Source organism: Pseudomonas sp. B21-032 (assembly GCF_024748965.1).
Taxonomy (GTDB): domain Bacteria; phylum Pseudomonadota; class Gammaproteobacteria; order Pseudomonadales; family Pseudomonadaceae; genus Aquipseudomonas.
This window is the reverse complement of the sequence record NZ_CP087180.1, coordinates 2,169,385-2,225,467: the sequence shown is the minus strand read 5'-3', so window position 1 is coordinate 2,225,467 and position 56,083 is coordinate 2,169,385. Positions and strand designations below refer to the sequence as shown.

57 protein-coding genes (2 of these 57 running past the window's edge) are annotated in these 56,083 nt (G+C 64.0%); 24 read left to right on the top strand and 33 right to left on the bottom strand.

Annotated features, from left to right (window positions below; translation table 11 throughout):
- The 7 genes from LOY54_RS10250 to LOY54_RS10225 all read right to left on the bottom strand — a co-directional run.
- Positions 1–41, bottom strand: partial view of a fimbrial biogenesis usher protein gene (locus LOY54_RS10250; RefSeq protein ID WP_258610301.1) — the 5' portion only. 2,527 nt of this gene lie to the left of the window's left edge; the window shows 41 of its 2,568 coding nt (coding positions 1–41); the start codon lies at positions 39–41; its stop codon lies off the left edge, out of view.
- Positions 42–72: 31 nt separating this feature from the next.
- Complete coding sequence (locus LOY54_RS10245) at positions 73–789, bottom strand: fimbria/pilus chaperone family protein (RefSeq protein ID WP_258610300.1); 717 nt, start codon at positions 787–789, stop codon at positions 73–75.
- Between the two features lie 664 nt (positions 790–1,453).
- Entirely contained in the window at positions 1,454–1,948 is a 495-nt protein-coding gene (locus tag LOY54_RS10240; RefSeq protein WP_258610299.1) for a hypothetical protein, read from the bottom strand.
- Positions 1,902–2,069, bottom strand: coding sequence for a DUF1120 domain-containing protein (locus tag LOY54_RS27610; RefSeq protein WP_408980587.1), 168 nt, complete (start codon positions 2,067–2,069; stop codon positions 1,902–1,904). Before LOY54_RS27610 ends, LOY54_RS10240 begins: the two co-directional genes overlap by 47 nt.
- Before the next feature lie 365 nt (positions 2,070–2,434).
- Positions 2,435–6,079 (bottom strand): transporter substrate-binding domain-containing protein, encoded by a 3,645-nt coding sequence (locus LOY54_RS10235; RefSeq protein WP_258610298.1) that lies wholly within the window; start codon positions 6,077–6,079, stop codon positions 2,435–2,437.
- Positions 6,079–6,705, bottom strand: coding sequence for a response regulator transcription factor (locus LOY54_RS10230; RefSeq protein WP_093384634.1), 627 nt, complete (start codon positions 6,703–6,705; stop codon positions 6,079–6,081). The genes LOY54_RS10235 and LOY54_RS10230 overlap by 1 nt, the downstream gene beginning before the upstream one ends.
- Positions 6,706–6,851: 146 nt before the next feature.
- Positions 6,852–8,156, bottom strand: coding sequence for an EAL domain-containing protein (locus tag LOY54_RS10225; protein ID WP_258610297.1), 1,305 nt, complete (start codon positions 8,154–8,156; stop codon positions 6,852–6,854).
- Between the two features lie 136 nt (positions 8,157–8,292).
- On the opposite strand from LOY54_RS10225, the gene LOY54_RS10220 reads away from it, so the two are divergent.
- The 7 genes from LOY54_RS10220 (at position 8,293) to LOY54_RS10190 (ending at position 14,051) form a co-directional block, all read left to right on the top strand.
- Positions 8,293–8,748, top strand: coding sequence for a multidrug/biocide efflux PACE transporter (locus LOY54_RS10220; protein WP_258610296.1), 456 nt, complete (start codon positions 8,293–8,295; stop codon positions 8,746–8,748).
- 61 nt (positions 8,749–8,809) lie between these two features.
- Entirely contained in the window at positions 8,810–9,475 is a 666-nt protein-coding gene (locus tag LOY54_RS10215) for a S24 family peptidase (protein ID WP_045201546.1), read from the top strand.
- Between the two features lie 113 nt (positions 9,476–9,588).
- The gene (locus LOY54_RS10210) at positions 9,589–9,882 is read left to right on the top strand and encodes a helix-turn-helix transcriptional regulator (RefSeq protein WP_045201548.1); all 294 of its coding nucleotides are present in this window, start codon (positions 9,589–9,591) and stop codon (positions 9,880–9,882) included.
- Positions 9,883–9,981: 99 nt separating this feature from the next.
- The gene (locus LOY54_RS10205; protein ID WP_258610295.1) at positions 9,982–11,271 is read left to right on the top strand and encodes an FAD-binding oxidoreductase; all 1,290 of its coding nucleotides are present in this window, start codon (positions 9,982–9,984) and stop codon (positions 11,269–11,271) included.
- A 12-nt stretch (positions 11,272–11,283) separates the two neighbouring features.
- A complete protein-coding gene (locus tag LOY54_RS10200) occupies positions 11,284–11,841 on the top strand; it encodes a helix-turn-helix domain-containing protein (protein ID WP_045201551.1) in 558 nt (185 codons plus the stop codon).
- A 23-nt stretch (positions 11,842–11,864) separates the two neighbouring features.
- Complete coding sequence (locus LOY54_RS10195; protein ID WP_258610294.1) at positions 11,865–13,217, top strand: glutamine synthetase family protein; 1,353 nt, start codon at positions 11,865–11,867, stop codon at positions 13,215–13,217.
- Between the two features lie 159 nt (positions 13,218–13,376).
- The gene (locus tag LOY54_RS10190) at positions 13,377–14,051 is read left to right on the top strand and encodes a polysaccharide lyase family 7 protein (protein ID WP_045201555.1); all 675 of its coding nucleotides are present in this window, start codon (positions 13,377–13,379) and stop codon (positions 14,049–14,051) included.
- Here the strand turns inward: LOY54_RS10190 and LOY54_RS10185 are convergent.
- On the bottom strand, positions 14,023–14,916 hold the full coding sequence (locus LOY54_RS10185; protein ID WP_258610293.1) for a LysR substrate-binding domain-containing protein: 894 nt from the start codon (positions 14,914–14,916) through the stop codon (positions 14,023–14,025). The genes LOY54_RS10190 and LOY54_RS10185 overlap by 29 nt on opposite strands.
- Positions 14,917–15,041: 125 nt before the next feature.
- Between LOY54_RS10185 and LOY54_RS10180 the strand changes: the two genes are divergently transcribed.
- The 7 genes from LOY54_RS10180 to LOY54_RS10150 all read left to right on the top strand — a co-directional run bounded on the left by LOY54_RS10180 (position 15,042) and on the right by LOY54_RS10150 (position 21,824).
- Positions 15,042–16,103, top strand: a complete 1,062-nt coding sequence (locus LOY54_RS10180) for an agmatine/peptidylarginine deiminase (protein ID WP_258610292.1) — start codon at positions 15,042–15,044, stop codon at positions 16,101–16,103.
- The gene (gene aguB / locus LOY54_RS10175) at positions 16,100–17,005 is read left to right on the top strand and encodes an N-carbamoylputrescine amidase (protein WP_213601802.1); all 906 of its coding nucleotides are present in this window, start codon (positions 16,100–16,102) and stop codon (positions 17,003–17,005) included. Before LOY54_RS10180 ends, aguB begins: the two co-directional genes overlap by 4 nt.
- Complete coding sequence (locus LOY54_RS10170; RefSeq protein WP_258610291.1) at positions 17,002–18,093, top strand: extracellular solute-binding protein; 1,092 nt, start codon at positions 17,002–17,004, stop codon at positions 18,091–18,093. Before aguB ends, LOY54_RS10170 begins: the two co-directional genes overlap by 4 nt.
- Before the next feature lie 24 nt (positions 18,094–18,117).
- Complete coding sequence (locus LOY54_RS10165; RefSeq protein WP_258610290.1) at positions 18,118–19,230, top strand: agmatine/peptidylarginine deiminase; 1,113 nt, start codon at positions 18,118–18,120, stop codon at positions 19,228–19,230.
- A gap of 191 nt (positions 19,231–19,421) precedes the next feature.
- A complete protein-coding gene (locus LOY54_RS10160) occupies positions 19,422–20,378 on the top strand; it encodes a hypothetical protein (RefSeq protein WP_045201567.1) in 957 nt (318 codons plus the stop codon).
- A gap of 149 nt (positions 20,379–20,527) precedes the next feature.
- Entirely contained in the window at positions 20,528–21,367 is an 840-nt protein-coding gene (gene yghU / locus LOY54_RS10155; protein WP_258610289.1) for a glutathione-dependent disulfide-bond oxidoreductase, read from the top strand.
- Between the two features lie 112 nt (positions 21,368–21,479).
- Entirely contained in the window at positions 21,480–21,824 is a 345-nt protein-coding gene (locus tag LOY54_RS10150) for a hypothetical protein (RefSeq protein ID WP_258610288.1), read from the top strand.
- On the opposite strand, the gene LOY54_RS10145 is transcribed toward LOY54_RS10150, so the two are convergent.
- The 3 genes from LOY54_RS10145 to LOY54_RS10135 all read right to left on the bottom strand — a co-directional run bounded on the left by LOY54_RS10145 (position 21,821) and on the right by LOY54_RS10135 (position 23,841).
- Positions 21,821–21,994 (bottom strand): hypothetical protein, encoded by a 174-nt coding sequence (locus LOY54_RS10145; protein ID WP_176794279.1) that lies wholly within the window; start codon positions 21,992–21,994, stop codon positions 21,821–21,823. The genes LOY54_RS10150 and LOY54_RS10145 overlap by 4 nt on opposite strands.
- A gap of 97 nt (positions 21,995–22,091) precedes the next feature.
- Entirely contained in the window at positions 22,092–23,018 is a 927-nt protein-coding gene (locus tag LOY54_RS10140; protein ID WP_258610287.1) for an alpha/beta hydrolase, read from the bottom strand.
- Positions 23,005–23,841: an SDR family NAD(P)-dependent oxidoreductase gene (locus LOY54_RS10135; protein WP_258610286.1), complete on the bottom strand. Its 837-nt coding sequence runs from the start codon at positions 23,839–23,841 to the stop codon at positions 23,005–23,007. Before LOY54_RS10135 ends, LOY54_RS10140 begins: the two co-directional genes overlap by 14 nt.
- A gap of 144 nt (positions 23,842–23,985) precedes the next feature.
- Here LOY54_RS10135 and LOY54_RS10130 point away from each other — a divergent pair, with 144 nt between their 5' ends.
- The 3 genes from LOY54_RS10130 to nudE all read left to right on the top strand — a co-directional run bounded on the left by LOY54_RS10130 (position 23,986) and on the right by nudE (position 26,927).
- Positions 23,986–25,029: a Rieske 2Fe-2S domain-containing protein gene (locus LOY54_RS10130; RefSeq protein WP_258610285.1), complete on the top strand. Its 1,044-nt coding sequence runs from the start codon at positions 23,986–23,988 to the stop codon at positions 25,027–25,029.
- Positions 25,030–25,160: 131 nt separating this feature from the next.
- Positions 25,161–26,291 (top strand): helix-turn-helix transcriptional regulator, encoded by a 1,131-nt coding sequence (locus LOY54_RS10125; protein WP_258610284.1) that lies wholly within the window; start codon positions 25,161–25,163, stop codon positions 26,289–26,291.
- Between the two features lie 87 nt (positions 26,292–26,378).
- Positions 26,379–26,927, top strand: coding sequence for an ADP compounds hydrolase NudE (gene nudE, locus LOY54_RS10120; RefSeq protein WP_258610283.1), 549 nt, complete (start codon positions 26,379–26,381; stop codon positions 26,925–26,927).
- Positions 26,928–27,022: 95 nt separating this feature from the next.
- On the opposite strand, the gene dmpG is transcribed toward nudE, so the two are convergent.
- The 4 genes from dmpG to LOY54_RS10100 are packed head-to-tail and all read right to left on the bottom strand — an operon-like array spanning position 27,023 to position 30,613.
- Complete coding sequence (gene dmpG / locus LOY54_RS10115) at positions 27,023–28,057, bottom strand: 4-hydroxy-2-oxovalerate aldolase (RefSeq protein ID WP_258610282.1); 1,035 nt, start codon at positions 28,055–28,057, stop codon at positions 27,023–27,025.
- Positions 28,058–28,070: 13 nt separating this feature from the next.
- A complete protein-coding gene (locus LOY54_RS10110) occupies positions 28,071–28,979 on the bottom strand; it encodes an acetaldehyde dehydrogenase (acetylating) (RefSeq protein WP_258610281.1) in 909 nt (302 codons plus the stop codon).
- A gap of 18 nt (positions 28,980–28,997) precedes the next feature.
- Positions 28,998–29,789, bottom strand: a complete 792-nt coding sequence (locus tag LOY54_RS10105; RefSeq protein ID WP_045201588.1) for a fumarylacetoacetate hydrolase family protein — start codon at positions 29,787–29,789, stop codon at positions 28,998–29,000.
- On the bottom strand, positions 29,786–30,613 hold the full coding sequence (locus LOY54_RS10100; protein WP_258610280.1) for an alpha/beta fold hydrolase: 828 nt from the start codon (positions 30,611–30,613) through the stop codon (positions 29,786–29,788). The genes LOY54_RS10105 and LOY54_RS10100 overlap by 4 nt, the downstream gene beginning before the upstream one ends.
- A 153-nt stretch (positions 30,614–30,766) precedes the next feature.
- On the opposite strand from LOY54_RS10100, the gene LOY54_RS10095 reads away from it, so the two are divergent.
- Complete coding sequence (locus LOY54_RS10095) at positions 30,767–31,540, top strand: SDR family oxidoreductase (RefSeq protein WP_258610279.1); 774 nt, start codon at positions 30,767–30,769, stop codon at positions 31,538–31,540.
- A 142-nt stretch (positions 31,541–31,682) separates the two neighbouring features.
- Here LOY54_RS10095 and LOY54_RS10090 read toward each other — a convergent pair whose 3' ends face one another.
- The 17 genes from LOY54_RS10090 to LOY54_RS10010 form a co-directional block, all read right to left on the bottom strand.
- On the bottom strand, positions 31,683–32,885 hold the full coding sequence (locus LOY54_RS10090) for an acetyl-CoA C-acyltransferase (protein ID WP_258610278.1): 1,203 nt from the start codon (positions 32,883–32,885) through the stop codon (positions 31,683–31,685).
- A gap of 24 nt (positions 32,886–32,909) precedes the next feature.
- Positions 32,910–33,368, bottom strand: coding sequence for a MaoC family dehydratase (locus LOY54_RS10085; RefSeq protein ID WP_258610277.1), 459 nt, complete (start codon positions 33,366–33,368; stop codon positions 32,910–32,912).
- A gap of 2 nt (positions 33,369–33,370) precedes the next feature.
- Complete coding sequence (locus LOY54_RS10080; RefSeq protein ID WP_195883626.1) at positions 33,371–34,153, bottom strand: SDR family oxidoreductase; 783 nt, start codon at positions 34,151–34,153, stop codon at positions 33,371–33,373.
- Between the two features lie 16 nt (positions 34,154–34,169).
- Positions 34,170–35,357, bottom strand: coding sequence for an acyl-CoA dehydrogenase family protein (locus LOY54_RS10075; RefSeq protein WP_258610276.1), 1,188 nt, complete (start codon positions 35,355–35,357; stop codon positions 34,170–34,172).
- Positions 35,354–36,526, bottom strand: a complete 1,173-nt coding sequence (locus LOY54_RS10070) for an acyl-CoA dehydrogenase family protein (RefSeq protein ID WP_213601819.1) — start codon at positions 36,524–36,526, stop codon at positions 35,354–35,356. Before LOY54_RS10070 ends, LOY54_RS10075 begins: the two co-directional genes overlap by 4 nt.
- Positions 36,527–36,770: 244 nt before the next feature.
- A complete protein-coding gene (locus LOY54_RS10065; RefSeq protein WP_195883624.1) occupies positions 36,771–37,646 on the bottom strand; it encodes an SDR family oxidoreductase in 876 nt (291 codons plus the stop codon).
- Between the two features lie 30 nt (positions 37,647–37,676).
- Entirely contained in the window at positions 37,677–38,825 is a 1,149-nt protein-coding gene (locus LOY54_RS10060; RefSeq protein WP_258597277.1) for an acetyl-CoA C-acetyltransferase, read from the bottom strand.
- A 24-nt stretch (positions 38,826–38,849) separates the two neighbouring features.
- Positions 38,850–39,896, bottom strand: coding sequence for an acyl-CoA dehydrogenase family protein (locus tag LOY54_RS10055; RefSeq protein ID WP_258610275.1), 1,047 nt, complete (start codon positions 39,894–39,896; stop codon positions 38,850–38,852).
- Between the two features lie 10 nt (positions 39,897–39,906).
- The gene (locus LOY54_RS10050) at positions 39,907–41,073 is read right to left on the bottom strand and encodes an acyl-CoA dehydrogenase family protein (protein WP_045201610.1); all 1,167 of its coding nucleotides are present in this window, start codon (positions 41,071–41,073) and stop codon (positions 39,907–39,909) included.
- Between the two features lie 10 nt (positions 41,074–41,083).
- The gene (locus LOY54_RS10045) at positions 41,084–41,839 is read right to left on the bottom strand and encodes an enoyl-CoA hydratase family protein (RefSeq protein WP_258610274.1); all 756 of its coding nucleotides are present in this window, start codon (positions 41,837–41,839) and stop codon (positions 41,084–41,086) included.
- 11 nt (positions 41,840–41,850) lie between these two features.
- Positions 41,851–42,918 carry a nitronate monooxygenase family protein gene (locus LOY54_RS10040; RefSeq protein ID WP_045201614.1) on the bottom strand — a complete coding sequence of 356 codons (1,068 nt, stop codon included), beginning with the start codon at positions 42,916–42,918 and terminating at the stop codon, positions 41,851–41,853.
- 2 nt (positions 42,919–42,920) lie between these two features.
- On the bottom strand, positions 42,921–43,793 hold the full coding sequence (locus tag LOY54_RS10035; protein ID WP_045201616.1) for an enoyl-CoA hydratase: 873 nt from the start codon (positions 43,791–43,793) through the stop codon (positions 42,921–42,923).
- Between the two features lie 39 nt (positions 43,794–43,832).
- Positions 43,833–44,636 carry a CoA-transferase subunit beta gene (locus LOY54_RS10030; protein WP_258610273.1) on the bottom strand — a complete coding sequence of 268 codons (804 nt, stop codon included), beginning with the start codon at positions 44,634–44,636 and terminating at the stop codon, positions 43,833–43,835.
- 11 nt (positions 44,637–44,647) lie between these two features.
- Positions 44,648–45,529: a CoA transferase subunit A gene (locus tag LOY54_RS10025; RefSeq protein ID WP_258610708.1), complete on the bottom strand. Its 882-nt coding sequence runs from the start codon at positions 45,527–45,529 to the stop codon at positions 44,648–44,650.
- Between the two features lie 11 nt (positions 45,530–45,540).
- Positions 45,541–46,440, bottom strand: a complete 900-nt coding sequence (locus LOY54_RS10020) for a VOC family protein (RefSeq protein WP_093384794.1) — start codon at positions 46,438–46,440, stop codon at positions 45,541–45,543.
- A 141-nt stretch (positions 46,441–46,581) separates the two neighbouring features.
- Positions 46,582–47,703 (bottom strand): LLM class flavin-dependent oxidoreductase, encoded by a 1,122-nt coding sequence (locus tag LOY54_RS10015; RefSeq protein ID WP_045201622.1) that lies wholly within the window; start codon positions 47,701–47,703, stop codon positions 46,582–46,584.
- Between the two features lie 126 nt (positions 47,704–47,829).
- On the bottom strand, positions 47,830–49,014 hold the full coding sequence (locus LOY54_RS10010) for a flavin-dependent monooxygenase (protein WP_045201624.1): 1,185 nt from the start codon (positions 49,012–49,014) through the stop codon (positions 47,830–47,832).
- A 218-nt stretch (positions 49,015–49,232) separates the two neighbouring features.
- Between LOY54_RS10010 and LOY54_RS10005 the strand changes: the two genes are divergently transcribed.
- From LOY54_RS10005 to LOY54_RS09980, 6 genes are all read left to right on the top strand, one after another.
- Positions 49,233–49,748, top strand: a complete 516-nt coding sequence (locus tag LOY54_RS10005) for a flavin reductase family protein (RefSeq protein WP_093384802.1) — start codon at positions 49,233–49,235, stop codon at positions 49,746–49,748.
- 9 nt (positions 49,749–49,757) lie between these two features.
- On the top strand, positions 49,758–51,437 hold the full coding sequence (locus tag LOY54_RS10000) for an FAD-binding protein (RefSeq protein ID WP_258610272.1): 1,680 nt from the start codon (positions 49,758–49,760) through the stop codon (positions 51,435–51,437).
- The gene (locus LOY54_RS09995) at positions 51,425–52,180 is read left to right on the top strand and encodes a glucose 1-dehydrogenase (protein WP_045201630.1); all 756 of its coding nucleotides are present in this window, start codon (positions 51,425–51,427) and stop codon (positions 52,178–52,180) included. The genes LOY54_RS10000 and LOY54_RS09995 overlap by 13 nt, the downstream gene beginning before the upstream one ends.
- Before the next feature lie 13 nt (positions 52,181–52,193).
- Positions 52,194–53,285: a ferredoxin--NADP reductase gene (locus LOY54_RS09990; protein WP_258610271.1), complete on the top strand. Its 1,092-nt coding sequence runs from the start codon at positions 52,194–52,196 to the stop codon at positions 53,283–53,285.
- A 99-nt stretch (positions 53,286–53,384) separates the two neighbouring features.
- Complete coding sequence (locus tag LOY54_RS09985) at positions 53,385–54,131, top strand: SDR family NAD(P)-dependent oxidoreductase (RefSeq protein WP_093384815.1); 747 nt, start codon at positions 53,385–53,387, stop codon at positions 54,129–54,131.
- Positions 54,132–54,197: 66 nt separating this feature from the next.
- Entirely contained in the window at positions 54,198–55,769 is a 1,572-nt protein-coding gene (locus LOY54_RS09980) for a FadD3 family acyl-CoA ligase (RefSeq protein ID WP_258597261.1), read from the top strand.
- Positions 55,770–55,835: 66 nt separating this feature from the next.
- On the opposite strand, the gene LOY54_RS09975 is transcribed toward LOY54_RS09980, so the two are convergent.
- Positions 55,836–56,083: the final stretch of an SDR family NAD(P)-dependent oxidoreductase gene (locus LOY54_RS09975; RefSeq protein ID WP_195883611.1), read on the bottom strand. Its footprint extends 631 nt past the window's final position; only the last 248 of its 879 coding nucleotides appear in the window; its start codon lies off the right edge, out of view — the gene reads right to left on this strand; its stop codon occupies positions 55,836–55,838.

The window sequence follows — 56,083 nt, the reverse complement described above, 5'->3', positions numbered from 1 at the left end:
CTCCCTCGGCGGGAATACGCCTTTGTTGGTCGCAATATCATGGGATACACCACTTGTAAGGTCGAGCTGGGATCACTTCGTCTTAAGAGGTGCATCGAAAGGCTGGGCGGCAAAGCCGTAGGTGGTGGCTGGATAGATCCGTATCTTGGCGTCAGCCGCCAAGGTAGTGCCGGAGGGTAGTTCAAAGTGGTGGGTCTGCCCCGGCAGGATATAAGTAGCCGGCAACTCTAAGTTGAGGTCGGCCGGCATCACGCTAAATGCCTGGTTGAGCCGCACCACATAACGACTTTCGTTCTTCACTGTCAGTTCGCGGCCGTTGAAACTCCAATCCAACAAGGTCCAAGGGTCCTGCTTCTTTGGCAGATCCCCAGGACTGATCAGCACCGGCAGGTTTTGGCGCACCGTGACTCCGATTGTCGCCTTGGCACTAGGGTCGGCCTGTGGGATACCTTCGAAGCTCACGCGCTTGAGACGTTGGGTGGTGATCGGCTGGCCCGACTGAACGATAAAACGAACCAACTGCTTTTCTCCGGCCTCCACCCGTGCCACGGGCGGACTTACGACCAGTAGGCTGTCTGGATCTTCTGGCAAATTTTCCAGCGAGGTGTAGAGCAACATTGCTTTGTCATCGCTGTTTGTGACATTCATAGTGCCTTCACCATCGGCGACATTGACCAGTACCACGGTGGATTCGGGTACCATACCAGCGGCCTGGGACAAACTGCTGAGAATAGCCAAGAGTGCGGTCGAGAAAAACAAAACTTTGCTCTTATAAAAAATACGAAACATAGTCAACTCCAGTACATTTAATTCGCACTTACCCCTTAGACCTCAAGAGACAGAACCAAGAAAGAGGTAACCTAATAAAAACAAAATCCATAACATACCTCACACAGAGCGCAATATAAGCACCTCTATCGCAGGTAGTTAACGGTCATTATGAAAATAACTTTCAAGATCAGCTTCAGTGTTCACACCCGAACGTTGAGTGGAATCAATCGTCGTGACCACACGAACAGTGCCTGAATACGTCGAACAAGCTCCCGACATCAATGTGCCGACCGGCGCGTAAGAATGCTGTCTACTTCCATCACTCGGAACTGTCGCGACAGCAGCGCGACCCCACTACACTTGTTTACCCCCAATGCCTGAGAACTAGAATATTGAAGAGTGGGGGCATAAAGGCAGACGAATCAGTCCAAATATTTGTAGGAATTTTCCTGCTCGCAGGCTGTGCGCCCAACAAACTACTAGCCGCCCATGATTCCTACTCTGCAAGCAAACCACAGCGAAGTTTAACAGCCCCCTTAGCGCGCCATCCTGCCTTATGCATAACTGCATGGCTATTTCCGTCTCTAGCAGAGTACCCTGAGCAATGGTTATCGAGAGTGTAAAAAACTGAAACAGCCAAACATATTGCGCCCCTAAGGGAGCGCAATATGAGCGCTATCCACTACAGGTAGTTGACGGTCATAGTAGAGAGGCCATCCAGAGTGATTTCGGTACTCATGTCCAGATTTTGAGTGGGATTAATAGTCGCGGTCACACGAATAGTGCCTGCATACGTCGAATAAGCTCCCGGCACCAACGTGCCGACTGGCGCGTAAGAGTACTGTCGAAGTCCATCATTCGCAACTGTCCCGGCAGTAGCGCCAAACCAAGCATCTGCGGGAGTATTTTTCTGGATAACGGCTACAGGATTACCATCCGCGGTAGTACCAGCAGTCACATTAGCTATAATGTAACGTCCAATATTAACTCCTTTGTGGGAGCCCAATCCGAAGCGATTGATGTTAGGACCATCTACAGTGCCAGCACGAGCATCAGCCCACGTCGTGGAGATAGAAACAGGTGCATTACAAGTAATTGTGTAACCGACATCCCGCGAAGCCAACACCGTCTCAGTAGTCTGCCCCAACGTTGCCGGAGGCAATAACACCATAGTCAACCACCGCACCGCCGACAAATACAGGAGTGCAAGCACTTGGCGCAATAGTACCGATCACACGCAGGTCCGCATTATCCGCAAATACGCTAGTGGCACTCAGCAACAACACAGAACCCAACATTACTTCCCTGGAAAACTTCATCGCACATTACCTATTAATAAAAATCAAAAATAAAACAGGCACTGAGACCAAGGTAGCTCACGACATTCACTTGCTCCCTATTACCTGGGAACAAGAATATTGATGAGTGGCGTTTGAAAGCAGACGAACAAGCCCAACTATTTGTAGGAAATTTCCTGCGATCTGAATGAACACAAATAAGGCCCGGAGCGTGACCTTACAGATAGCGCCAAGACATTGTTCGCTATTCGCCGTAGCCTTATAGACAGAGGGGGATTTAAACAAGCATTGTTCAAAACACTTGGCCGTTGCGGCCCAGCCATTACACGTATTCGAAGTACCAAACCAACGTCCGGCACTTCATTTCAGCGAGTCTCGACAGCCCCGTTGTAATTGTTCAAGGCCGTCGCCAGCACTGACATTTCCTCTCTCAGAGCCGCAGTCGCCCGCCGTAAAGTCTGTTCCTCAACTTTTGTCTCACAGGAAGACTCCAACTGCTCGCAGGCCTGGATCAGGCGTCGAGCCTTGACGATGCGCGCGCCGCCTTTGACCTTGTGGGCCAGCTCCAACAGTTCCTGGCAATCCTGTGGAAAGCAGCCCTCGGCCAGGCGCGCCATGTCTTGCTGGTTGCTCACCGCCAGATCGTTGAGCAGCTCACGCAAGGTTGCCTGATCGCCCCGTACGAGTTTTTCCAGGGCGCTAAAGTCGATGTCGTCGGCCTCTGGTGCAGTCGGCTGATCGCCTGGCTCCTGCGGGGCAATCGACTCGAAGCGGTCCAGGCGCTGCTTGAGCAGTTCCAGGCTGATCGGCTTGAACAGGCAGTCATCCATGCCTGCCTCAAGGCAACGGAGCTTTTCATCCGGTTGCGCATTGGCGGTAAAGCCGATGATCAGGCAATGCGCGAGCCCGCGTTCGGCTTCCTCGGCGCGGATGGCCCGGGCCAGGGCATAGCCGTTCATGATCGGCATATTGCAGTCGGTGATGACCACATCGAAGCGCTGCTGGCGCCACGCCCGCAGCCCGTGGGCACCGTCTTGCACCGCGACCATCTCGTGGCCCAGGTAGCCCAGCTGTTTGGACAGCAACAGGCGATTGGCCGGGTAGTCGTCGACCACCAGGATCTTCAGTTGCCGCTGTTGCGCCTCGTCATCTGCAACAGGCTCTTCAGGGGGCAGGGGTTCAAGGATAGGCACCTGCAGCAATACGTCGATCCGTGTGCCCTGCCCCAGCACACTGTGCAGGTGCAACTGGCCGCCCATCATCTCGCACAGGGTGCGGCTGATGACCAGCCCCAGGCCCGAGCCGCTGCGCGCGGACTGGTTGTTGTTACTGGCCTGGGTGAAAGGGTTGAACAGATTCTGCTGGTCCTCGGCAGAAATACCCTGGCCACTGTCCTCCACACGCACACGTATCGACAGCTGTTCAGCGGGGCTGTTGTCCAGCACCTCGAGCAGCAGACGCACCTCGCCTTCGGCGGTGAACTTGATGGCGTTGCTGACCAGGTTGGAAATGACCTGCTTGAAGCGCAGCGGGTCGATCGACACGTCACAATCGGCACGGGCATCGAGCGCCAGTTCCAGCTTCAGGTGCTTCTGCTGCGCCAGGCCTTCGAAGATCCGCGCCACCGACTGGGTCAGCTCGGTGAGATTGGCCCGGCCGGGGCTCAGCGAGAGCTTGCCGGACTCGATCCTGGCAATGTCGAGGATGTCGCCGATCAAGTCGAGCAAACCGTGGGCGGCCCCCGACGCGACCTCGATGGCAAAGCGATCGAGCACACCCTGGTCGGATTTTTTCAAGGCCAGTTCCAGCATGCCGATCACCGCATTCAACGGCGTACGGATTTCATGGCTCATGGTGGCCAGGAAGGTGGTCTTGGCCCGGTTGGCTTCCTGGACCATTCCCAGCAGTTGCTCGCGCTCACTGATGTCGATCCAGCCGCCGATCATGCCGGTGATGGCCCCGTCACTGTCCTTGTAGGGCAGCATCCAGTGATAGATCGTCAGGCGCCGCCCATCCGGCAGCACCAGCACGCGATCCTGTGCCTTGGCCACATCGTCACGCAGCACTTGCAGGTATTCGCCATGGTAGGCAGCGGCCTCGGCGCAGTCGACGAACAGCTCTTCAGTGATGCGCTTGCCCTGCACTTGCTCTTTACCCAGGCCCAGCACTTCAAGATAGCTGACGTTGCAGGTCACCAGGCGCCCCTCGAGGTCACGCACGTAGATCGGGTGCGGCGTTCCGTCGATCAGTACCCGCATGAACTCCAGCTGGTTGCTCAGTGCCCGCTCGGCCACTTCGCGCCGGTGAATCAGGCGGCGCAGGTAGGCGATCCAGAGGATCGCCACCAGTAACAGCACACCGGCAATAAAGAAGCCCTGGATGATCGCGCTGCGATTGCGCAGCCAGAAGTTGTCGTCGATCACCACTTCGCTGCGCCAGCGGCTGGTGATCTCGGCCATTTCTTCCGGTGAAATGCTCAGCAGCGCCTTTTCCAGAATGGCATACAGCTCGAGGTCGCCGCGATTGGTGACGAAGGCAAACCTGGCCGGTTCGATGCCCACGGTGCTGCTGACCTGCAAACGGTCGCGGTACTGGCGCGAGATCATGTAGCGGGCGCTCAGTAACGAGTTGGCGCCGGCATCGACCTCACCCTTGGCGACCATCGACATGACCTGCGCGGCGTTGTCGGCATAGACGATCTGAATACCCGGGAAATTGCTGATGATGTAGTCGGTGAGGAACACGCCACGAATGATCGCCAGGCGTTTGCCTTCCATCTCGTCCAGGGTCGCCGGGCTCCCGGGATCGCCGCGGTTGATCAACACATAGGGTGTCGACAGGTACGGCCGGGTGAAGCGCATCTGCCCTTCGCGCTCGAAACTTGGGGTCAGGGCCGCCAGCAGGTCGACCTTGCCGGTATGCAGGTTGTCGATCTGCCGGGCCATCAAGGTGCCACGCACCACGTCGAATTTCAGACCGGTACGCAGGCTGACCTTGGCCAGTACGTCGGCACTGACACCGCGCAGCGCGCCGTGTTTGTCGAAGAACGACAGCGGCAAGAAGTTTTCCATCGCCGCCACGGTCACCCGCGGGTGTTTTTCCAGCCAGCGTTGTTCCTTGGGCGTCAGGTTCAGGCGATTTTGCCCGGCAATGTTCATCTGCGATGAGCCCCAGCGGCGCAGGATCGCCATGCGCTCGCCGATCGGAATCGCCGCGATCGCCGTATTGATGATGTCCAGCAGCCGGGTGTTGCCAGCAGCCAGGGCAAAGGCAAAGCGGCTGCCTTCAAGCCGGGAAAAATCCGTGAGCTGGACGTTGTTGAGGTAGTTCATGCTGATCAGGTAGTTGGCACTGATCGCATCGCCCAGGTAAGCGTCGGCCTTGCCAAAGGCCACTGCGCCAATGGCACTTAGCGTCGAAGGATAAAGCTGCAGTTGGGCATCGGGATAGGCACGTTTGACCTCCTGCGGCGGCAGGTAGTGGTACAGCATGGAAATCTTTTTCCCGGCCATGTCCCCCGCAAACCCCGAGTCACCCTCACTGCGGGTGACGATGATGGGTTGATCCTGCGCATAAGCGGCCGTCATCAGCAACTCGGGGTCCGCCGCTTCAAAGCCGTTGGCGGTGGCCAGCAGGTCGATTTCCCCCGCTTTCAACGCGCCGACGACGTCCGCCCGGGATTTGAAGCGCCGCACCTGCACCTGGACATGCAGCAGTTGCGCCAGCAGGTCCATGTAGTCGGCGGTCAGCCCTTCGTACTCGCGCCCGTTGCCCGTCACGTCGAATGGCGGGTAATCCGGTGCTGAAACCCCGAGGTAAAGCGTGCCTTTTTTGCGCAACCAGCTCCAGTCCGACTCACTGAGGCCGACCTGGTGCTCGCCCAGCCGGGAGCGCCCGAACAGTTGCAGGGTGTCTTCTGCTGGCTCGTCGCCGGCAAAGGCCGTCACCCCTTCAACTACCATCAACAGGCCCGTCAACAGCGCCAGGCACACGCGCAATGAGTACTTCATCAGATCAGGTTGTTACGTTTGGCCAGCTCCGACAGGTGCACCAGGGAACTGAGGTTGAGCTTCTCGATCACTCGGGCTTTATAGGTGCTGATGGTCTTGTTGCTGAGCAGCATGTCTTCACCGATCTGCTTGTTGCTCAAGCCTTTGGCCAACTGCTGCAGGATCGACAGCTCGCGGTCGGAGAGGCTCTGGATCAACGCCTGCTCCGAGGCATCGACGTCTTCACGGCGCACCGAGTTCAGGGTCAGGTCAGGGAAGAAGGTATAGCCCGACTTGATGGCATTGATGGCGTTCACCAGTTCATCCAGGTCATCGGCCTTCGACACATAGCCGGCTGCCCCGGCTCGCATGCAGCGCATGGAGAAAAACGTCGGCGACAACGAAGTCAGGACCAGCACTTTAACCGGCAACTTGAACGCCGAGATTCTGTTCAGGGCGTCCAGGCCATCAACACCGGGCATGGCGATATCCAGCATGACCAGGTCCGGCTGATGCTCACGCACCAACTGCACTGCCGATGCGCCATTGTCGGCCTCTGCTACCACTTCGTACTGTTCCTGCTTCAGAATCATTCTTACGGTCGAACGAATGAACGGGTGATCGTCAACAATCACGGCTTTCAACATAGGTCCCTCTGGAATACTGGAAATTAAACTAACGAAAATGCGGCAGAAGAAGATCGCGAGCTGAGGCGATAAACACAGTGTGTCGGTCTACAGCTTTTAGCATAAGTGCGTTGCGCACGCCTTTAATTCAGCGCTGTTGGCGCAGGCTAGAGGTCGTCCTGTGCAGCAGTGAATGGCGCGGGCAGCCACGCCAGCAGTTCATGCGACGACATTGGCTGGGCATAGTAAAAACCTTGCCCTAGTTCACAGCCCATCTCGATCAGTGCACGACATTCTTGCTGACTACTTACCCCTTCAATGACCAGTGCCATGTTCAACGCGCGGGCCAACGCCACGGTGCTGGCAATCACCGCTTTACTGCGCGGCGCCTGAAGACTGCAGACAAACTCACCGTCCAGTTTGATCTCGGTGAACGGCAACTGACAGAGCAACTTCAACGACGAGTAACTGACCGCAAAATCATCAATCGACAGGCCGCAGCCCATGACCCGCAAACGCAACAGGTTCTCCAGGGTCCTGGGCGGCATCTCGAGCAAGCCGCTCTCCGCCAGTTCGAAAGTCAGGTCTGCAGCCGCCACCCCGTGGCGGCGCAACGCTTGGCGGATATGGTCGATAAGGCTCGCGTCGGCCAGTTGTGAAGCATGCAGGTTGAAGGACATTTCCAACGGCCGCCCCTCCCGCTGCAACATGCTCATCAGGCTTAGGCCCTGCTCCAGCAACTGTTTGCACATTTCGTCGATCAGGTCGTAAGCCAGTACCGCCGCGAGGAAATCCCGGGGTAGCAGCGATCCCTTCGCAGGGTGTTGCCAACGTGCCAACACTTCTGCCCCGGCCACCTGGCCAGTCACCAGGTGGAACTTGGGCTGAAAGAAGGCCCGGAACTCGCCCAGCGCCAGCCCGCGACGGATGTCTTCTTCGTTGGGCAAGGTGCTGCTGGGCAGCGGCGCAACGCTCGTGGCCGGTTGCTGGCGCTTGTAGCCTTGCAGAATCTGTTGCAGCGCTTTGGCCTGGATCGGCGTACTCAGTGTGCCCAGCAGTTCAAGCCCGGAAAACCTAGTCATCTGCTCGATTGCCCGGCGCAACTGCGGTTGAAAATCACAATAGAGAATCACCGCCCGGACCAACGCGAGCTGGCTTGCGCAGTTGAGGAAATCGAGGCAGTCCATCCCTTTGTGGGCAAGATCGCACAGGGCTACGTCCACTGCGCCCTGCCTGTGCATCAAGGCCAGTGCCTGCTCGCCACTGCTGGCCTGGACGATATCGCCGACACCCAGTTGCTGTAGCGCAGAAACTACCGCGCTGCGCTGAACGGAATGTTTCTCTAAAACCAGAATACGCAGTGAGGTCATCGTTCGTCTGCCACTACCATGGAGCCAGGAGACGGCATTTTGTAGGCAGACAGCCGAATGCTGAGCAAGGAAGTTCTCAGGTATTTGTAGGAATTTTCTCAAGCAACCGAGGGGTCAGGATTGGCTATGCTGGGTTTCCGCACCTGCAATCCATCGCTTTTTACGATGGAACCTATTTTTTAAATAAGCAAAAAAACGATGAGGATGACCTCACCGAAACACACCTTCAGGTGACGTCATGAAACTGCAAGCCTCCCAGAAATCCTTTGCTGAACGCATCGTCCACGCCGTCGGCTTCGAACTGATCGCCGTGCTGATCTGCGCGCCGATCGGCGCCTGGCTGCTGAACCGCTCGATGCTGGAAATGGGCGCGCTGGCGGTGATGCTGTCGACCGTGGCGATGATCTGGAACATGCTCTACAACGCGGCCTTCGACCGCTTCTGGCCGGTCAGCCAGGTCGCGCGTACGGTCAAGGTCCGTGCCCTGCACGCCGGCGGCTTTGAAACCGGCTTTGTGCTGATCGGCGTGCCGATCGCGGCGCTGATGCTCGACGTGTCGCTGGTGCAGGCGTTCTTGCTGGAGATCGGTTTCTTCGCCTTCATGCTGCCCTACACCATGGCCTACAACTGGGCCTACGACCTGCTGCGCCAGCGCCTGTTGAGCGCACCGGCAAGCGTAGTACGGGTGCAATAATCGCGTGAGTACCGCCGGGCCCCTCTTTAGCATCGAGCTAAATAGTGGCATTCTGCACCCCATGGATATCTACGCGATTCGCAAGCACAACCTGCTGCAGTTGCTCGGCACCCAGCGCAAGGCCAGCTGTGCCGAGCGCTGGGGCATGAGCCCGGCGCACCTGAGCCAGATCCTGTCGCTGCGCACAGAAAAAAACCTCGGCGATGAAGTGGCCCGGCGCATCGAGCAGGCCGAGCGCCTGCCTGCCGGCTGGATGGATGTGCTACAGGGCGAGGCTGGTGTACCGGCCAGCGGCGAGTTCGTCAGCATCGCCCACTTCGACATCCGCGGCTCGATGGGCAACGGCAACACGCCGCCGGCCCATGTCGAAGTAATCCGCGACCTGACCGTGCACCTGGACTGGCTGCGCGGCCAGGGCATCAGTTTTTCTGCCGCGCACAACCTGGCAATCATCAGCGGCGATGGCGACAGCATGGCCGGCACTTTCAACGACGGCGACCCGCTGCTGGTCGACCGTGGCATTCACGAGGTGCGCAGCGACGCCATCTACGTGTTCAGCCTCGACGGCGACTTGTTCGTCAAACGCCTGCAACGCCTGACCGATGGCGCCTTGCGGATGATTGCCGACAATCCGCTGTACCCGCCGGTATTGATCGAAGGCGCGGCGCTGGAAAAACTGCACATTCATGGCCGGGTGCTACTAGTTTGGAACGCACGAAGAGTATGATGGCAAAACAACCGACCGCCCTGGTCGGTTAATGGACACTAGACAACAGCAGTAGGATGTAGCGATTCCAGCAACGGATTGCTCGACCGAATCCGTGTGACTGAGATCGAATCATGAGCGGTAATCTGTGGGTGTGGGAAGAAGAAGAGCTGCTGGCAATGCGCAGGGCATTTGCCGCACTCAAGGCCGGGCAACCCCAGGCAGAGCGGGTGTCGCAGCGGCGCATGGCCGCCGAGATGGGCGTCAGCGTCACCACCCTGAATGCCTATATGACCGGCAAGCGGGCGCTGGACGTCAAGTTCGCGCTGATGTTCGAACGCCTCACCGGTATCCCCACGCGCAGCTACAGCCCGCGCCTGGCTGACGAGATCGCAAGCCACCGGCACCATCACAAACCTGCGGTCTAGAGCCTGCGCGCCATTGAACGCTGAGCCTCGCTTGGCCTCGTGAAATTTATCTGGTAGTTTTTCATGAAAAAATACCAATAAAAATTCATGAGGTCCGTCGTGTTCAAGCAATCCGCCCAGCATGTCGCCAGCTATTACGCCCAGACCTACCCCGCCGCCATCCCTCTGCGCCCTACCCTGCAGGAACGCCTGGACACCGAGGTGCTGATCATTGGCGCCGGCTTCAGCGGCCTGCACACCGCCCTGCGCCTGGCGCTCGCCGGCAAGCGGGTGACCCTGGTGGAAGCCAGCCGGGTGGCCTGGGCGGCGTCCGGGCGCAACGGCGGGCAGGCGTTGCTGGGGTGGTCGTGCGACATGGCGCCGCTGGAAAAGGCCCTTGGCCAGGAACGCGCACGGCGCCTGTGGGACAGCATGCGCTGGGCCGCCAGCGAGCTGCGTGAATTGCCCGAGCGCCACGGTTTTGCCGTCGATTACCAGCGTGGCAGCCTGTGGGCGGCGGTGCTACCGCGACGGGTGGCCATGCTCCACGAGGCCAGGCACGAAGCCGAAACTAAATGGGGCTATGACCCGTTGCGGGTGATCGAGCGCGACGAATTGCCCGAATGGATCGGCAGCCCGCGCTACCAGGCCGCGCTGTACGATGCCGAAGGCGCCCACCTCAACCCGCTGAAACTGGCCCAGGGCCTGGCCAGCGCCATCGAAGCGGCCGGCGGGCGGATCTTCGAGCAAAGCCGGGTGCTCAGCTACCGCGATACCCCGGCAGGCTTTGTCGCCCGCACTGAAAAAGGCGAAATCCGCAGCGACGTGCTGGTGCTGGCCTGCAACGCCTACATCGACCAGCTTGACCGACCACTGTCGCAGCGCCTGCTGCCGGTGGGCTCCTATCAGGTGGCCACCGCGCCCCTGGACCCGGCCCTGGCCCGTTCGCTGCTGCCGCGCAACAGCTGCGTGATCGACAACCAGTTCGTCCCCGACTACTTCCGCCTGACCCCGGACCAGCGCCTGCTGTTCGGCGGCGGCTGTACCTACCTGGGCGGTATCCCCAAGGACGTTGCCGCCGCCACCCGCCCGGTGCTGGAACGGGCCTTCCCGCAGCTACAGGGCGTGGCGATCGACTACGCCTGGGGCGGGCATATCGATTGCAGCCTGCGCCGCACCCCGGACATCGGCCGTCAGGGCCAGCGCTACTGGCTGCAGGGCTTCTCCGGGCATGGCGTGCTGCCGACCCTGGCCGGCGCCCGCGCGGTGAGTGATGCGATCCTTGGCAACCACGATTTGCTGGCGTTGTACCAGGCCATCGACAACGGCCGTTTCCCCGGTGGCGACCTGCTCGCCGCGCCGCTGGAAGCTGCCGGCAAAGCCTGGTACCGCCTGCGCGACACTATTTGAGAGAGCCCCTTTATGGACATGCAGGAAGAAATCGAAAGCCTGGCGATCCTCATCCGCGACCTGCGCAAGCACCGCAACCTGACCCTCGGCGAGCTGGCCGAACGCATCGACCGCTCGGTGGGCTTTCTGTCCCAGGTCGAGCGCGGCCTGTCGCGCCCGACCGTGGCCGACCTCACCGCCATCAGCGAAACCCTGTGCGTGCCGACGACCTACTTCTACAACCTGAGCAAGCCGCGGCAAGTCGACTGGGTCACCCGCCCCGGCGAACGGCGCACCCTGTACTACGCCGCCGGAGTCACCGACGTGCTGGTCTCGCCCAAGCTCAACGGCGGTTTCTCGATGCTCGAAAGCCACCTGGCGCCCGGCGCCAGCAGCGGTGACGGGCACCTGGACGACAGCTCCGAGCAAGGCGGGTTTGTCCTTGAAGGCGAGTTGAGCCTGTGGCTCGATGACGCCCCAGAGCCGGTCACCCTGCAGGCCAACGACAGCTTCCAGTTGCCGGCGCACAGCCAGTTCCGCTACGCCAACCTGACCGAACACAGTACCCGGGTGCTCTGGGTATTCCGTTGAAACCAAGCGCAGGATCGCACGTGATGACAACAATAAAAGACTGCCCTGATCTGCTTAGTGAAGTACGCGCATTTCGCGCCGAGCATCCTCAGGTGCGTTATGTCGACCTGATCAGCCTGGACATCCCCGGGCACTTTTATGGCAAGCGCTACCCGATCGACATGCTCGAAAAAGTCGCCGCCGGCAGCGCCCTGAAACTGCCGCAGAACTGCGTGCTGCTCGGTGTTCAGGGCGGCCTGCACCCGATCGGCGACTACTGCTTCAACGACGGCGACCCGGACGCGCCACGGCGGCTGATCCCCGGCACCCTCAAGCCGGTGCGCTGGGAGAACCAGCCGCTGGGGCAGATGCTGATCAGCTCTGACGGCACCGCCGCGCCGATCGAGTTCGAGCCCCGAGAAGTGCTGGCGCGGGTGCTGCAACGCCTGGAACGGCGCGGCATTCGCCCGGTGGTGGCCTTTGAGCTTGAGTTCTACCTGTTCGACCGCGCGCTCAAAGACGGCCTTCCGCAGTTCCCCCGCGACCCGTTCAGCGGCGATGCCGATGACCAGCCGAACATGCACATCGAGCGCCTGTCGCGCTACTCCGACGTGCTGCGGGACATGGTCGAGGCCGCCAACGAGCAAGGCGTGGACGCCAACGTCATTACCGCAGAACTGGGCCCTGGGCAGTTCGAGATCAACTTCGGCCACTGCGACGACGGCCTGCGCGCCGCCGACTGGGCCGCCCTGTTCGCCCGCAGCACCCGTGGCGTGGCGCTCAAGCACGGCATGCGCGCCAGCTTCATGAGCAAGCCCTACCTCGACGCGCCGGGCAGCGGCATGCACGTGCATGTCAGCCTCTACGACCAGCAGGGCAACAACCTGCTGGCTGCCGACAACCAGCGCCCGCTGCGCCATGCCGTGGCTGGCTGCCTGGAGTTGCTGCCGCAGTGCATGCCGATCTTTGCCGCCAACCACAACGCGATGCGCCGCTACGGCGCCATGGTCAACGCTGCCAGCCGCGCCAGCTGGGGCTTTGAAGACCGCGACGCGTGCATCCGCATCCCCGAATCGGACCCACGCAACCTGCGCATCGAACACCGTCTGGCCGGCGCCGACGCCAACCCATACCTGGTGCTGGCAGCGATTTTAAGTGGCATGGAACACGGTTTGGAGGCCGGCAAAGAGCCGATTGCGCCGCTCAACGAAGACCGCAGCAGCGGCATCGACTTTCCCAAGGACATGCTCGCGGCGGTGGCGGCCATGCGTCATCACCCGGTGGTCAATGAGCGGTTGGGCAGTGAGTTCGTCATGGTCTATTGCGAGAACAAGAGGCAGGACCACCTGGCGTTCATGCATGAAGTAAGTGCGCGGGAGTATCGCTGGTTTCTCTAGACTGCGCCGGCCTCATCGCGGGTCTCGACTTGATCCGCGATGGGGCTCGAAGCCGAGCGCAGTTTAGCTATTGACGAAATTTTAGCTTGCAGCTAAATATTAGCTCAAGCCCACATTCATTTAAGAGAGGGCCCACACCGAAAACCGAAGGAGAAACCCATGAGCGTCAACATTGACCGCCTAACAATCACCACCCCGGTACCCAAGTCCACCAGCGACCCCACCGCCCTGGAACTGACCGGCGCCCAGGCCCTGGCGCAACTGCCGAAAATCATCGCCAGGCTCGACGACGGCTCGGTCCGCTTCACCGCCCCAACCAAGGGCGCGTCGAGCAAAAGCACCCACCGCACCCGCTGCGAATGGAAAGAACCGACCTACTGGTCGCTCGCCAGCGCCAGCAAACACCACAACCACCAGAGCATGACCCTGAGCAAGGTCAACGCGGCGCAGAAGGTGGTGATCTCGCAACTGCACGTCAAAGACGACGACAGCCCGGTGGTCAAGGTGTTCTGGAACAAGGGCAAGCTCACCTATGGCTTTCGCCGAAGCTACAACCAGAGCGCCCCGGCCAGCGTCACCCTGCTGGCCAATGTGCCGCTGGGCACCGCGTTCGAGATCATTCTCGATGTCACCGCCAAAGGCGTGGTGACCCTCGCTGCCACCTGCAAGGGCAGCACCGCCAGCAGCGGACCATTGCAGATGGATGCCAGCTGGAACAGCCGCACCTTCAACTTCCACGGCGGCGTCTACAACCAGGTTGATTACAGTGACGACACGCCGGCCAGCGACGGCTCGGTCTGCATCATCAGCGCGCTGGCGCTGGGTCACCATTAAGCCCTGAGCCCTCTGCCAGGCACTGCTCAAGCCACTGGCAAAAGCTCACAGTCAAGGCCTCCCCTTCACTGTTACGGTGCACCAGCCACGCCCACTTGGGCCCGCGCACAGTCTGCTCGGTCAGCGCTACCAGGTTGCCTTGCGCACGCGCCTGCCCGGCCAGCAAGCCACTCACCAGGGCAATGCCCAAGCCCTGGCTGGCAGCGTCAAGCAACTGCCCGGGGTCGGAAAAATTCAGGCCCTGCAGCTGCTGCCCCACAGCCTCGCCACCCTGGGTGTGCCAGTAGCTCCAGTCCATTTCCCGCTCGCCGTGCAGGGTGGTCCGCTGCGCCATGTCAAGGTCCAACAGGCGTGGGTGACAGGCCGGGTACAACCGGTCCTGCAACAACACCCGAAAGCTGCAATCGGCCTGGGCGCTGATGTCGTCGCGCACGGCAATGTCGATGGTCTGGGTGGTCATGTCGGGGATTTCATCGCTGGTGAACAGCCACAGGTCCACCTCCGGGTGCAGCCGATGAAAGTCGCCCAGGTGCGGCACCAGCCAGTGCCGGGCGAATGCCGGCGTGGTGTTGACCACCAGTTGGTTGGGCTTGCGGTACTGCTCCAGGCGACGGATGCCAACGGTCAGTTGCTGCAGCATCACCTGGGTGGTGCTGAGCAGGTCGTGGCCGGCATCGGTGAGCGACACGCTGCGCCCTTCGCGAAAGAACAGCGGTTGCTCCAGGTAGTTTTCCAGGCTGCGGATCTGCTGGCTGATCGCCGATTGGGTCAGGTGCAGCTCTTCGGCAGCCTTGTGAAAACTGCCCAGGCGCGCCGCCGCTTCAAAACCGCGCAGCGTGTTCAGAGGTGGCCAGTGTTTCAGCATGATTGATAAGCCCAGCTAATCATATATCGGCAAAATCCATCGTTTGTTCAGGTTCAGACCCCAGTTATAGCATGGACACCCCGGCAACCTTGCTGAAAACAATTACTTAACTGAAGGGTATTGCAATGCACAACGACAGCGCCAACAACAACGGCTGGTTCATGCCCGCCGAATGGGCTCGCCACGCTGCCACCTGGATGGTCTGGCCGCACAACCAGGCCCTGTGGGAGTCGACCTGGGGCGTCACCCTGGCGGCGGTGCAGGTGGATTTCGCCCGGGTCGCCAACGCCATCGCCCGCTTCGAGCCGGTGAAAATGGTCGTCGACCCCAGCGCCGTCAGCCAGGCCCGGGCGTTGTGCGGGGCCAACATCGAGCTGATCGAAATCGCCGTCAACGACAGCTGGTGCCGCGACTCCGGCCCAAGCTTCATCTGCCACCCGCAGCAAGGCCTGGCCGGGGTCAGCTGGCGCTTCAATGCCTGGGGCGGCAAGTCGGCCCACGACCTCGATGAAGGCCTGGCCCGACGCGTGCTCAATGGCCTGGGCCTGCCATGCTTCGGCAGTTTTCTGGCCAACGAAGGCGGTGCCATTCATGTCGATGGCGACGGCACGCTGATCACCACCGAATCGGTCCTGCTCAACCCCAACCGCAACCCGGGCCTGGGCAAGCAGGACATGGAGGAAATCTTTGTGCGCCTGCTGGGGGTGAACAAGGTCATCTGGCTGCCGGGCGACCCGGACTACGTCACTGGCGACATGACCGATGGCCACGTCGACGGCGTCTGCGCGTTCGCCCGGCCGGGCGTACTGCTGGTCGATGCCACCGACGATAAAACCTCGGTCTACGCCCAGGTGGCGAAGGAGAACCGCCGCGCCCTGGAACTGGCGACCGACGCCCGTGGCCGCAGTTTCGAGCTGATCGACCTGTACGAAGCCTGCGCTGCGGTCGACACCGATGCCGAAGTGTTCTGCGCCTCCTACACCAACTTCTACCTGTGCAACGACGCGGTGATCATGCCCGCCTACGGTATCGACGCCGACCAGCAGGCCGCCGCCACCCTGCAGCAGGCCTTCCCCGGCCGCAGCGTGGTACCGGTGCAAATCAACCAGCTGGCCCATGGCGGTGGCGGCGTGCATTGCATCACCCAACAGCAACCGGCCTGGCCCCTGAAAGGAGCCAAGCCATGAGCGCGCTGAGTGTCGCCAGCCTGCAGCTGGCCTGCAGCTGGAACCTTGAAGACAACCTCGATAACGCCGAGCGGCTGGTGCGCGAGGCGGCGGCGGCCGGGGCCAGGCTGATCCTGCTGCCCGAGTTGTTCGCCACGCCCTACTTCTGCATCGAGCAATGCCACGAGCACCTAGCCCTGGCGCAACCTTATGAAAACAGCCCACTGTTGCAGCGCTTTGCCGCCCTGGCGGCGGAACTGAACGTGGTATTGCCGCTGAGCTGGTTCGAGCAGGCCGGCAATGCCTACTTCAATTCGCTGACCGTCGCCGATGCCGACGGGCGCTTGCTCGGCGTCTACCGCAAGACCCACATCCCCAACGCCATCGGCTACCAGGAAAAGGAATACTTCAGCCCCGGCGATACCGGTTTCAAGGTCTGGGACACCGCCGTCGGGCGCCTGGGCGTGGGCATCTGCTGGGACCAGTGGTTCCCCGAGACCGCCCGCTGCCTGGCCTTGCAAGGTGCAGAAATCCTCTTGTTTCCCACCGCCATCGGCTCCGAGCCCGGCGCTGCGGCGCTGGATTCGCGCGACCATTGGCAACTGACCCAGCGCGGCCACGCCGCCGCCAACATCCTCCCGGTGATCACCGCCAACCGCACCGGCGTTGAAGTGGCGCGCAGCGATGCCGAGCTGCACATGCGTTTTTATGGATCGTCGTTCATCACCGACCACAAGGGCCGCCTGCTGGCCGAAGCCGATCGCGACAGCCCTTGCATGCTGCTGGCCGAGCTGGACCTGGCGCACATGCGCGAAGAGCGCCTGACCTGGGGCATCTACCGCGACCGCCGCCCGGAAATGTACGCCACCCTGTTGAGCCTGGACGGCCGTCACCCACACAGCACCTGGAGGCATGGCGCATGAACAGCCTGAAAACCCTGATCGCCCTTTCCCTGGCCCTGGGCTGCAGCCTGGCCAACGCCGAAGACAAAGTGCTGCGCCTGTACAACTGGGCCGATTACTTTGCCGAAGACACCCTCAAGGATTTCACCGCCCAGACCGGCATCAAGGTCATTTATGACGTCATGGACAGCAGCGAAACCCTGGAGGCCAAGCTGCTCTCGGGCAACAGCGGCTACGACCTGATTTTCCCCGGCGACACCGTGGCCGAACGCCTGGCCCGCGCCGGCGCCCTGCAAAAGCTCGACCCGGCCAAACTCGAACACCTGGCAGACATCGAGCCCGGCCTGCAGCGCCTGCACCAGCGCTACCCCAACTCGCGCGAGAGAACCGTGCCCTACACCTGGGGCAGCATCGGCCTGACCTACAACCGCGCGGCCATCGAGCAGCGCATCGCCAATGCCCCGGTCAACAGCCTCGACCTGCTGTTCAAGCCAGAAAACGCCGCGCTGCTGGCCGACTGCGGCATCTCGATGATCGACTCGCCCGACGAAGTGCTGGCGGTGGTGCTGCACTACCTGGGCAAGGACCCACGCAGCGGCAAGGCCGATGATTTGCTCGCCGCCCGGCAGATGCTCGGGGCGATCAAGCCGTACATCCGCAAGTTCCAGTCGCAGCCGGTGACCCAGCTGGTCAATGGTGACACCTGCATTTCCCTCGGTTACAGCGGCGACATGATCCAGGCCCAGCGCACCGCCGATGCCGCCGGTAAAAAGGTCGAGTTCCGCTACCACATCCCGGTGGAAGGCACGACCATCTGGATGGACAGCATGGCCGTTCCCGCCGATGCCGCCCACCCGGAATACGCCTACGCTTTTATCAACTTCGTCATGCAGCCGCAGCAGATGGCCGCCATCAGTTCGTTCACCGGCTACCCCACCTCCAGCGCCAAGGCACGGCCGCTGGTCGAGCCGCAGATGCGTGACAACCCGGACATTTACGTCAGCGACGATACCTACGCGCGGCTGATCCCGGGCAAGGACATTACCCAGAAAGACATGCGCGCGCGCATGCGTACCTGGACCACCCTCAAGACTTCCTCGGCCCATTGAGCCGTCACTACGAGAGCCACACCGATGACACCCCGTCGTACTTTTCTCAAGCATCTGTCAGTCGCCGCCGGCATTGCCGGCCTGGGCCTGGGCCCGTTGCGCCTGGCCATGGCCGCTGACCAGCGCTGGTTCATGCCCGAAGAGGACCAGGCCCAGCGGCGGATCTTCCTGGCGTTTGCCGCCGCCGAAAATGTCTGGGAAGACCAGGCGGACGCGGTCAACAGCTGCATCGCACAACTGGCCCGGACCATCGCCCGCTACCAGCCGGTCAGCGTACTCTGCCGCCCCGAAGACCTGGCCGATGCGCGCGAGCAATGTGGCAGCGACAACATCGAGTTTCTGCCCATGGCGCTGGACGACATCTGGATCCGCGATTACGGCGGCTGCTTCGTCATCGACGACGAAGGCAACAGCGCGCTGATGGACTTCAACTTCAACGGCTGGGGCAACAAGCAACGCCACCGCAACGACAGCCGCGTGGCGGCAACGCTGAGCGAAACCCTGAACGTGCCCTACCTGCAAAGCGAGCTGACTGGCGAAGGCGGCGGCATCGAAGTGGACGGCCACGGCACGGCAATCATCACCGAAAGCTGCTGGGTCAATGCCAACCGCAACCCCGACTGGAGCCGCAGCGATGTCGAGGCCGAGCTTAAAGCCAACCTTGGCCTGCGCAAGATCATCTGGCTGCCGGGCATCAAGGACCAGGACATCACCGATGCCCACGTCGACTTCTACGCGCGCTTCGTCGAGCCGGGGGTGGTGATCGCCAACCTCGACAACGACCCGGACTCCTACGATTACCGGGTCACCCGCAAGCACCTGGAAATCCTCAAGCAGGCCACCGACGCCGACGGCCGCCGCTTTACCGTGCACCTGCTGCCGCCACCGGGCAAATTGCGCAGCAACCGCTTTACCCGCGTCAACCCGGAGTTTGCCGCCGGTTACATCAACTACCTGCCGATCAATGGCGCGGTGATTGCCCCGCAGTTTGGCGACCCGAAAGCTGACCAGTACTGCAAGCAGTTGCTGGCCAAGTTGTACCCGGGGCGGACCATCGAGCAGGTCAACATCGACCCGATTGCCGCGGGCGGCGGCGGAATTCATTGCGTCAGCAAGAACAGGCCGGCGACTGATTAGCCCCGAGCAAACGACTTAGCTTAATCGGCGATAAGAAACACCGTTATAAACGCCAAGTTCCAATCTGATCAATTATCATCAGACCTGACCTTTACAAACCAATAAAAAGCGCTATTGTTCTCTTCGCCAGGGACTGGCAATTTGATGTCATTGAGCCTTGGCATTAAACCCCACGACAAGGATGAGCGAAAATGGGCAGAAGCAATAGTGTCAATAAACTGTTGGAAGAAGAGAAAAAGAACCGTGAACGGCTTGAGCAGATCTCCAGGGACTTGATCACCCAACAGAAAAATGCTGAATCCGAATTACAGGCAGACCAGATTCAATTTTATACAAACAGCCAACGCACCTGGAAGTATTCTTCCTACGTCACCGGGGCGAATTCAGATTTCCAGCTTTCAGACACCTGGAGCCTTGAGAATCTGAAGAAAATAATCGATCAGATCACCAATGCAGTCGTCGGCACGGTCACCGGCACCATCACCGGTCTGCCGGAAGGTACCACGGCCTCGCCTGATGCAACCAAAACCAACGCCAGCGGTGGTTTGACCGAAGACACTCGGCTGATGATCGCCGCCAACTGCCTTAACCTGCTGTCGGGCCTGATCAACTCGTTCGGCCACTCAAGCAAGATTCAGGTGAGCACTGCAAAAAGTAGCGTACCGCTCGGCCAAGGCTTGAGAATTTTTGCATCGGTTGCCTGCAATGTGTCTCAGGAGCGAAGTTTCTTCAATAACAAAATCATGAGCTGCTACCGCTATTGCTACAACGTCAACTATTCACTCGACGAGTTCTCCGAGCAAGCCGAAAGAACATTGGTTGCGCAATACGAGTTGACCCTAAACGCGCTGAACACCGCGGCAAAACTCAACTATGACAACTTCGTTTCAAAACAGATCGATATTCGCCAATACATGGAGACCGCAGACTACATTGAAGAAAAAACCGTGCAAGTCGTTGCCAAGATCGAAGCATTAAAACGTAAAGATGGTGACCTTGCCGGTATTTCCACGCTGTACCAAAAACAACTGGCATTCCTTCAAGGTTGCAAGGTCGAGTTTGGCTTTGACAGCAAGGTTTCGACACATATTCAAGGGCAGGTGGATAAATTCTCCGGTGATTCGAAAGTTGCACTAGGCAAACGTTAATCTACGCAGTATTTGCCCTGCCGGCGCAATGCCGGCAGGGCAAAGCGGTGCCCGACACCATGATCGGGCAGTTGCTTGCAGGCCTGTTTGACAACCTCTCATACCAGGCCCGAACATGAGCCCCTCGAGCACACCAGGAGGTTCATCGCATGAGCAAGGCACCCTATGTCCCGCCTCGGGTCTGGCAGCACGACGCACCGTCGGGCGGCGAGTTCGCCAACATCAACCGCCCGGTGGCCGGCCCGACCCACGACAAGGCCCTGCCGCTGGGCAAGCAGCCGCTGCAACTGTACTCCCTGGCCACGCCCAATGGCGTCAAGGTCACCATCCTCCTCGAAGAGCTGCTGGCCCTCGGGCATGCCAGCGCCGAGTACGACGCCTGGCTGATTCGCATCAGCGAGGGTGAGCAGTTCTCCAGCGGCTTCGTCGAGATCAACCCCAACTCGAAGATCCCCGCCCTGCTCGACCGCAGCGTGCAACCGCCGGTGCGGGTGTTCGAGTCGGGTTCGATCCTGCTCTACCTTGCAGAAAAATTCGCCGAGTTCCTGCCCCGCGACCCAGCGGGTCGAACCGAAACCCTCAACTGGCTGTTCTGGCAGATGGGCGCAGCGCCCTACCTGGGCGGCGGCTTCGGCCACTTCTATGCCTACGCGCCAGAAAAATTCGAATACCCGATCAACCGCTTCAGCATGGAAACCAAGCGCCAACTGGATGTGCTCGACCAGCGTCTGGCGCAAAGCCAATACCTGGCCGGCGACAGCTACACCATCGCCGATATCGCCGTCTGGTCCTGGTACGGCCAACTGGCGCTGGGCAGGCTGTATTCGGCGGGCGAGTTCCTCAGCGTGCAGGACTACACCCACGTGCAACGCTGGGCGCAAGCCATTGCCGAGCGCCCGGCGGTCGTCCGCGGCCTGCGGGTCAACCGCACCTGGGGCGATGAAGCCAGCCAGGTGCCCGAGCGGCATTCGGCGCAGGACCTGGACTGAGGCAACAGTATTCGACGTCAAACGCGAGTACTGTGCGACAAACACTGGCAGGGATAGCCATTGTGCTCCACTGTCAGGTCAAGCAAGCGCCGCTCACTCCACGAATCAAGAGTTGATCAAATCCAGGATGGAGCACTACAAATCACTGTTACAGGCGCTGTTCTTCTTCGCGCTGACCTTCGGCCTTGGCTATCTGTCGATACGCCGCATGCGCAAGCTGCGCGAGGCCGTCGACAGCGAGTTCGAAGCGGCGCTGCGCCGCCTGCACATCGATCACCACGAAGTGCTGCTCGACCGCACCCAGCGCCAGTATCACCCGGAGACGACCCAGGTGCACCGGATACTGCGCGATGACCAAGGCCAGCACTACCTGTACGTGCACATCAGCGGCTCGCCCGGGGTCCTCCAGCCTCTGAGCCGCGAGCGGGCGCTGCTGGCCCTGGGCAACAAGGCCTAGGGCATCAGCCTGGCGACGCTCGGCACCGGGATGTAACACGGCTGGAAGCTGGGCTGGCAGTAATAGGCCATGGTCACCGGCGCCGGCAGCGGGCGGGTCAGCAAGGCGCTGTAGACAGCGCCAAAGGCGCAGACGGTCAAGGCAAGGCAAATTGTTCTTGTTGTTTTCATGGCCATTCCACCACAGGTGAGGAAAAGACGTTGTGCGCTCCAGACTAGAAACTGCTGCGACAACCTGCGTCGTCCAAACGGACTAGGCCGCCGCCATTCAGCCCAGCGCCCGGCGCAGGTCGGCCGCGGCCCCGGCCAGGGCCAAGGCAGCGCCCTCAACAAACGCGCTCATGCTGATAAAGCCATGCACCATGCCCTGGCAACGCTCCAGGCGGGTGGCCACACCTGCTTGTTGCAAACGTTGGGCAAAGGCTTCGCCTTCGTCGCGCAATGGGTCGTACTCGGCGGTGATCAGGGTGGTGGCGGGTAAACCCTCCAGTGACTCGGCGAGCAGCGGCGAGGCCAGTGGCTCCTCGACCTGCTCGGGCTGTTGCAGGTAGCTGCGCCAGAACCAGGCCATCATCGCCCGCGACAACAGATACCCTTCGCCATACACCTGGTACGACGGGGTGTCGCAGCGGCCATCGGTGACCGGGTAGAACAGGCACTGGTAGCGAATCTGCGGGCCCTGGCGCTCTGCGGCCAGGCGGCTGACGGCGATCGCCAGGTTGGCACCGGCGCTGTCGCCGGCCACGGCCAGGCGGCTGCCGTCGACGCCCAGGCTGGCGGCATGTTCGACCAGCCAGCAGGTGGCGGCATAGCAATCGAGCGGCGCCGCCGGAAAGCGCGCCTCCGGTGCCAGCCGGTAGGCCACCGACACCACCACCGCGCCAGTGGCGCTGGCCAGTGCCCGGCACAGATGGTCATGAGTATCGAGGGTGCCGATGACAAAGCCGCCGCCGTGGAAGAACACCAGCAGCGCCAGGTTGTCTTGCGCCAGCGGCCGGTACAGGCGGGCATCCAGCTCGCCAGCGGCGCCCGCCACGCGCAGGTCGCGCACTTCGGCCATCTGCGCGCCAGGGATCGGCGGCAACAGGTGGTCGGCATATTGCCGATACTGCACGGCATCGAGCCGGTGGTAGTCGGGCTCCCCCTGGGCGCTGAACTGTTCGAGCACGGCGGCGATCTGTTTATCGAGCGGCATGGGCGTCTCCTTCGGCGATCATTTGGAACTGCGGGTTGGTTTCTTCCAGGATGCTGCGCAGGCGCAGCTCCAGGGCGGGCTTGAAGTCTTTGTGCGGGAAGATCCAGAAGCGCCGCTCGGCCAGCGCGGCGAATACCTGGGCGGCCAGCTCGCGGGGCGTCATGCCCTGGCGAATGTGCTCGTCGAGCACGGCGCTGAAAGTGGCGTCGGCCTGCTCGCGGGCCTGGTTGGAGGCCATGATGTCACTGGCCACCGGCCCCGGGCAGAGCACCGCCACCGAGACCTGCGCGCCGAGCATGTCCAGCTCGTATTTGAGGGTTTCGGATAACGCCACCACCGCCTGCTTGGTGACGTTGTAGGGCGCCATCAACGGGCTGCTGAGCAAGCCGGCGAGCGACGCGGTGTTGATCACCTGGGCCGGGTGGCCCTGCTCGAGCATCAGCGGCACAAAGCTGCGGATGCCATTGATCACCCCTTGCAGGTTGATGGCGAGCATGCGCTGCCACTGCTCGTGGCTGATCTGCCAGCTGTAGCCGGTCTGCATCACCCCGGCATTGTTGAACAGCAGGTCGACCCGCTGAAAATGCGCCAGGGCGACATCGCGCAGGCGCTCGACCTGGGCCACATCGCTGACGTCGGTCAGCTGGGCAATGGCCTGCACGCCCTGGCCTTGCAGTTGCGCGCTCAGCGCCTGCAAACCCGGGCCATCGACATCGGCCAGTATCAGCTGCATGCCCAGCCCTGCCGCATGCTCGGCCAGGCCCCGGCCGATCCCGCTGGCGGCGCCGGTAATCACCGCCACCCGCCCCTGCTCGTTGCTCATTGCGTTCTCCTGCTGCTGGCTTGATTGCGCCAGTAGAGCCGTCAGCCCACGGCCGGCCATCGTCCGTTCAGACGATGCCTGCTGGTACAGGGGCGGCAGAATCACTCGCACAGCACACCCCGTGATACCCCGGAGAACAATAAGATGAGCACCCTGCACCGCATTGAAGCCAAGCTGCTGGAAGACCGTTACGCCCGTGGTTGGCACTGCCTGGGCCTGGCCGCGCACTACCGCGACGGCAAGGCCCACCGCCTGGACGTGTTTGGCACCCGCCTGGTGGCGTTCCAGGGTGAAGACGGCCAGCTGAACATTCTCGACGGCTTTTGCCCGCACATGGGCGCCGACCTGAGCACCGGCTGCATCGAAGGCAACTCGATCCGCTGCCCGTTCCACAGCTGGCGCTGGGGCGCCGATGGCGTGTGCGACGACATTCCCTACGCCAAGCGCATTCCACCGCGGGCCAAGGTCAAGCGCTGGCCGATCATGGAAGAAAACCAGCTGCTGTTCGTCTGGAACGACCCGCAAGGCAACCCGCCGATTGCCGAGCAGGCGATCCCGCGCATCGACGCCTGCTTCAGTGACCAGTGGGCCGCCTGGGAAGTGGCCGAACTGCAGATCGACACCAACTGCCGCGAGCTGATCGACAACGTCGCCGACATGGCCCACTTCGGCACCGTGCACGGCGCGCCGGTAGCCGAGTTCAGCAACGTCTTCGCAGGCCACCTGGCCACCCAGGTCATGCGTGCGCGCAGCGAACGGCTGTCTGGCGACAGCGAGCTGAGCACGGTGGCCACCTACTTCGGCCCGGCCTACCAGATCACCGAAATGACCGGGGCGATGAACGGCCAGCCGATCCATTCGATCCTGCTCAACTGCCATGTGCCGATCGACCTCAACAGCTTCACCCTGCGCTACGGCGTGCTGGTGAAAAAGATCCCCGGCCTGAGCGAGGAGCAGAACCAGGCCATGGCCAAGGCCTACGTGCAGCAGGCCCAGGCGGCTTTCTACGAAGACGTGGCGATCTGGCACAGCAAGACCCGGGTCGACAACCCGCTGCTGTGCGACGGCGACGGCCCGGTGTACCAGCTGCGGCGCTGGTATGAGCAGTTCTATACCGACGTCGACCTGCTGCCTGCCGAAACCGCCGACAGCAAGCGTTTCGTGGTGCTTGACGGCGAGCGCGCCTGAACCTTGCCGAGCGCTTTGGACAGGCGTGCGCTACGCCTGTCCGGATGCGTGTACGGAGCGTTGCGTGCACGCGTTAACGCCGACTATTCTCTGCCATCGCCAACGCTAATAATAAAAAATGGTAGTTCCCTATGCAGCCGTGCCTCACCCTCGAGTCATTCAGCGACTTGCTCGGTCACCTCTATCAAGGGCCGATGGAGAACATTCCCTGGGTCACCTTCCTCAACCAGCTCAACCTGCAGCTACAGAGCAAATACGTCACCTTCATCCTGCGCCCGCCCAGCGCCCACGTTGACGGCCTGATGGTCAACACCACCGGCAGTTCGAGCGAAACCACCGCCTCGTACAACAAGCACTTCTTCGCCCTCGACCCGTTCGTCGACCTGCCCAACCGCGAAGTGGTGACCCTCGCCAGCTACGTCTCCAACGACGAGCTGCTGCAATCGGAGTTCTACAAGAACTTCCTTGAGCCCGTGGACGTGTTCCATATCCTCGGGGCCGACATCAATACCGGCGACGGCGCCCAATGCCGCATCCGCATCAGCCGCGGGCGCGATGAGCAGGCCTTCGGCGACCAGGAAAAAACCCTGCTGGCGCGCTTCATCCCGCACCTGGAGCGCTCGATCAAACTGCACATGCAGCTCAACCGCATCGAGACCGAACGCAACCTCTACGCCGGCGCCGTCGACCAGATGGCGGTGGGCACCATCATCCTCGACGAAACCGGCAAGGTGCTGCAGACCAACCAGGTTGCCGAGCGGCTGATCCAGGAAAAGGACGGCATCAAGCTGGTCAACGACGGCTTGCAGGTCGGCACCGCGCGCGACACCCAGGAGTTCCGCCGCCTGGTCAAGCAATCACTGCTGTCGCAAAAAAGCAGCAACCCCTCGGTGGTCGAGGCCATGCGCGTACAACGCCCGTCCGGGCGCGCCGACCTTGGCATCATCGTGCGCTCGGTGCCGCTGTCGACCTGGAGCGAAGGCAAGCAATGCCCGACCGTGGTGATCTTCATCAGCGACCCCGAGCAGCAATCCTCGGCGCCGCAGGAGATCGTCCGGGCGCTGTTCGATTTCACCCCGGCCGAAACCCAGTTGGCGATGCTGCTGGCCAACGGCCTGACCCTGGACGAAGCCTCGGAGGAACTGGGCATCAGCCGCAACACTTCGCGGGCGCACCTGCGTTCGACCTTTTCCAAGACCGGCGTGACCCGCCAGACCATGCTCGTGCGCTTGATCTTGCGCAGCGTGGCGACCCTCGGCTGAAGCACCCGCCCTCGTCCGCTTGGACGATGGCGGGTTGCCGGGCACAGCGCACAGTGCAGGTATCCACCCGCCGCCAGGGGCCTGCACATGCGCAACTGTCCGACCATCCTCAAGACCGAACTGCTGGCCCAAAGCAGCCATTTCCAGATCGAAGCCCTGCACCTGCAGTTCAGCAACGGCCAGCGGCGCATCTACGAACGCTTGCGCGGCACCGGCTACCGCTCGGTGATGCTGGTGGCGATGCCCGACCCCGAGCACGTGCTGCTGGTGCGCGAGTACGCGGTGGGCGTAGAGGGCACCATCCTCGGCCTGCCCAAGGGCGGTGCCGAGGCGCATGAAAGCTACCTGCAGGCGGCCCAGCGTGAGCTGTGCGAAGAAGTCGGCCTGAGGGCGGCGCGGCTGACCGAGCTGGGCGAACTGACCTTGGCGCCCGGGCATTTGTGTCATCGTTATCGGGTGGTGCTGGCCCAGGACCTGAGCCCCTGTGCTCTGCAAGGTGACGAGCCGGAGCCGCTGGAATGCATCAAGGTGCCGCTGGCGCAGATCCCGGCACGGGTAGCCAGTGGCGAGTTGCATGAGGCCCGGGCCATTGCCGCGTTGTTCATGGCCATGGGAGCGCTGGCTCAACCGCGATGAGGCCGCTGCACTCGATCGCGGGTCAAGCCCGCTCCCACAGAATTGTGCGGGACCTGTGGGAGCGGGCTTGACCCGCGATGAAGCCAGCGCGCATCTCAGGTCGGCATCACCCCTCGCGCCCGCGACATTGTCAGGGCCAGGTCTTCGATCATGTCTTCCTGACCGCCCACCGTGCCGCGCCGCCCCAGCTCCACCAGCAGGTCGCGGGCAGCAATGCCGTACTTGAGCTCGGCACGCTTGGCAAACAGCAGGAACGAGCTGTACACCCCGGCATAGCCCAGGGTCAGGGCATCGCGGTCAAGACGGATCGGATGGTCCATCATCGGCACCACCAGGTCCTCGGCGACGTCCATGATCCGGTACAGGTCAACACCACTGCTCACGCCCATGCGCTCCAGCACGGCGACGAACACTTCCAGCGGCGTGTTGCCCGCCCCCGCCCCCAACCCGGCCACCGAGCCATCGATGCGCACGGCGCCAGCCTCGATGGCCGCCAGCGAGTTGGCAATCGCCATGCCCAGGTTGTGATGGCCATGAAAACCGACTTCGGTGCTGGCGCTTAAACCTGCCCGCAATACGCCAATCTTCTCGCTGACTTCAGTCGGCAGCATGTAGCCCGCCGAATCGGTGCAGTAGATGCAGTTGGCGCCGTAGCTTTCCATCAGCCGCGCCTGTTCCAGCAGCTTTTGCGCGCTGACCCTGTGCGCCATCATCAGAAAGCCGACGGTATCCAGGCCCATCTTCGCCGCCATGCCGATGTGCTGGCCGGAAACATCCGCCTCGGTGCAGTGGGTGGCCACGCGGATGGTCGAGACGCCATGCTCATGGGCCATTTTCAGGTGATCGAGGGTGCCGATCCCCGGCAGCAGCAAGGCCGATACCTTGGCCTGCTTGAGGGTGGGAATTACCGCGGCGAAGTATTCCTCATCGCTGTGGGCGGCAAAGCCGTAGTTCAGCGAAGCGCCACCCAGGCCATCGCCATGGGTGATTTCAATCAGCGGCACGCCGGCGCCATCCAGGCCGCTGGCCACTGCGATCATCTGTTCCAGGCTGATCTGGTGACGCTTGGCGTGCATCCCGTCGCGCAGGCTCATGTCGTGCAGACGGACGCTTTTACCTTGCAGATTCATGGCAGTTCTCCACTCAACGGACGGGCAGTTGCAGGGTGCCCTTGTGGGCTTCTTCGGCAAACATCTCGGCGGTGCGCAAACCGGCAGCGGTCATGATGTCGAGGTTGCCGGCAGACTTGGGCAGGAAGTCGCCGAGGCCTTCGACCTCGATGAAGATCGACACCTTGCGGCCATCGAAAATCGGCCCGTTGATCAGCGTGTAGCCGGGCACGTAGCGCTGCACCTCCTTGACCATGCTCAACACCGAGGCGCGAATGGCCTCGCGGTCGGGCTCTTCGTCGGTCAGGCAGTGGATGGTGTCGCGCATCATCAGCGGCGGTTCGGCCGGGTTGATGACGATGATCGCCTTGCCGCGCCGGGCACCGCCGATCTGCTCAACCGCACCTGCAGTAGTGCGGGTGAACTCGTCGATGTTCTGCCGGGTGCCCGGGCCCACCGAGCCGGACGACACCGTGGCGACGATCTCGCCATAGGCCACCGACTGGATGCGCGACACCGCCGCGACCATGGGGATGGTCGCCTGGCCGCCGCAGGTGACCATGTTGAGGTTCATCGCCAGGCTCGCTGCGTGCTGCTTGAGGTTGACCGGCGGCACGCAGAACGGGCCGATGGCCGCCGGCGTGAGGTCGACCATGATCACCCCCAACTCGTTGAGCTTGCGGCTGTTATGCGCATGCACATAGGCCGAGGTGGCATCGAAGGCGATGCGGATATCGTCGTCGAGGACATGTGGCAATAATCCGTCCAGGCCGTCGGCGGTGGTCTTCACCCCCAGCTCACGAGCGCGCTTGAGGCCTTCGGACTGCGGGTCGACGCCGACCATCCACACCGGTTCGATCCACTCGGAGCGGCACATTTTCATCAGCAAGTCGGTGCCGATGTTGCCCGGCCCGATAATCGCCGCTTTCAGTTTTTTGCTCATTCGCTTGAACCTCGCACGTCACGCACAGAACGACACCCGGGCGCTGCCCAGGCCGTCGATGGTCAGGGCAAACTGGTCGCCGGCCCGTGCAGGCTCCAGCGGCACCAGCGAGCCGGAAAGGATGATTTCCCCGGCCTTGAACGGGATGCCGAAGGCGCCCAGGGTGTTGGCCAGCCAGGCCACCGCGGTCAGCGGGTTGCCCTGCACCGCCGAGCCGAGGCCTTGGCTGATCAGCTCGCCGTTCTTGAACACCTGCATGCGCAGGTTCGGCAGGTCGAGCCGGCGCGGATCGACCTGGCTGTCGCCGAGCACGAACACCCCGCAGGAAGCGTTGTCGGCGACGGTGTCCTGGATGCGGATGCGCCAGTCCTGGATGCGCGAATCGACAATCTCGAAACACGGCATCACGTACTCGGTGGCGGCCAGCACATCGGCCTCGGTGACGCCGGGGCCGACCAGGTCATGCTTGAGCTTGAAGGCAATCTCGCCTTCGGCGCGCGGCTGGATCAGGCGGTTGGCGCCGAGGGAAATCTGCGCGCCATCGGCAAAGGCCATCTGCTCGGTGATAAAACCGAAATCCGGCTGGTGCACATTAAGCATGCGCTGCACCGCCGCCGAGGTGACGCCGATCTTTTTGCCGACGATGCGGTCACCCGCCGCCACCCGCCGCTCGATGCTGTAGAGCGAGATATGGTAGGCATCCTCGATGCTGATGGTCTCCCAGCGCTCGCTCAAGGGCGCCAGGGTGCTGGCGCTGCACAGGGCCTGGTACAGCTCTTCGCCATACTGGCGACGCAATTGCTCGCTCATGCCCGTGCCTCCCCAAGGAACGCCAGGCATTCACGGTTGAACAGCTCGCGGTGCTCGACCATCACCCAGTGTCCGCATTCGCTGAGCAGCACAAAGCGGATCCGCCTGCAGGCTGCAAGCAGGGCCTGCGCCCCGAAGGCCGGGCAGAACTTGTCGTTGATCCCCCAAAAACCAAGAATCGGGCATTGCAGTTCAGCCAAGCGTGAGGTCAGGTTCGGCACCTGCATGCTGGTCAGCACGCAGGCCGGTTGCTGGCCCACCACCGCCACGCGCTCGGCCACGGTTTCATCGCTGATCAGCGCCGGGTCGAACAACTGCAGGCTGAGCAGGCGGCGCATGCCGGCGGCATCGTTGAGCTCGCCGTTGGCAAAGGCGGCGCCCATCTTCTGGATGCCTTCCATTTGCAGGTAGTACTGCTCCTTGTCCATCAGCCCACCGGGGGCCATCAGCACCAGGCGGCTGACCCGCCCAGGCTGGTCCAGCGCCAGCTTGATGGCAATGGCACCACCCAGGGAATTGCCGACCAGCACGCAGCGCTGGATATCCAGGGCATCGAGCAGGCCGCTGAGGGCGCTGACGAAAAAGTCCAGGCTGTAGACCGTTTGCGGCTTGCTCGAAGCGCCGTAGCCGGGCAGGTCGGGGACGATCACCCGGTAGCCGGCCGCGGCGAATGCCGGGTAGTTCTGTTTGAAGTTGCTGTGCCCGCTGGCACCCGGGCCGCTGCCGTGGATGAACACCACCGCCTCGCCCGTGCCAACGTCCTGGTAATGCAGCTGCAGACCATCGGCCAGCGTTACCACGTGCCCTTGCGCGGATGCGCCCATGAGGTGTCCTCCCGGCTTGTTGTTGTACCGGGATTATTCAGAGCGGCCAGGGCGCCAACATCGTCCGTCAGGACTACTAGTCCCTTCGGACGTTGGCCCCTGCCCGTGCGCTGCTAGCATCGAGCTCATTACTGTGGCGAACACGAGGCAGGCATGCACGACCCTATGGATTTTCGCGGCAAGGTGGTACTGGTGACCGGTGGTGGCAAGGGTGTGGGCCGCGGCATCAGCCGGCGCTTTCTTGAATGCGGCGCCGAGGTGGTGATCTGCGGGCGCCAGGCGCCTGCGACACTGCCGGCCAGCGGCGGGCGCGAGGCGCTGTTCCTGGCCTGTGATGTGCGTGACATCGAGCAGGCCCAACAGATGATGGCGGCTATAGCCGAGCGCTTCGGGCGCCTCGATGTACTGGTCAACAACGCCGGCGGCGCGCCCTATGCCGAAGCCGCCAGCGCCTCGCCGCGCTTCAGCGAATCGATCATCCGCCTCAACCTGCTGGCACCGCTGAACCTCAGCCAGCTGGCCAATCGCATCATGCAGGCCCAGGCCGAGGGCGGCAGCATCATCAACATCTGCAGCGTCAGCGCCACCCGCCCTTCCCCCGGCACCGCCGCCTACGGCGCGGCCAAGGCCGGCTTGCTCAACCTGAGCCGCTCGCTGGCGGTGGAGTGGGCACCCAAGGTGCGGGTCAACGCTGTCACCGCCGGGCTGATCCTCACCGAGCAGGCGGCCCTGCACTATGGCGATGAAAGCGACCTGGCCGAGGTGGCCGCGACCATCCCCCTGCAACGCCTGGCCAGCCCCGAAGACATCGGCGACAGTTGCCTGTACCTGGCCTCATCGCTGGCCCGTTATGTCAGTGGCGCCGACATTGCCGTGCATGGCGGTGGCGAGCGCCCGGCGTTCCTCGACGCGGCAAAATCGCCGTAAGCGCTGCCCCTGCGCAAGGCCACACCCTGGCGGGTGTGAGCCTTGCTTGCGCGCTATTGCGGCTCGCGCACGCTGAGGTTGACCTCGCTCCAGTAGGCTTGCATGGTCTGGATCCGGCCGTGTTCATCAAAACGGTTCATGCTCAAGCCACCTCGAACAATGCAGCGGCACCCATGCCGCCGCCAATACACATGCTCACCACCACGTAACGTACACCGCGGCGCTTGCCCTCGATCAAGGCGTGGCCAACCATCCGCGCCCCCGACATGCCGAACGGGTGACCGATGGCAATCGCCCCGCCATTGACGTTCAGGCGCTGGTTGTCGATGCCTAAGGTATCGCGGCAGTACAGGACCTGGCTGGCGAAGGCTTCGTTGAGTTCCCACAGGCCGATGTCCTCGACTTTCAGGCCGTGGCGCTTGAGCAGTTTGGCAATCGCGTAGACCGGGCCGATGCCCATCTCGTCGGCATTGCAACCGGCCACCGCCAGGCCGCGATAGATGCCCAGCGGCGCCAGGCCGCGCTGCTCGGCCAGCTTGGCGTTCATCAATACCGAGGCCGAAGCGCCGTCAGACAACTGCGAGGCGTTGCCGGCGGTAATGAAGCGCCCGGCCTCGGTCCACTGCCCGCCCTGCCATACAGGCTCCAGTGCAGCGAGGCTGGCCAGGCTGGTGTCGGCGCGATTGCATTCGTCGTGCAGCAAGGTCACAGTCTCGTAACGGGTCTCGCCGCTGGCCTTGTCGAAGATCGCCTTGCGCGTGCTCAGCGGCGCCAGCTCCAGGTCGAACAGGCCCGCGGCTTGCGCCTGGGCAGTGCGCAACTGGCTTTGCAGGGCATAGGCATCCTGCTCGTGGCGCGTCACGCCATAGCGCTGGGCGACGATCTCGCCGGTTTCGATCATCGGGATATAGGCCTGCGGGTCGCGCTCAAGCACGGCGCCGGACTGGTTGCGGTAGAGGTTCTTGTGCTTGTTCTGCACCAGCGAGATCGACTCCAGGCCGCCGGCGACGGCGATGTCGATTTCGTTGCAGATAATGCCCTTGGCCGCCAGGGCAATGCTCATCAGCCCCGAGGCGCATTGGCGCTCCACGGCCATTCCGGCTACCGACGGCGGCAGGCCGCCGGCAATCGCACACAAGCGCCCGAGGTTGTAGGCCTGGGTGCCCTGCTGGGCGGCGGCGCCGATGATCACATCGTCGACCTGCCCGGCCTCGATCCCCGCGCGCCGCACGGCCTCGCGCACCACATGGCCGCCGAGGGCCGGCGCTTCGGTGTCGTTGAAGGCACCGCGAAAGGCCTTGCCGATCGGCGTGCGCGCGGTTGAAACGATAACGGCTTCATTCATGTTCACATGCTCCGATGCCTGGACTCAGGCGGGGTAATAACGGCTGATGGTGTCGACCACACAACCCGGGCGCTGCTGGCCCTCGATCTCGACGCTGACGCGGATCAGCGCCTGCACGCCGCCTTTGACCTGCTCGGCGCTGATCAGCTGGGCGTTGCCGCGCACCCGCGAACCCACCGGCACCACGCTGGGAAACCGCACGCGCTCGCAGCCGTAGTTGACGCCCATGGCGATGCCGCGCACCTCGACGATCTGCGGCAGGAACAGGTTGACCAGCGCCAGGCTCAGGTAACCGTGGGCGATGCAGGCCCCAAACGGGCCGCTGGCGGCGCGCTGCGGGTCGACATGAATCCACTGGTGATCGCCACTGGCCTCGGCGAACAGGTCGATGCGTGCCTGGTCAATGAGCAGCCAGTCGCTGACTCCCAGGACTTCACCGACGGCGTCTTGCAGCGCGTGCGGGGTGTCGAATAGGCGCGTCATGCTCAGGCCCTCTGGCTGGAAACCGACAGCACTTCGCCGGTCATGTACGAGCTGTAGTCGCTGGCCAGGAACATCATCACGTTGGCCACCTCCCAGACTTCGGCGGCGCGGCCGAAGGCTTCGTTGGCCGCCAGTTGCTCGAGCACTGCCTGGGGCGCCGAGCGGGCGAGAAAATCATGCAGGGCAATGCTCGGGCTGACCGCATTGATGCGGATACCGTGGCTGGCCGCCTCGACCGCCGCGCAACGGGTCAGGGCCATGACCCCGGCCTTGGCTGCGGCGTAGTGCGACTGCTCCTTCTGGGCCCGCCAGCCAAGCACCGAGGCGTTGTTGACGATCACCCCGGCGCGCCGGGCCATCATCTTGGGCAGCATGGCGCGAGTCATACGCATGGTGCCGGTGAGGGTAACGTCGAGGACCCGCTGCCATTCTTCGTCGGGCATTTCCACCAGCGCCCGCGAACCACCGAGGCCGGCGTTGTTGATCAGCACATCGACGCCGTGCAGGTCGCGCTCGGCGCAGCTCACCAGGTGCTGCACCTGGGCTTCGTCGGTGACGTTGCAGAGCACGCCGAAGACCTCGGCAAGCCCGGTGGCCTGGCGAATCTTTGCCACGGCTTCAAACAGCCGGCCTTCGTGGATATCACTGATCATCAGGGCCCGGCAGCCCTCTTCGGCGGCGCGCAAGGCAGCGGAAAAACCGATCCCGGAACCTGCCGCCGCAGTGATCAGCACGGACTTGCCGCGCAACAGGCCATGGCCCGCTACATAGTTGGGGGTGGACATCGACTAACTCCTTGGGTCAGGGACGCAGGCGCGGTTCTTTGGGCATGCCCAGGGCGCGCTCGGCGATGATGTTGCGCTGGATCTCGTTGCTGCCGCCGTACAGGGTGTCGGCGCGGCTGAACAGGTACAGCGATTGCAATCGGGTCAGCTGATAGGGCGCGGCCTCGAGCAGTTCGGCGTCGGGGCCGAGCACGTCCATGGCCAGCTTGCCGAGGTTGGCGTGCCAGCTGGACCAGAACAGCTTGTAGATGGTCGCCTCCTTGCGCAGCGCGCCGTCCTGGGCGCCGGAGAGCATGCGCAGCGAGTTGAAGCGCATGATCCGCAAGCCGCACCAGGCCTCGGCCAGGCGCTGGCGCAACAGCGGGTCGCGGGCTGCGCCGTTGGCCTTGGCGATGGCGATGATCTCGTTCAGTTCATTGGCAAACTGCATCTGCTGGCCGAGGGTCGAAACCCCGCGCTCAAAACCGAGCAAGGCCATGGCGATCTTCCAGCCGTTGCCCGGCTCGCCGATGAGGTTGGCGGCGTCGGTGCGGGCGTTGTCGAAGAACACTTCGTTGAATTCCGAAGTGCCGGTCATCTGCTCGATCGGCCGCACGCTGATGCCGGCCTGGGCCATCGGCACCAGCAGGAACGACAGGCCGCGATGGCCGACGCTGCCAGGCTCGGTACGGGCGATCACGAAGCACCAGTCCGACTCATGGGCCAGCGAAGTCCAGACCTTCTGGCCGTTGATCACCCAGCTGCCGCCCTCAAGGCTGGCGCGGGTCTTGACGTTGGCGAGGTCAGAGCCTGCGCCCGGTTCCGAGTAGCCCTGGCACCAGAACTGCGTGCCGCTGACGATAGCGGGCAGCAGGCGGCGCTTTTGCTCGTCGTTGCCGAAGGCGGCGATGGTCGGCCCGGCCAGGCCTTCGCCGATATGGCCCATGCGCCCGGGGCCGCCAGCACGGGCGTATTCTTCGTGGAAGATCACCTGCTGGCTGATCGACAGGCCCCGGCCACCATGCTCCGGCGCCCAGCCGACGCAAGTCCAGCGGCCCTCGGCCAGCTTGCGCTCCCAGGCTTTGCGCTGCTGCGCGAACATGTGCTCATCACCCGGGCCGCCGCGAAAACGCAGGGGCTCGAACTCGCCGCAGAGGTTGGCGGCCAGCCAGCCGGCGACCTCCTGGCGAAACTGCTCATCCTGTTCACTGAAACTGAGCTTCATGGCTGTTCTCCGATGATGAGCGTGGCGATCTGCTGCAGATGCCAGGCCGGCGCACCGAGGTAGCTCTCGCTGGCGCGGGCACGCTTGAAATACAGGTGCGGGTCGTATTCCCAGGTAAAGCCGACGCCGCCATGCAACTGGATCGACTCCGCCGCACAGTGAAAATAGCTGTGCGAGCACTGCGCCTTGGCCAGGGCGGCGGCCAGCGGCAGCTCGGCGGCCACCTGCGGGTCGCCGTCGGGGTCGAGCACTTCCTGGGCGACACAGGCGGCGTAGTAGCTGGCCGAGCGCGCGCATTCGACCTGCAGCATCATGTCGGCGGCGCGGTGCTTGAGCGCCTGGAAGCTGGCGATCGGGCGGCCGAACTGCTGGCGCTCCTGCATGTAGGCGACGCTCAGGTCAAGCACCTGCTGGGCGCCGCCGACCTGCTCGGCGGCAAGCCCGATGCAGGCCAGTTGCAGCACCTTGTGCAAGGTCGGCCAGGCGTTGCCGACCTCGCCCAGCAGCGCCTCGGGGCCCAGGTACACGCGGTTGAACTCAAGGCGCGCCAGGCGTCGGGTCTGGTCCATGGTCGGCAGCCACTGGCGCTCGATACCGTCACGGTCGGCCTCGACGGCGAACAGGCTGATGCCAGATTCACCGCTGCTGCCGGGCGTGCGCGCGGCGACGATCAACAGCCCGGCGCTGTCGCCATCGATCACCTGGCCGAACAGGCCATCGACGACAAAGCCCTGGCCTTCGGCGCTGGCGCTGGCCTGGATATCCTCCGCGGCCCAGCCGCTGCCGCGGGTGAAGGCCAGGGTGGCGGTAAGACGGCCCTCGGCGATAGGCGCAAGCCAGGTGCTTTTCTGCGCCTGGTTGCCGGCCAGCAGCAAAGCGGGTGTGGCCAGGCAGGCGGTGGCGAAAAACGGCGAACAGAACAGCCGCCGGCCCATCTGTTCGAGCAGGATGTTCAGCTCGACAAAGCCCAGGCCCAGGCCGCCGTAGGCTTCGGGGATGTGGATCGCCGGCCAGTACATCTCGGTGCACAGGCGTTGCCAGAGTGCCGGGTCATAGCCTTTGTCGCTGGCCATGGCCGCGCGCACGGCGGCGCAATGGGAGACATCGGCGAGAAAGCCCTCGGCCGAAGTACGGATCATTTCCTGCTCGTCGCTGAATGCAAATTCCATCGCGGCGCCTTTTACTCGTCTGGCGGAAGTACCGGCGAGTGTGGCCAGATGTGCGGGCGGCAGAATCGTTTGCCTCGCCTAGTCCGGATGGCCGATGCGCCTGGGGTGCGGCCGATCGCGGGTCAAGTCGGGTCGCCGTACCGCCGCTCCCACTAGATTGGCAGTGCCTTCAAGACGGGTAACGCAAAAAAGCCGCGCCACCCTCACAGATGGCGCGGCCCGCCTAAGCGGCGCACAACCTCAATCAACTGCCATAGACTTTCTGCGCCGGCAGCGCCTCGGCCAGCAGTTGCTGCACCGCCGCACCCACCTCAGCCAGCGCCCAGCGGCCCTGGTTGTCCACCTGGGGCCCGCGCCGCCAGCCGTCGGCAATCGACAACTTGCCGCCCTCGACTTCGAACATCTGCCCGGTCACCGCCTGGGACGCCGCCGACCCCAGCCACACCACCAGCGGCGCGACGTTCTCCGGAGCAAAGTAGTCAAAGCCCTGCTCCGGGCGCTTCATCACCTCGGCAAACACCGCTTCGGTCATGCCGGTACGCGCCGCCGGTGCCAGGGCGTTGGCGGTGATGCCGTAGCGCCCAAGCTCCGCCGCCTGCACCAGAGTCAGCGAAGCAATCCCGCCCTTGGCCGCGGCATAGTTGGCCTGGCCAATCGAGCCCTGCAAACCGGCGCCGGAGCTGGTGTTGATGATCCGCGCAGTGAGCCTGGCGCCGCCCTTGGCCTGCTCGCGCCAATAGCGCACGGCATGGCTGGCCAGGCAGAAGTGACCCTTGAGGTGCACGGCCATCACCGCATCCCAGTCGGCCTCGGTGAGGCTGGCGAACATGCGGTCGCGGCAGATGCCGGCGTTGTTGACCAGCACATCCAGGCCACCAAAGGTCTCGATGGCCTGGCGCACGATCAGCCCGGCGTCGTCATAGCGGGTGATGTCGTCGCTGTTGGCCACGGCCACGCCGCCTGCCGCCTGGATCTGTTCGACCACGGCCTGGGCCGCATCGCGGTTGATGTCGTTGACCAGCACTTTCGCGCCTTCGCTGGCAAAAGCCTGGGCATAGGCGCGGCCGAGCCCGCCGCCGGCGCCGGTGATGATCACTACGCGGTTCTCGCAGCTGTGCATTGTCGCTCTCCCCTGTGTGGTTGCGGGCGCTTAAAGGCGCTCGATAATGGTCACGTTGGCCTGGCCGCCGCCTTCGCACATGGTCTGCAGGCCATAGCGCCCGCCGCTGCGCTCCAGCTCATGGAGCAGGCTGCACATCAGCCGCGTGCCGGTGGCGCCCAGCGGGTGGCCGAGGGCGATGGCGCCGCCGTTGACGTTGGTCTGCGCATGGGGGTAGCCGGTCTCCTTGAGCCAGGCCATGGCCACCGAAGCAAAGGCTTCGTTGATTTCCACCCGGTCGATGTCAGCCAGGGTCATGCCGGCACGCTTGAGCGCATGGGCAGTGGCCGGGATCGGTGCGGTGAGCATCCATACCGGGTCGTCGCCGCGCACGCTGAGGTGATGAATGCGCGCCCGCGGCGTCAGGCCATAGCGTTTCAAGGCCGCCTCGGAAACGATCAACAGCGCACTGGCGGCGTCGCAGGTCTGGCTCGACACCGCCGCCGTGACCCGCTCGCAGCCAAACAGGTATTCCAGCTCGGCCATTTTCGCCAGGCTGGTGTGGCGCGGGGTTTCATCGTGCTCGACCCCTGCCAGCGGCACGATCTCGCGCTCGAAGTACCCCTGTTCGATGGCATGCAGGGCCCGCCGATGGGACTCCAGCGCATAGGCTTCCAGCTCGGCGCGGCTCAGCCGCCAGTGTTCGGCAATCATCTGCGCCGCGCGAAACTGGGTCGGTGGCTGCGCGCCGTAACGCCGCACCCAGCCTGTCGAGCCGCTGAACGGGTCGCTGAAGCCCAGGGGTTCGGCGGCGGTCATGGCCGAGGAAATCGGGATCTGGGTCATGGTTTGCACGCCACCGGCGATCACCACGTCCTGGGTACCGCTCATCACCGCCTGCGCGGCAAAGTGCACGGCCTGCTGGGACGAGCCGCACTGGCGGTCGATGGTGGTGCCGGGCACCACTTGCGAAAGGCCCGCCGCCAGCCAGCTGGTACGGGCGATGTCGCCGGCCAGCGGGCCGATGGTGTCGACGCAGCCGAAGATCACGTCGTCGTAGTCGTCTTCGGGAATGCCGTTGCGCTCGACCAGCGCGCGCAGCACATGGGCGCCCAGGTCGGCGGCGTGGATCTGGCTCAGGCCGCCCTTGCGCCGCCCGGTGGGGGTGCGCAGGGCGTCGACGATATAGGCTTCAGGCATGCTCTACCTCAACAATAAACAGGATCAGAAGGTGCTGCCGGCGCCAATAGCCAGGCCGCTTTCGAACAGCGCCGTACGCACCCGCGCCTTGTGCAGGCCGCGGTCGCCCCAGCATTTGTCCAGGGCCCAGGCGCGCTTCATGAACAGCTGCAGGTCGACCTCCCAGGTGTAACCCATGGCGCCATGCACCTGAATGGCGTTCTTCGCCGCCAGCGCCGCTGCTTCGGCGCAGGCAAGCTTGGCGTGCGACACTTGCACGGCCTGGCCCGGCAGGTTGTGGGCGACGGCATGGGCGGCGCGGTACAGCGGGCCCTTGGCGAACTCGATGTGCACCGCGACGTTGGCCATCAGGTGCTTGACCGCCTGGAACGAGCCCACCGGCTTGCCGAACTGCTTGCGCTCGAAGCTGTAGTCCACCGCCAGGTCGACCATGCGCTTGGCCAGCCCCAGCAGCTGAGCAGCATTGCCCAGGGCGCCGCGGTTGAAGGCATCAGCCCACAGCTGCCGCCCTTGCTCAGCGCTGGCCACGCAAGTAGACGCACTCGGCGTCCACTGCACCTGGAACAACTGGCGGCTGGGGTCGACCGACACATTGCGAGTCAGGCTGACTGCGCTGCGCTCCACGGCATGCACCTCGTCGCCATGGGTCAGCAACAGCAGCCCGGCCACATGCGCGTCGCTGACCAGCGGGTTGCCCGGCTCGGCCACCGCCAGGCGCGCCTGGCCCTCGGCAACCTGCGCCAGCCAATGCTGGCGGCGCGGCGCGTCGACACCCGCGAGCAGCGGCACGCCCACCAGCATGGTCTCGACCAGCGGTTCGGGCAGCCCGGCGTAACCGCACTCCTGGGCCAGGAGGATGAAATCCAGCGCGTTCATGCCCATGCCACCGCAGGTTTGCGGCACGGTGATGGCGCTCAGGCCCAGGTCTACCAGTTGCCCCCACAGCGCATCGCAGCGCCCGCTGTCGCTTTGCCACAGTTCACGCAGGCGTTCCGGGGGCACTTCGTTGAGCAAAAAACTGCGCACGTTGTCCTGGAACAGCAATTGATCGCTGCTGAAACTAAAGTCCATGGTCTGCTCCTCAGGCGCGAGGCATGCCGAGCATGCGCTCGGCGATGATGTTGCGCTGGATCTCGTTGGTGCCGGCATAGATCGGCCCGGCCTGGGCAAACAGGAAGCCATCCAGCCACTGGCCGACATCGCCGGCGGCTGGTGCCTCGGGCAGCAGTTCGGCGCGCAGGCCAAGGATGCTCAGGGCGGTTTCGTGCATGCGCTGGTCGAGCTCCGACCAGAAGATCTTGTTGGTCGAGGATTCCGGGCCGATCTTGCCGCCCTTGCCCAGTTTCGAGGCGCTCATGTAGGTCGCCAGGGTGTAGGCCTCAGCGTCCAGCCAGGCGCGCATCACCGCCTCGGCAATCGCCGGGTCGCGGTCGGCAGCTTCACGGTTGTCCAGGTACAACTGCACCAGGCGCCGGGCGGTTTCCTGGAAGCGCGCCGGCGAGCGCAGCATCAATCCGCGCTCGAAACCTGCGGTGGACATCGCCACGTGCCAGCCCATGCCCTCGCCGCCCAGGGCGTTCTCTACCGGCACCTTGACGTCGTCGAAGAAGATCTCGGCAAAGCCCGGCAAGCCATTGAGCTGTGCAATTGGCCGCACGCTGATGCCGGGGCTGTCGAGCGGCAACAGGATGAAGGTCAGGCCGTGGTGGCGCTGGGAATCGGGGTCGGTGCGAAAGATGCCGAACAGCCAGTCGGCCCAGACCGCACGGGTCGACCAAGTTTTCTGGCCGTTGATCACATAGTGGTCGCCAACCCGCTCGGCGCGGGAGCGGATCGCCGCCATGTCGGAACCTGCGCCCGGCTCCGACCAGCCCTGGGCCCAGATGTCCTGGCCGGTGGCCATGCGCGGCAGAAAGCGCGCTTTCTGCGCTTCGCTGCCGTATTCCATCAGGGTCGGGCCGAGCAGAAAGATGCCGTTCTGGTTGACCCGTGCCGGCGCCCCGGCGCGGTAGTACTCTTCTTCGAAAATCAGCCATTCGATCAGGTCGCAACCGCGCCCGCCGAGTTCGGTCGGCCAGGTGACCATGCCCCAGCGGCCTTCATTGAGGCGGGCCTCCCAGGCCCGGTGCTGGGCAAAGCCGAGCTCGGTGTCGAACGATTGCAACGCTTGCGCCGGTACGTTGGCCGCGAGCCAGGCCCGGGCCTCGGCACGCAAGGCCTGTTGCGCCGGTGTGTAAGTCAGGTCCATCGCAGTACCTTCAGCCGTTGAAGTGGGCATCGCGCTTCTCGACGAACGAGTCACGCGCTTCCTGGGAATCCTGGGTGCGGTAGGCTTCGAGGGTGAAGCCCTGCTCCCAGCGGTATTTGTCTTCGAGATTGCCGTCCTCGATGCCGTTGAGCGCCTCCTTGGCCAGAGCGATCATCGCCGGGCTCTTGGCGGCAATGCTGCGGGCGATCTGTAGCGCGGAGTCGCGCAACGCCTCACGCTTGACCACCCGCTCGACGGCGCCCAGGCGGTAAGCTTCGGCGGCATCGATCATCTCGCCGGTGAAGTACATGTGACGGACCTTCTGCACCGGGAACAGGCGCTGCAGGTGGGCACCGCCGCCCATGGCACCGCGGTCCACCTCGGGCACGCCGAAGCGTGCGCAGTCGGCGGCGACGACGATGTCGGCGGCGCCGCAGATACCGATGCCGCCACCCAGGACAAAGCCGTGCACGGCGACGATCACCGGTTTCGGGTTGCGGTGGATGGCCTTGAAGCTGTCGTAGTTGCCCTTGTTGACCGCGACGATCAGGTTGCCGTCGGCGGCCAGTTCCTTGATATCGACCCCGGCGCAAAAACCACGGCCTTCGGCGCGGATGACGATCACCCGCACCTGCGCATCGCTGCCCAGCGCTTCAATGGCGCTGGCGATTGCCGCCCAGCCCTGGCAGTCGAAAGCATTCACCGGTGGCCGGTCAAAGACCAGCTCGGCAATGCCGTTGTCGATACTGACGTTAAATGTGCTCATGCCCTTCCCCTTCATGAAATACGGCGGCTCAGTTCGCCCAGGCGCGCTTGCGCGTCACCGACGATCTGCGCGATCAGTTCGGCGCAGCTGGGCAGGCTGTGAATGTTCGCTGCCACTTGCCCGGCCGGCAGTACGCCCTCGGCGGGCAGGCCGTCGACCATGGCCTTCTGGATCACCATCGGCGCGTTGGCGGCCATCAGTGCCTGCGCCGCGCTCAGCTCGCCGCTGCCGCGCATCTTCAGCGCGCTGGCGAGCAACTGCGCCAGGCTGGTGCCGCTGTGGCGGCGGTAGGCCAGGCCACTTTTGAGCGCCAGTAACCAGCGCTTGAGGCCGCCGCTGGCTTCCAGCGCATCGAGCAGTTCGTTGCGGATCATTCGTTGTGGCATACCATCGATGGCGCGGCTGACGATCACCGCCGCCGGGTCGTTGACTGCCAGGTAGCGGGCCAGGGTCGCACTCGGCACCGGGCTTTCGGCGCTCATCAAAAAGCGTGTGCCCATGGCAATGCCAGCGGCGCCATAGGCCAGGGCGGCGACCAGGCCCTGACCGTCCTTGAAGCCGCCAGCGGCGACCACCGGCACCTTGAGCGCCTCGACCACCTGGCCGAGCAGCAGCGAAGTCGGCACCGCGCCGGTATGCCCGCCGCCCTCGCCGCCCTGGATGGTCACCGCGTCGGCGCCCATTTCCACCGCCTTCTGCGCATGCTTGAGGGCGCCAACGGTGGGGATGCAGACCACGCCGGCATCTTTCAGCCGGGCGATCATCTGCTTGCCCGGCGAACGGCTGTAGCTGACCGCCTTGACCTTGTGCCGAAGCACCAGCTCGACGATGTCGGCGGCATTGGCCTGGTACATGTGAAAATTGACCCCGAACGGCTGGTCGCTAAGGCGCCGGGTCTCGACGATCGCCGCTTCCATGCGTGCCGGCTCGATGGTCGCGCCGGCAAGAAAACCGAAGCCGCCGGCGTTACCGGTGGCCGCCACCAAGCGCGGTTCGGCGACCCAGCCCATGGCGGTCTGGATGATCGGGTAGCGACAGCCCAACAGTTCGGTGAGCGGCGTTTGCAGGCAGACCGTCATGCTTACACCCCCTCCGGCTTGCGCTGGGCACTGGCCATGGCGCGGGCGTCATAACCGCCCAGGCGGTCGCCGGACACCAGCTCGTTGTGGGCGTGAGCGAAGTGATGCAGGCCGAAGACCATGTCCATGGTCGCGCGCTTGCCCATCAAATCCTCGGCGTTGTTCACCGCCTGCTTGCTCAGCTGCAGGCCCAGGCGCGGCATTTGCGCGATGCGCTCGGCGATGGCCAGGGTTTCCGGCTCCAGGGCCTCGCGCGCCACCACGCGGTTGACCATGCCCATCTGGTAGGCCCGCGGCGCCGGCATCGGCGTGCCCATGAACAGGAACTCCTTGGCGATCCGCGGGTTGAGCTCATGCACGTGGGCAAAGTATTCGACCCCGGGGATGCCCATGCGCACCACCGGATCAGTGAAGTAGGCATCCTCGCTGGCGACGATCAGGTCACAGACCCAGGCCAGCATCAGGCCGCCGGCAATGCACGCGCCCTGGACCATGGCGATGGTCGGCTTGGGCATCTCGCGCCAGCGCCGGCACATGCCCAGGTACACCTCCTGCTCGCGGGCATAGAGAAACTCGCCGCCCGGTTTGTCGACGTGGTCGTACCACAGGCTGACGCGCTCGAAGCTCTGGTTGACGTCGCGCTCCGGGGTGCCGATGTCGTGGCCGGCAGAAAAATGCCGGCCGGCCCCGCACAGCACGATGACCTTGACCGCGTCGTCGGCGCAGGCCCGGCGAAACGCCGCGTCCAGCGCGTAGGTCATGCGCGAGTTCTGCGCATTGTGGTACTGCGGGCGGTTCATGGTGACCATGGCCACCGCGCCACGGACCTCGTACAGCACCACCTCGGCCTGGTTGTTATTGTTCTGTTCGCTCATCGATTGCTACTCCGGCAAGGCGTACTGCCCGGGCCTGGCTCAACGCAGGTTGCGCTGACCGGCGGGGTTGTCTTTCAACTGGCTGGCCCGCAGGTTGTGCGGGTCGAGGCGCCTGATCAGCTGCAACTGCGCCTCGCTGGGCGCGGCAGTAACCGGGCAATCGGCGTCCACCTGCAAGGCGAAGCCGGTGTTGTCCTGCACCTCATCGACACTCACCCCCGGGTGCAGCGAGCGGATCCGCACCTGGTGCTGCGGGCCGTGGAAATCGAGCACGCACAGGTCAGTGACGATCAGGCGGATATCCACCTCGTCCAGCGCCCAGCCTCGGGCCAGGCGCGCGGGGTTGTAGCCGATCGAGGAGACCATATCGACCTCGCCTTCGACGAACACCCGGCGGTTGTGGCTGGGCACGAAGAACGAGTTGGCATGGCTGATCGAGTTGCCCGGCAGGCCGCGCACCCCGAGCATCTGCGCCTTGGGCCGGGCGTAGTCGCCGATGCACGAGAGGTTGGCCTGGCCGAAGCGGTCGATCTGGATCGGGCCGACCAGGGCATGGCGCTTGCCGCCCCAGACGTTGTCGAAAATCCGTGCAAAACCCATCCAGCTGTCGCGCTTGGGTTGATAGCCGTTGCGTGCGCCGAGGGGCACAGGTTCGGCGACCATGTAGGCTTCGGAATCGGTCATCAGCAACTGCGGGTTGCTGGTCAGCATGCTCAGGGAGGCGGCCAGGCGCGGGATCACCCCGATGCCGGTGGCCAGGACTTCACCGTCGTCGCGCCAGGCCTCGGAGGCGGCGCAGATCATCAGTTCGGCGAGGCTGTACGTCGTAGCTTTCGTGGTCATAGAAAACTCGCTTAGAAAACCGGCAGGGGAAGCTGGCGGATGGCGCCCAGGCCACCGACCTGTTCCAGGTACTGCTCGTGGGAGCAGGCGACAAATTGCTCGACATAGGTCTGCCAGCCCTCCTCGGCCTGGGCCGAGGCGGTGTAGCCCTTCAAATGCGGCACATCGAAACCGTACAGCGGCGCGCATGACGAGGGGTGCGCACCGCCCGGCACATGGGCCACGGCGGTGGTCAGGTTGCGCTCCCAGAACACCTGGTGCGCGCGCTCCGGCGCACTGTGGAAGTAGTCGCTGTCGACCAGCTGATCGCAGGTCACGTAGCTGTGGCGGGCGGCGCGCACGAACAGGTCGTCCATGTAGTGGTCGGGGCCGCTGATCTGGCAGACCCCGCGGGCATCGGCGCGGTCGACGTGGATCAGCGCGGCGTCGAGGTCAAGCGCCGGCATCGCCACCCAGTCCTTGCCGTCGGCATAGGGCGAGGCCACCAGTTTGATTTGCGGGTTGTGGCGCAGCACATCGGTGCCCAGGCCGACCGCCGTGGGAATGAACGGCACGCCCATGGCCGCCGCGCGCAGGCCGAGCAGGAGCATGCCTTCGTCGATCTCCATGACCTCGATGGCGGCGTCCTGGCGGGCCTTGCGAAAGTACGGCTCGAGTGGAATGAAATCCAGCGAGACGAAGGCGAACACCAGCTTCTTCACCTTGCCCGCGGCGCAAAGCATGCCGACATCGGCACCGCCGTAGGCGACCACGGTCAGGTCCTTGAGGTCGGAACGCAGAATCTCGCGGATCAGCGCCATGGGCTTGCGCCGCGGGCCCCAGCCACCGATGCCGAGGGTCATGCCGTCGCGCAGCTGGCCGACCATCTGCGCCGTGGTCATTTGTTTGTCCATCATCGTTGTCCTCATGGGCGGCCGACACTGAAGTCGTGGCCCCAGTGGCTGACCACCGTGCTTTCGAAGGGGGTGTGCTGGTTCCAGTCGACCACCAGGCCGTCACAGCCGTACTCCAGGTCAAAGCCTGAAGGGGTTTTCATGTAGAACGAGACCATCTGGTCGTTGGTGTGCTGGCCAAGGGTGGCCGAGAGCTTGACGCCGTGGGCGTGCATGCGGTCCAGGGCGCGGCCGACCTCGTCGAGGCCGTCGACCTCGACCATCATGTGCACACAGCCATGGGGCACCGGGCATTCGAAGATCGCCAGGGAGTGGTGACGGCCATTGTTGCAGTGGAGAAAATGAATGCGCTTTTCCGGCTCGCCCGGGTCAGGGGTGAAGCGCACTTTCATCAGGTCCGAGAGGCCAAAGCCCATGACCCGCTGATAAAAATCGCGGCAGCGCTCAAAGGTTGGCGCCGGCAGCACCACGTGGCCCATGCCCAGCTCATGGGTGACAAAGCCCTTGACTGCCACCGGCGAGACAAAGCGGGCGAAATCCTGGCGCGGGCCCCAGAACAGTTCGTGGCGGTTGCCGTCCGGGTCGCAGAACTGCGCCACCGCCTGGACCTTGCGCAGCTCGGCCTGGGCGGCATTGCCGCGCTCGACGGCGATATCGGCCTGCTGCAGCTCGGCGATTGCCTGCTCGAAGGCGGCCTCGCCGGCCAGCTCCCAGCCACAGGCGCCGAAGCTGTCCTGGTCGCTGTGCAACACCAGGAGGCGGTACGGGCGATCGTCCATTTTCAGGTACAGCCGGGCGCTGTCAGCGCCCTCGCCGGCCACCATCATGCCCAGCACCTGGGTTGCGTAATGACGCCATTGCGCCAGGTCGGTGGACAGCAGGGTGACGTAACCCAGGCCGCGGATATCCATGCTTGTTGTCCTCGCGTTGATCGACGTGTTGAGCGCTATTCAAGCCCGCTGCACAAGGCCGGGCATCGTCTGTTGGGACTAGCGCTATCGGGTGAATTTCGCGGGTCTGTGGGAGCAGGCTTGACCCGCGATGCTTTCACCTCACTGCTTGCGAAAATGCGGAATCACCTTCTCGCCGATGTTGCGCAGGGTCTCCAGCTGCGCCCATTGCGGCACCGTGCCCATCTGGCAGATGAACAGGATCTCGTCGGCGCCGGCATCAATCAGGCGTTGCACGTAACCGATGCAGTCCTCGACCGTGCCGTAGGCATGGTTGGGGTTCATCATCGCCATGGTCGGGTCGGAGAAGTCGACGCTGACTTCCTCGGAGGCAAAGCGCGACTTGATCACTGCCTGGCCGTTGCCGTCGACGTAGGTGTCGTCTTTCCACTTTTGCGGGTCTGGCCGCTCGCCGCCGCCGTACCAGTAGCCCAGCGACTCCATGAAGTAGCGCTGGCCACGGATGCCGATGCGCCGCGCCAGTTCGTTGTCGTCGAGGACGATGGCCGGGCACAGCGCGGCGATGTGGCGGTTGGGGCGAAAGCCGACCTGCTGCTTGGCGTCACGGTTGTCCCAGGCCTGGTGGTACACCTCGACCTTCTTGGCGATTTCCTCCGGGCCGCCGAAACCCAGCACCAGCGCGCCCATGCCACGCCCGCCGGCGTTCTTCAGCGATTCGGTGTTGGTGCAGGCCAGGTACATCGGCGGGTGCGGGTCCTGGTACGGCTTGGGGTGGATCGGCCGCTTGGGGATCTGCACGAAGTCGCCGTGGTGCTCGATCTCGTCCTGGACGAAAATTTTCGGGATCAGGTACATGGCTTCATCGATCTGCGGCTGCAGGGTCGCCAGGTCGTAGCCGAAGGTGCCGGCCTCCTGCTGGGTACCGCCCTTGCCCACGCCGAAATGCACCCGGCCCTTGGACAGCAGGTCGAGGGTAGCGATGCGCTCGGCGACCTTGACCGGGTGGTTCATCGCCGGCGGCAGGCACACCACGCCATGGCCGATGCCGATGCGCTCGGTCTTGCCGGCGACAAAGGCGAGCATGGTTTCTGGCGCCGACATGTGCGAGTAATTGCTCAGGGCGGTGTGTTCCACGCACCAGAAGGTGTCGAAACCGAGCTGGTCGGCCAGCACTGCCTGCTCGACGGTGTCATCGAAGATCTTGCGGTCGCCTTCGCGGCTGGAGTCCACCGTCTGTGCTTCGTAAATCAATGAGAATTTCATGCTTGATCCTTGTTCTTGTTAACGGCTCGGTCGGCGCCAGGGACCCGCGCCTTGCCACCATGCTCGGGGATCGCCGCGCCGCTCGAATCCCGCAAACGGACTAGCCGGTTTCTGTGATCTGGCGCTTCAGAGGAAGAAGTCGCTGCTGTCCTGGCCCATGCTCACGCCGCCCAGGTTCCAGGCGTACTTGGCCGGGTTGTTGGCAACGTGGGCGCGGCCGGTATGAATGTCGCGAAAGGCGCGGTTGATGGCGTGGCTGCGAAAGATCGTCGAGGCGCCGCTGTTGAACATCAGCTCGGCCACCGCCTTGGCGCACTTGTCGGCGACCAGCGCCGAGTCGTAGCGCATCTTCACCCGCGTCTGCATGGCCAGGGCGTCGCCGGCCTCGGCGGCCTTGAGCATGAAATCGAAGTTGCGCAGCAGCACCGTGCGGCACTCGTCGACGCAGACCATGGCATTGGCCAGGGCGGTTTGCGCCGCCGGGTCCTGGAGCATCTTGCGCCCGTCATTGACCCCGACCCGGCTGCGGTTGTGCTCGACGAACAGATCGATCGCGCCCTGCAGGGCGCCAATGGCCGACGACGACACGGCGCGCACGAAGATCTGCCCGAACGGCAGGCGGAACAACGGCGCACTGTTGACCGCGTTGCCCGGGCTGTACTGCATGAAACCGTCGGCAGCGCGGTGGGTGCGGTACTCCGGGACGAAGGCATCGCTCACCTGGATGTCGTGGGAGCCGGTCGCCTCCAGGCCCATGACATTCCAGTTGTCGATGATCTGGTAGTCGCTGCGCGGCACCAGGAAGGTCCGGTAGTCCGGCGCCCCGCCCGCCTCTTGCGGCGGCACCAGGGCGCCAAGGAAGGCCCACTGGCAATGCTTGCTGCCCGACGAAAAGCCCCAGCGGCCGCTGAGCTTGAAGCCGCCCTCGACCCGCTCGACCTTGCCCACCGGCATATAGGACGACGAAATCAGCACGCTGGAATCCTGGCCCCAGACATCCTCGGCAGCGCGGTCGTCGAACAGCGCCAGTTGCCAGTTGTGAATGGCCACCACCCCCAGCACCCAGGCCGAGGACATGCAGCCTTCGGCGAGGGTCATCTGCACCTCGAAAAAGTCCCGTGGCTGCAGCTCGTAGCCTTGCCAGCGCGCCGGCTGAAGGATGCGGAAAAACCCGGCGTCGTGGAAATCGCGCAGGGTTTCTTCCGGTAGCTGGCCACGTTGCGCGGCATGGGCGGCACGTTCACGCAGGATCGGCACCAGCTCGCGGGCGCGCTGGGCCAGACGCTGGCGTATCAGGTCGTGATTGAGCATGTTGTTGTTCTCCTCTGATCACCCCGTCCGCCGGGGCGCGCGTGCAGCAGAGGCGCAACCGGCCTCTGCCCCGGCATTCAAGCAAGGCGCCCGACGGCCAACATCCCTCAAACGGACCATGCCGCGCCGACGTGGCTCGACTAGTCCCCTCGGACGATGTTGGGCCTTGCACCGATTGCAAGAATTCATCGCACTCCAAGCCAACCAGAGGCCGTGCGATGAACAACAACACTCTCAAAGCCGACATGCTCCAGGCCATGCGCCGCCTGGCCAAGTCCGTGACCATCATCAGTACCAGCAACGGCACCCAGCGCTTCGCCATGGCCGCCACTGCGGTCGACTCGCTGAGCACCGAGCCGCCGTCGCTGCTGATCTGCGTCAACACCAGCGCCTCACCGCATGCCGCCCTGGCGGACGGCGCCGACTTCTGCGTGAACATCCTCGGCGTCGAGCAGCAGGACCTGGCGCACCTGTGCAGCGGCGCGATCAAGGGCGAGGCACGCTTCGAGCGCGGCGACTGGCAGACCAGCGAAGAAGGCATTCCGTTTCTGGCCGACGCGCAGTCTTCGATTCTTTGCCGCCAGGACGGGCGCATGACCTATGGCACCCACACCATTTTCATTGGCCGCATCCTGCGCATCCGCACCAGCGCCAGCATCACCCCGCTGGTGTACCTGGACGGCAGCTACACCACCACCGCAGCGCCCGCGCGCATGATCGCGGCAGCGGGCTGAGGCCGGGCCATGAACAGCCTGAGCGCATTGGCGCCGCTGCGGGTGGAGCATGCCGGACAGCTGCACTGGCACGCCGCGGCCGAGCTGCTGGTGGTCGGCTTTGGCGGCGCCGGGGTCTGCGCCGCCATCGAGGCCGCCAGCAGCGGGCTCAGTGTGCTGGCCCTGGACCGCTTCGCCGGTGGCGGCGCCACGGCGCTCAGCGGTGGCGTGGTCTATGCCGGTGGCGGCACGCCCTACCAGCAGCGCGCCGGCTACCCGGACAACAGCGAGGCGATGTTCAACTATTTGCGCCAGGAAGTCGGCGAGGCGGTATCGGCCGACACCCTGCGCGACTTCTGCGAGCGCAGTGTCGAGCAACTGGCCTGGCTGGAGCGCCATGGCGTGGCCTTCGAAGCCAGCGTGCCGCCACAGAAAACCTCCTACCCCAGCGACCGTTACTACCTCTACTACTCGGGCAACGAAGCGGTGCCGGCCTACGCCGCGCAAGCCACACCCGCCCCTCGCGGGCACCGCGCCAAAGGCCCGGGCATGTCCGGTGCCAGCCTGTTTGCGCCGCTGCGCGCCAGTGCCCTGAAGCTCGGCGTGCGCCTGCGCAGCCAGTGTGAAGTGCGCCAGCTGGTGGTCGACAACCACGACCGGGTGCTCGGTGTGGTGGCCTGGCAACTGCCTGCCGATAGCCGCGCCGCCCGCCGCCATGCACGCCTGGCGCGCTGGGTCAGCGCCCTGCAGATGTACGCCCCGGCGCTGGCCGAGGTGCTGCGCAAGCGCCTGCGGCAGATCGAGCAGCGCCATGCCGTGCGCACCCTGATCCGCGCCGAAAAAGGCCTGCTGCTCAGCTGTGGCGGTTTTATCTTCAACCGCGAGCTGGTGGCCCGGCACGCGCCGCAGTACCTGGCCGGCCTGGCGCTGGGTAGCAGCGCCTGCGATGGCAGCGGCCTGCTCCTGGGCCAGAGCGCAGGCGCCAGCCTGGCGCGGATGGACAAGATCAGCGCCTGGCGCTTTATCAACCCGCCGCTGGCCTGGGCCCGCGGCATGATCGTCAACGGCCTGGGCCTGCGCTACTGCAACGAAGAGGTGTACGGCGCCACCCTCGGCCACGCCATGGTTGAAGAACAGCGCGGCAAGGCCATCCTGATTCTCAACCGCGCCCTGGTGCGCCAGGCGCTCAAGCAGGTCGGCCCGGGCAAGGTGTGGAACTTCCAGCGTTTGCCGGTGCTGCTCAACCTGCTGTTCAACGCCAAACGCGGCAACAGCCTGGAACAGCTGGCCGAACGCTGCGCCTTGCCCGCCGGCAACCTGCGCCAGAGCGTGGCGCAGTACAGCAGCGCGGCCCGAGGCGACATCGCCGACCCGCTGGGCAAGTCGGCGGCGATGCTCTGCCCGCTGGACAGCGGCCCCTGGTATGCCCTCGACCTGTCCTATGACAGCCGCCTGTTCCCCTGCCCGGCCCTGACCCTGGGCGGCCTGCGCGTCGACGAGCGCAGCGGCGCGGTGCTCGACCGGCACGGCGCGCCGATCGCCGGGCTGTACAGCGCCGGGCGCAATGCCGTGGGCGTGGCCTCCAACCTGTATGTCTCCGGCCTGTCCCTGGCCGACTGCATTTACTCCGGGCGGCGCGCTGCGGCGCATATCGCCACGCACGCCGCCCGCAACCCCGCACCATCAGGAGAACAACCATGCAACGTGTAGAAGGCAAAGTCTGCATCGTCACCGGCGCCGCCAGCGGTATCGGCCGCGAGGACGCCCTGCTGCTGGCCAGCCAGGGCGCCCGGGTGGTGCTTACCGACCTCAATGAACAGGCCGGTCGCGAAGTCGCCGCGCAGATCGGCAGCAAGGCGCTGTTCATCCGCCACGACATCGCCAGTGAAAGCGACTGGCAGCAGGTGGTCAAGACCACCCTGGAGCACTTCGGGCGCCTCGATGTGCTGGTCAACAACGCCGCCATCCTGGTGGCCGGCACCATCGAGGACACCTCGCTGGAAACCTGGCAGAAGGTCCAGAAGATCAACGGCGACGGTTACTTTCTCGGCTGCAAATATGCCATTGAAGCCATGAAGGACAGTGGCGGCGGCTCGATCGTCAACATGTCCTCGGTGGCCGCCCTGGGCGCCATGCCGATGTTCTGCGCCTATTCGGCCTCCAAGGGCGCGGTGGCGGCGATGACCCGCTCCATCGCCCTACACTGCAAGCAGCAGGGGTATCGCATCCGCTGCAACAGCGTGCACCCGGACGGCGTCAACACGCCGATGACCCAGGCCCTGGCCGGTGGCCAGCCGATCGACCAGGCGCTGCTCGACCAGGACCCGATGAACCGCATGTGCGCGCCGCGCGATATCGCCAACGTGGTGCTGTTTCTGGCCAGCGACGAATCGAACTTCGTCAACGGCGCCGAACTGCGGGTGGACAACGCGCAATTGATCAGCGGCATTTGAGGCGAAGATGAACATGGGCATGCAAGCGCTTGGGCAGGACTCGCTGGTGTCGGCCAGCGGCAGCTATCGGCTGCAGGTTTGCGCGGTGATCGACGAAACCGCCGATGCGCGCTCGCTGGTCCTGGAGGTGCCGGCGCAACTGCGCGAGCGCTTTCGCTACAAGCCGGGGCAGTTCCTGAGCTTTCGCGTGCCCTGTGCCGGCAAACTGCTGACCCGCTGCTACTCCATGGCCAGCTCGCCGCTGTGCGATGCCCGGCCCAAGGTGACCATCAAGCGGGTTGCCGACGGGCGGGTATCGAACTGGATGAACCAGCAGGTGCAGGTCGGCGACTGGCTCGAAGTGCTGCCACCGGCCGGGCATTTCTGCCTGGATGAGCGCCAGGCCACTGATCCTTCGCGGCCACTGGTGCTGTTTGCCGGGGGCTCGGGCATCACCCCGGTGATCTCGATCCTCAAGTCGGTGCTGCACAGCGGCGCTCGATCCGTCAGGCTGGTGTATGCCAACCGCGACGAAGCCTCGGTGATCTTTCGCGACGAACTGCGCCAGCTGAGCCAGGAGCACCCGCAGCGCCTGCAGGTGATCCACCTGCTCGATTCACTGCAGGGCTTTTTGCGCGACGCCCAGGTCCAGCAACTGGTCGGCGAAATGCGCGGCGGCGACTACTTCATCTGCGGCCCGGGGCCGTTCATGGACACCGTCGAGCGCAGCCTGCTGGCCCTGGGCGAAGCTGCCGCGTGCATCCATGTCGAGCGCTTCGTCTCGCCGCCCGACCCGGATCAACTCGCCGCGCAAGAGGCCGTTGCCCGCGCCGTCAGCAGCGACTCGGCCTGTGAGCTGCTGCTGGTCGAGCTCGACGGCGAGCAACACGAAATCCGTTGCCAGCCCGGCGATACCCTGTTGCAAAGCTGCCGGGCGGCGGGCCTGGACGTGCCGTCTTCGTGCGAAGAAGGCTTTTGCGGGGCCTGCATGTGTACGGTGCTCGAGGGTGAAACGCATCTTTCGCGCAACGATGTGCTCAGCGCCCGCGAGCTGGAGGAAGGCTGGACCCTGGCCTGCCAGAGCCGGCCACTGGGCGCGCGGGTGCGCTTGCGCTTCCCCGGCTGAGGGCCGGTGCCCGCTAGTCTCATCGGACGATCACTGCGGCCCCGACTGCGGTTAGACTCGGCGCCAGCAGCCCCACAACAATAAGACAGAGGTTCAGTTATGGCTCGTTTGCACAACAAGGTCGCCGTGGTTACCGGCGGCGCATCGGGTATCGGCCTGGCGTGCGTGCGCCGCTTCATTGCCGAAGGCGCCGAGGTCGTCGGCCTGGACATTGGCGAGGCGCCGGCGGACTTCCCCGGCCTGTTCATGAGCCTGGACGTGCGCGATGAAACCCGCGTGCAGCAGGTGATGAGCGAAGTCATCAGCCGCTTCGGGCGTATCGATGTGCTGGTCAATGCCGCCGGCGTCGCCGACCAGGGCAGCGTGACCCAGACCAGCACCGCCAACTGGCAGCGGGTGCTGGACATCAACCTCACCGGCAGCATGCTCACCAGCAAGCACGTGCTGGCGCAGATGGAGGCCCAGCGCAGCGGCTCGATCATCAACATCGGTTCGATCTTCGGCCTGCAGGGCTGCGACGGCAACGTTGCCTACAACGTCTCCAAGGGCGGCATCAACCAGCTGACCCGCTCGATGGCCATCGACTACGGCTACGCCAACATCCGCGTCAACGGCCTGTGCCCGGGCCTGATCGAAACGCCGATGACCAGCATGGTCCGCGAACAGCAGGCATTCCACGCCTTCTTCGCTTCGCAGCACATGCTCAACCGTTCCGGGCAGCCGGACGAAGTGGCCAACGTCGCGCTGTTTCTTGCCTCTGACGAAGCGTCGTTCGTCAGCGGCCAGATGATTGCCGTGGACGGCGGTTTCTCCGCTGGCCGCCGTTTCGCCCCGCCTAGCGCCTGACCTGCGGTGCCGGGCAGCCTGCCCGGCGCTTTCCCTGCTCATTCATCCTCAGCCTGAGGAGGCATCATGCTGCCTGTCGAAAACGCTCAGACCATCGCCCAACTGTTCGCCCGCGCCGCCCGGGACTACGGCGACAGCCCGGCCATCGAAGACGGCGGGCAGCGCATCAGCTACCGCCAGCTCGAGCTGTTGCGCCAGCAGGCCGCCCGCGCCCTGCTCGCCCTGGACGTGCAAGTGGCCGACCGGGTGGCAGTGTGGGCGCCCAACCTGTGGGAATGGATCGTTGCCGCCGGCGCCCTGCAGAGCATCGGCGCCACCCTGGTGCCGTTGAACACACGGATGAAAGGCAGCGAGGCCGGGCACATCCTGCGCGAGAGCGGCACCTGCGTGCTGTTTTGCATCAGCCGCTTTCTGGATAACGACTACCCGGCCATGCTCGCCGACCAAACCCTGCCGGCCCTGCGCCAGGTGATCAGCCTGCGCCCGGCAGAGCCGCGCCACGGCGGCCTGGCCTGGGAGGCGTTCATGGCCCTCGCCGAGCAAGTGCCGCAGGCGCTGTTGCAGGCCCGCGAGCAGCAGGTCGGGCCGCAGACCCTGTCCGACCTGTTGTTTACCTCCGGGACCTCCGGCAAGCCCAAGGGCGTGATGACCGCCCACGGCCAGAATCTGCAGGTAGTGCGCGACTGGAGCGAGATCGTCGGCCTGCGCCGGGGCGATCGCTACCTGATCGTCAACCCGTTCTTCCATTCCTTTGGCTACAAGGCCGGCTGGCTGGCAGCGCTGATGCGCGGCTGTACCATCATCCCGCAGCAGGTGTTCGAGGTGCAGGCGCTGCTCGACTGCGTGCAGCGCCAGCGCATCAACATCCTGCCCGGGCCGCCGACCCTGTATCAGTCGCTGCTGGCCCACCCGCAACGCCAGAACTACGACCTGAGCTCCTTGCGCGTCGCCGTCACTGGCGCCGCCGCGATCCCGGTGGAGATGATCGGGCGCATGCGCGAGGAGCTGGGCTTTGCCACCATCGTCACCGCCTACGGCCTGACCGAAGCCTGCGGCTTTGCCAGCATCTGCCGCCCCGGCGACAGCGCCGAGCGGGTCGCCAGCACCAGCGGCCGGGCCATGCCTGGGGTTCAGATCCGCTGCGTCAACAGCAGCGGCGCCAGGGTGCCGGCCAACGTGCCTGGCGAGGTGTTGATCCGCGGCTACAACCTGATGCATGGCTACCTCAACGACCCGCAGGCAAGCCTCGAAGCGGTGGATGCCGAAGGCTGGCTGCACACCGGCGACATTGGCGTGCTGGATGAACAGGGTTACCTGCGCATCACCGACCGGCTCAAGGACATGTTCATCACCGGTGGCTTCAACGTTTACCCGGCGGAGATCGAACAGACCTTGCTGCAGTACCCCGGAGTGGCCCAGGCCGCCGTGATTGGGATTGCCGATGAACGCCTGGGGGAAGTGGCCATGGCCTTCTTGCTGGCGGTGCCTGGACAGGTGATCGACGTGGCGCAGTTCAATACCTGGTGCCGCGAGCAGATGGCCAACTACAAAGTGCCGCGGCGGGTGCAAGTGGTCGAAGCCTTGCCGCTCAATGCCACGGGCAAAGTGGCCAAGCAGGTATTGCGCGGCTGGGTGTGAGGGCTGCTGTGCAGCCCATCGCCGGCAAGGCCGGCGATTGAGCCCGAAGGGGTTGTAACCCGCCGCTCAGATCACCCGCGCCGGATGTTGCTGGCGCGGGTCGCCGAGCAAGCCGCGATGGGAAGGCGGCTGGCGCCCGCCCGCTTCGCTGATGCCATACCCAGCGGCTATCTCGGCAGTGATCAGGGTTTGCCCGGAATAGCGCATCAACTGCGGGTCATTGAGCAGCGCATGAATCACCCGCCCATTGAACTGCGGCGTCTCGGCATCGGCAAGAAACGCCTTGTACTGCTCGCCATGCTGCTCGCCGGCAA

Bases quoted from the DNA above. Each gene is read 5' to 3' on its own strand.
- LOY54_RS10110 (WP_258610281.1), bottom strand. From the start codon at position 28,979: ATGAGCAAAAAACTGAAAGCGGCGATTATCGGGCCGGGCAACATCGGC.
- LOY54_RS10135 (WP_258610286.1), bottom strand. From the start codon at position 23,841: ATGAGCAACGAGCAGGGGCGGGTGGCGGTGATTACCGGCGCCGCCAGC.
- LOY54_RS10075 (WP_258610276.1), bottom strand. From the start codon at position 35,357: ATGAAGCTCAGTTTCAGTGAACAGGATGAGCAGTTTCGCCAGGAGGTC.
- LOY54_RS10100 (WP_258610280.1), bottom strand. From the start codon at position 30,613: ATGGGCGCATCCGCGCAAGGGCACGTGGTAACGCTGGCCGATGGTCTG.
- LOY54_RS10015 (WP_045201622.1), bottom strand. From the start codon at position 47,703: ATGAAATTCTCATTGATTTACGAAGCACAGACGGTGGACTCCAGCCGC.
- LOY54_RS10245 (WP_258610300.1), bottom strand. From the start codon at position 789: ATGTTTCGTATTTTTTATAAGAGCAAAGTTTTGTTTTTCTCGACCGCA.
- LOY54_RS10170 (WP_258610291.1), top strand. From the start codon at position 17,002: ATGAACAGCCTGAAAACCCTGATCGCCCTTTCCCTGGCCCTGGGCTGC.
- LOY54_RS10215 (WP_045201546.1), top strand. From the start codon at position 8,810: ATGGATATCTACGCGATTCGCAAGCACAACCTGCTGCAGTTGCTCGGC.
- LOY54_RS10230 (WP_093384634.1), bottom strand. From the start codon at position 6,705: ATGTTGAAAGCCGTGATTGTTGACGATCACCCGTTCATTCGTTCGACC.
- dmpG (WP_258610282.1), bottom strand. From the start codon at position 28,057: ATGAATCTGCAAGGTAAAAGCGTCCGTCTGCACGACATGAGCCTGCGC.
- LOY54_RS10085 (WP_258610277.1), bottom strand. From the start codon at position 33,368: ATGACGCGCCTATTCGACACCCCGCACGCGCTGCAAGACGCCGTCGGT.
- LOY54_RS10050 (WP_045201610.1), bottom strand. From the start codon at position 41,073: ATGGACCTGACTTACACACCGGCGCAACAGGCCTTGCGTGCCGAGGCC.
- LOY54_RS10235 (WP_258610298.1), bottom strand. From the start codon at position 6,079: ATGAAGTACTCATTGCGCGTGTGCCTGGCGCTGTTGACGGGCCTGTTG.
- LOY54_RS10000 (WP_258610272.1), top strand. From the start codon at position 49,758: ATGAACAGCCTGAGCGCATTGGCGCCGCTGCGGGTGGAGCATGCCGGA.
- LOY54_RS10035 (WP_045201616.1), bottom strand. From the start codon at position 43,793: ATGAGCGAACAGAACAATAACAACCAGGCCGAGGTGGTGCTGTACGAG.
- LOY54_RS10180 (WP_258610292.1), top strand. From the start codon at position 15,042: ATGCACAACGACAGCGCCAACAACAACGGCTGGTTCATGCCCGCCGAA.
- LOY54_RS10010 (WP_045201624.1), bottom strand. From the start codon at position 49,014: ATGCTCAATCACGACCTGATACGCCAGCGTCTGGCCCAGCGCGCCCGC.
- LOY54_RS10090 (WP_258610278.1), bottom strand. From the start codon at position 32,885: ATGAATGAAGCCGTTATCGTTTCAACCGCGCGCACGCCGATCGGCAAG.
- LOY54_RS10190 (WP_045201555.1), top strand. From the start codon at position 13,377: ATGAGCGTCAACATTGACCGCCTAACAATCACCACCCCGGTACCCAAG.
- LOY54_RS10020 (WP_093384794.1), bottom strand. From the start codon at position 46,440: ATGGATATCCGCGGCCTGGGTTACGTCACCCTGCTGTCCACCGACCTG.
- LOY54_RS10045 (WP_258610274.1), bottom strand. From the start codon at position 41,839: ATGAGCACATTTAACGTCAGTATCGACAACGGCATTGCCGAGCTGGTC.
- LOY54_RS09990 (WP_258610271.1), top strand. From the start codon at position 52,194: ATGGGCATGCAAGCGCTTGGGCAGGACTCGCTGGTGTCGGCCAGCGGC.
- LOY54_RS09980 (WP_258597261.1), top strand. From the start codon at position 54,198: ATGCTGCCTGTCGAAAACGCTCAGACCATCGCCCAACTGTTCGCCCGC.
- LOY54_RS10005 (WP_093384802.1), top strand. From the start codon at position 49,233: ATGAACAACAACACTCTCAAAGCCGACATGCTCCAGGCCATGCGCCGC.
- LOY54_RS10210 (WP_045201548.1), top strand. From the start codon at position 9,589: ATGAGCGGTAATCTGTGGGTGTGGGAAGAAGAAGAGCTGCTGGCAATG.
- LOY54_RS10070 (WP_213601819.1), bottom strand. From the start codon at position 36,526: ATGGAATTTGCATTCAGCGACGAGCAGGAAATGATCCGTACTTCGGCC.
- LOY54_RS10125 (WP_258610284.1), top strand. From the start codon at position 25,161: ATGCAGCCGTGCCTCACCCTCGAGTCATTCAGCGACTTGCTCGGTCAC.
- yghU (WP_258610289.1), top strand. From the start codon at position 20,528: ATGAGCAAGGCACCCTATGTCCCGCCTCGGGTCTGGCAGCACGACGCA.
- LOY54_RS10160 (WP_045201567.1), top strand. From the start codon at position 19,422: ATGGGCAGAAGCAATAGTGTCAATAAACTGTTGGAAGAAGAGAAAAAG.
- LOY54_RS10095 (WP_258610279.1), top strand. From the start codon at position 30,767: ATGCACGACCCTATGGATTTTCGCGGCAAGGTGGTACTGGTGACCGGT.
- LOY54_RS10055 (WP_258610275.1), bottom strand. From the start codon at position 39,896: ATGGACTTTAGTTTCAGCAGCGATCAATTGCTGTTCCAGGACAACGTG.
- LOY54_RS09995 (WP_045201630.1), top strand. From the start codon at position 51,425: ATGCAACGTGTAGAAGGCAAAGTCTGCATCGTCACCGGCGCCGCCAGC.
- LOY54_RS10105 (WP_045201588.1), bottom strand. From the start codon at position 29,789: ATGAGCGAGCAATTGCGTCGCCAGTATGGCGAAGAGCTGTACCAGGCC.
- LOY54_RS10140 (WP_258610287.1), bottom strand. From the start codon at position 23,018: ATGCCGCTCGATAAACAGATCGCCGCCGTGCTCGAACAGTTCAGCGCC.
- aguB (WP_213601802.1), top strand. From the start codon at position 16,100: ATGAGCGCGCTGAGTGTCGCCAGCCTGCAGCTGGCCTGCAGCTGGAAC.
- LOY54_RS10165 (WP_258610290.1), top strand. From the start codon at position 18,118: ATGACACCCCGTCGTACTTTTCTCAAGCATCTGTCAGTCGCCGCCGGC.
- nudE (WP_258610283.1), top strand. From the start codon at position 26,379: ATGCGCAACTGTCCGACCATCCTCAAGACCGAACTGCTGGCCCAAAGC.
- LOY54_RS10195 (WP_258610294.1), top strand. From the start codon at position 11,865: ATGACAACAATAAAAGACTGCCCTGATCTGCTTAGTGAAGTACGCGCA.
- LOY54_RS10030 (WP_258610273.1), bottom strand. From the start codon at position 44,636: ATGACCACGAAAGCTACGACGTACAGCCTCGCCGAACTGATGATCTGC.
- LOY54_RS10025 (WP_258610708.1), bottom strand. From the start codon at position 45,529: ATGGACAAACAAATGACCACGGCGCAGATGGTCGGCCAGCTGCGCGAC.
- LOY54_RS10040 (WP_045201614.1), bottom strand. From the start codon at position 42,918: ATGACGGTCTGCCTGCAAACGCCGCTCACCGAACTGTTGGGCTGTCGC.
- LOY54_RS10080 (WP_195883626.1), bottom strand. From the start codon at position 34,153: ATGTCCACCCCCAACTATGTAGCGGGCCATGGCCTGTTGCGCGGCAAG.
- LOY54_RS10145 (WP_176794279.1), bottom strand. From the start codon at position 21,994: ATGAAAACAACAAGAACAATTTGCCTTGCCTTGACCGTCTGCGCCTTT.
- LOY54_RS10185 (WP_258610293.1), bottom strand. From the start codon at position 14,916: ATGCTGAAACACTGGCCACCTCTGAACACGCTGCGCGGTTTTGAAGCG.
- LOY54_RS10220 (WP_258610296.1), top strand. From the start codon at position 8,293: ATGAAACTGCAAGCCTCCCAGAAATCCTTTGCTGAACGCATCGTCCAC.
- LOY54_RS09985 (WP_093384815.1), top strand. From the start codon at position 53,385: ATGGCTCGTTTGCACAACAAGGTCGCCGTGGTTACCGGCGGCGCATCG.
- LOY54_RS27610 (WP_408980587.1), bottom strand. From the start codon at position 2,069: ATGTTGGGTTCTGTGTTGTTGCTGAGTGCCACTAGCGTATTTGCGGAT.
- LOY54_RS10200 (WP_045201551.1), top strand. From the start codon at position 11,284: ATGGACATGCAGGAAGAAATCGAAAGCCTGGCGATCCTCATCCGCGAC.
- LOY54_RS10065 (WP_195883624.1), bottom strand. From the start codon at position 37,646: ATGCACAGCTGCGAGAACCGCGTAGTGATCATCACCGGCGCCGGCGGC.
- LOY54_RS10130 (WP_258610285.1), top strand. From the start codon at position 23,986: ATGAGCACCCTGCACCGCATTGAAGCCAAGCTGCTGGAAGACCGTTAC.
- LOY54_RS10060 (WP_258597277.1), bottom strand. From the start codon at position 38,825: ATGCCTGAAGCCTATATCGTCGACGCCCTGCGCACCCCCACCGGGCGG.